Below are 55,490 nucleotides of genomic sequence, written 5' to 3' on the forward strand. Positions count from 1 at the left end.
ACGCGCGCATGAAAAATGGGCCGACCGCAGCTCGACGACATCAAAGCGTCGGAGATCGAATCGCTCGTCGAGGAGGTAGCCGGCGACGCACTGCTGGCGGACGCTGTCGGGGTCGGGTGCCGACAGTCGCAGGACCAGTGCACGGGCGAGCGGTTCGACGGCTTCGCGCGCAGCAGCAGCAAGGTTGCGCGGACCGTTGCCCCTCGCACGGCCGACCGAGCACCCTGCTGGCGCACTGTGGCTCGGCCTCGCCACGATCGACATGAACGGGGGGGTCGCAGACGCCGCGGTCCGCGAACGTGGATCCCCGCCACGAAGCCCGCCGTATCGTCGGGCTCCCCCTCGCGCTGCGCCTCCACTGGCGGTCACTCCCGCGCCAGACCGAGCGTCTTTCCGCCGTCGGGCGGCCGTGGGATTCGTACGACGTCGGCGCCCATATCCGCCAGCATCATGGCCGCGAACGGGCCGGGGGCCGAGGCCCGCGAACTCGATGACCCGTATCCCGTCCAGGGCCGAAGGATGCTCAGTCGTCGGCACCGGCCGCGCCCAGCAGCAGCGCGAGTCGCTCGTCGTGCCACGACGGGGAGCCGAGCAGGAGTTCGCTCACCTTGGCCCGCCGCAGGAAGATGTGCAGGTCGTGCTCCCAGGTGAAGCCGATCCCGCCGTGCAGCTGGAGCGCCTCGGAGGCGACCGAGCTGCCGGCCCGGCCCGTGATCGATTTGGCCACGCTGGCCGCCTCCGCGCCCCGTGTGAGGTCGTCGTCGAGCACGGCGGCCGCCTCCCAGGTGGTGGCTCTGGCCGCTTCGCACTGGACCAGCATGTCGGTCATGCGGTGCTTGAGCGCCTGGAACCTCCCGATCGGCTCACCGAACTGGTTCCGTTGCTTGGTGTACTCGACGGTCATCGCGAGCATCGTCGAAGCGAGCCCGACCGTTTCGGCGCATTGCAGGGTGACGGCCAGGTTGAAGAGCGCGTCGCCGGCACCGTGGCGCAGGACGGCGTCGGGCGCGATGACTACGTCGGCGCATGAGACCCGGCCGTGGCGGCGTCCGATGTCGAGCGACTGCATGGGCGCGATCTGCACCCCGGGGGCCGCAACGTCGACGAGCACCGCGACCGCGCGGCCCTCGAACGTCGCCGCCACGAGCAGATGGGTGGCGGACGGCGCATCCGGCACCCACGCACAGGCCCCGTCGAGGACGTATCCCTCGCCGGACTGCCGCAGCGCCGGCGACGGCGGCGCGCCCTGACCCGATCCCCACGTCACGACCGCCGTCCCCGCGGCCACCAGTGGCAGCAACCGCCCGCACAAGGAGGGCGGACCGAACTCCGCCACGATGAGCGCGGCGCCGAGGGTCGCACCGAGCGGTGAGGCTTGTGCGACGCGGCCGAACTCCTCCGCGACGATGCAGGCCTCAGCCACGCCGAGACCGAGGCCGCCGTGCTCCTCCGGCACGGTCAGTGCGTTCCAGCCGAGCTCGGCACCGACCTTCCACAGGCCGCCGTCGAACTTCGCCGGCGCCTCGGTCACCACCCTGAGCTGGGCGGACGTGCAATGATCGGCCAGCACGGACCGGCACGCGTCGCGGAGGTCGTCCTGGTCACTGGTCGGAAGTTGCATTGCCGTCCCTCTCCTCGGCTAGCGGGGCAGGCCGAGTCCCCGCTCGGCGACCAGGTTGCGCAGGACCTCGTTGGACCCTGCCGAGATCGTGTAGCCACGAGCGAAGAGAAAGGCCTTCTGCCAGTACCCGGCATCTGGTGCCCCGGCCTCGTCCTCGCCCCACACCGCGGACTCACCCATGAGTTCCTGGGCGTAGGTCGCGGCGTCGAGGTTGGTCTCCGAGAACATCAGCTTCACCACTGGGGCGTCGAAGGGACGCTCGGCGCCCGCCGCCTCCCGCAGGACGCCCTCGAAGCCGAGCAGGTCGGTGGCCTGCGCGCGGGCGTAGAGGTGCCCGAGCCGCTGCCGGACGTCGGACCGGTCGAGCAGCCGCGTGCCGGCGGCGTCGGCGTTGCGGGCCGTGTAGTCGACCATGCGGGACACCTTGGCGACAACTGGGTCCTCCCGCACACTGTGGGAGCGCTCGCGGGCCAGCGCCGAGCGGGCGATCGCCCAGCCCTGTCCCGCGGCGCCGATGAGGGCGTCACCCGGTAGGTGCACGTCATCGAAGAACACCTCGTTGAAGTCGCTGGCCCCCGTGATGTCGCGAAGGGGCCGGACGGTGATCCCGGGCGAGCGCATGTCCACGATGAATGCGCCGATGCCCTTGTGCTTCGGGGCGTCGGGATCCGTGCGAGCGAGCAGGAAACCGAGGTCCGCGACGTGCGCGTGGGTGGTCCAGACCTTCTGACCGTTGACAACCCAGCCATCGCCACTGCGCCGCGCGGTGGCGCGCAGGGACGCCAGGTCGCTTCCGGCCTCGGGCTCGCTGAACAGCTGGCACCACAGATCCGCGAAGGACCGGATCCGGGGCAGGTACGTGCTCTTCTGCCGGTCGCTGCCGTGCTCGAACAGCGCTCCGCAGACGAGGTTCCAGGCGCCGATCGCCCGAGGCACCTGGGCGGCGGCCAGCTCCTCGTCGAGCACGAAGTCACGCAGCGGGTCGAGCACTCCCGAGCCGCCCCACTCGACCGGCCAGTCCGAGCCCATCAGGCCGGCCGTGAACAGGCTGGCGCACCATTCGCGATAGGCCGGCAGGTCGGCCACCTCGGGGCTCCGGGTGCCGGGAAGGCGTGGCAGATCGGGGCGGTGCGCGGCGATGTGCGCGCGCACCGCCCGCTGGAACTCCAGCAGGTCGTCACTGAGGGCAAGCCGCATCGTGCTCCCATCATGTCACACTTGGTTAGCCACCTGATCATTGACGTGCGGTGAACGTCTCGGCGAAGGCGTCCATCGCCTTCATCTTGCCGGTGCGTGCCTGCGGCTCGCCGGTCCGGAGGATGCCGCACGGCGTGACCATGAGGCCGCTGACGCCGGTCTGCCCGGCCGCCCCGCGACCGCGTGCGCTTGCGCAGCTTGCCGACGGTCTCGCCTTGGCATAGCGCACCGCCGCGGCCACATCTCCCGGTCGACGATGTCGCGGGTGAGCTCGAACAGATCCGCCGACTCCGGGCTCGGCATGATCCGCGCTGCGGGCATGAGACCTCCTGGGTGGGGTGACGTGGTGCCAACAGTCCCCGTCATCGCTATCCTGGTGTACTAAGATATCGGAGAGAGAGCGTCAGGCGGAAGGGAACCGACAGTGATTCGCACGCGCTTCACCGACATGTTCGGTGTCCAGCACCCCATCACGTGCGGTGGGATGACCGGGCTGGGAACCGCCGAGCTGATCTCCGCCGTCGCCAACGCCGGAGCGCTCGGCTTCCTCACCGCGCTCACGCAGCCCACGCCCGAAGACCTCGCCAAGGAGATAGCGCGGACGCGCGAGCTGACCGACCGGCCCTTCGGCGTCAACCTGACAATCCTGCCGACGATCAACCCCGTGCCCTACGACGAGTACCGCGCCGCGATCATCGAGTCCGGAGTCAAGGTGGTCGAGACGGCCGGTTCGAGTCCACAGCCGCACCTGCCCGACTTCAAGGCAGCCGGCGTGAAGGTCATCCACAAGGCGACCAGCGTGCGACACGCGCTCTCCGCGCAACGCCACGGCGTGGACGTGGTCAGCATCGACGGCTTCGAGTGCGCCGGACACCCGGGCGAGGACGACGTCGCGGGACTGGTACTCATCCCGGCCGCGGTCGCCCGGCTGTCGATCCCGGTCATCGCGTCGGGCGGCGTCGCGACCGGCGCGGGGCTCGCCGCCGTGCTCGCGCTCGGCGCGGACGGGGCCAACATGGGAACCCGCTTCATGGCCACCACCGAGGCGCCGATCCACGACAATGTCAAGCGCCAGATCGTGGCCAACACGGAACGGGACACGGTCCTGGTCTTCCGCGAGTTTCACAACACCGCTCGGGTCGCGCGCAACAGCATCTCCAACCAGATCATCGAAATCTCCGCGCGATCCGACGCGACCTTCGCCGACGTCGCCGAGCTGGCCTCGGGCGCGCGGGGCCGAGCCGATGTCCTCGGCGCGGGTGACATGGAAGGCGGCCTGTGGTGGGCGAGCCAGGCGCAGGGGCTCATCGAGGACGTGGGCACGTGCGCGAACGTCGTGGCACGCATCATCGCGGAAGCGGAGCAAGTCATCACCCGCCGCCTCCCCTCGCTCGTCGGGGCCCCCGTTGGCTGACGACGACGCCGTCCTGTTCGACGTCCACGACGGCATCGCCCACGTCACGCTCAACCGCCCCGCCACCGGCAACGCGCTCGACGTCCCGCTCAGTCAGGGTCTGGCCCGTGCCGTCGCCGCGGCAGCCGAAGAGACCGAGGTCAAGGCGGTGCTGCTGTCCGGCGCGGGCAAGCTCTTCTGCGGCGGCGGGGACCTCCGATCCATGCGGGCGGCGGCCGACCGGGGCGCCTACGTGCGCCAACTGGTGGACGCGGCACACGCGGCCGTCCGTGAGCTGGCGGCGCTCGCCAAGCCTGTCGTGGTCTCGGTGCACGGGCCTGCCGCGGGCGCCGGGCTCTCCCTCCTGCTGCTGTCGGACATCGTGCTCGCGGCGCCGTCTGCCAGCTTCACGACCGCGTACACCTCGGTCGGGCTCACCCCGGACTGCGGGCAGTCCTGGATGCTGCCGCGGGTGATCGGGCTCCGCCGCGCCCTCGACCTGACCCTGATTCCGAGACGATTGTCGGCGGAGGAGGCGCTCGAGCTCGGCATCGTCAGCCGCGTGGTCGATGCCGAGTCGCTGACGGCGGAGGCGCACGCCGTTGCCGAGCGGTTGGCGCACGGACCGGCAGCCGCACTCGGGGCCGCCCGTTGGCTGCTGCGGGCCGGCTTTGCCGAGGGCTTCGCCGAGCACCTCGACCGCGAAGCCGACGCGATCGCCCGGCGTGCGGCCAGCGACGAAGCGGGCACATTGATCAGCGAATTTCTGGTACCACGAAACTAGGAGGACTGCGCAATGTCTCCTCAGGTCTGGCTCGTCACCGGCTCCTCACGCGGTTTCGGCCGAGCACTCGTCACCGCGGCCCTCGATGCGGGTGACCCGGTCGTCGCCACGGCCCGCAAACCCGAGGTCCTGCAGGATCTCGTCGACCGTCACGGCGACCGCGTCCGCACATTCGCCCTGGATGTGACCGATCCGGCGTCGGCCCAGGCTGCGGTCGACGCCGCCGTCGCGAGCTTCGGTCGCATCGACGTCGTGGTCAACAACGCCGGCTACGCCAACATCGCCCCGATCGAGACCGCGCCGTCCGACGACGTCCGCCGTCAGATCGAGACCAACTTCTGGGGCGTCTACAACGTCTCGCGCGCCGCCCTGCCCGCGATGAAGCGCCAGGGGTCCGGAACGATCGTGCAGTTCTCCTCCGTCGGCGGGCGGGTCGGTGGCACTCCCGGACTGGGTGCCTACCAGGCGGCCAAGTTCGCGGTCGACGGCCTCACCCGCGTCCTGGCGGCCGAGACCGCGCCGTTCGGGATCCGGTACCTCGTGGTGGAGCCGGGAGGCTTCGACACCGACTGGTCCGGACCATCCATGCAGATCCAGGATATTCCGGCGGAATACGACGCCACGGTCGGCGCGATGGCACGCCTCATGAACACCCCGGCGGTCCGGATCGGCGACCCGAAGCGGGCGGGAGAAATCCTGGTCCGGGTGGTCAAACGCGAGCGCGTCCCCTCCCACCTGCTCCTCGGGGCCGGCGCGGTCCGCTCCGCCAACCGGTACTCCGAGGAACAGATCACCGAGGCCGGCATCTGGCAGGAGGTCAGCGCGTCGGCGGACTCCGACCAGCCGTACCCCGTCGCGCTGCCCGCTGACGAGCCCGCCAGCTAGCCGGCGGCCCGCGACGCGACGGCCCTGGGTGTCGCTCGGGTCTTGAGGTCGAAGCCGGGCGCGGAAGCCTCGGCGTACGTCACGGGTTCGGGCGACGCGAGGAGCTTGCGCGACGCCAGGTGTGACCTGGCGTCGCGCACGGAGTCCACGCCCACGAGAGCGCCGTTGCGGAAGCACAGCACCGAAAAGTGGCCCGCCTCGGGTGCACCGGTCACGACGGTCTGGTCGTGACCGGCCGTGAGGCCGGCCAGCTGGATGCGCAGGTCGCCCTGATCGCTCCAGAACCACGGTACCGGCTCGAAGGCCTCGTCGACCCCACCGGCGATCTCCCTGGCGACGTGGCGGGCCTGATCGGTGGCGTTCTGGACCGACTCGAGCCGCACCGGCCCGGGCGCGAACCTGGTCGGGAAGCGCGCGCAGTCGCCGATCGCGAAGATGTACGGGTCAGAGGTGCGCAGGTACGCGTCGACCACGACCCCGTCGTCGACCGCGAGTCCGGCGTCGACGGCCAGGCCGCTCTCGACGCTCACGCCGACGCCGACGACGAGCGCGTCGGCCCGAAGTTCCGCGCCCTGCGCCGTCGTGACCGAACGCACCCGGCCGCCGGGCGCGACGATCGAAGCGAGCGAGTCGCCGAGCAGCACCGCGGTGCCCAGGGCACGGTGGAAGGAGAGTGCGTACTGCGAGAGCTCCGCGGAGACCGCGCGTCCCATGAGCCGCGGCGCCAGTTCCACCACGGTGACCTCGGCGCCGCGCTTGCGGGCCCGCGCCGCAACCTCCAGGCCGATGAAGCCACCGCCGACCACAACCACGTCGCGGGCCCCGGCGAGGGCGGCACGCAGCCCGCCGGCGTCGCCCAGGCTGCGCAGGACGTGGACGCCGGACGCGTGGGCGCCGTCGTGCGGGAGGCGCCGCGGCACGGCGCCGGTCGCCAGGACCAGCCACTCGTAGGACAGCTCGCTGCCGTCGTCGAGAGCGACGCTGCGCCTCGCGCGGTCGATCGACGTGACGCGGGTGGCGAGCCGGAGATCGACGCGGTGCTCGGCGTACACCGGGGCGGCACGCACCTGGAGGTCGTCGGCGTCCTCCGAGTGGTCGAGGAAGCCCTTGGACAGTGGCGGCCGCCGGTAGGGGAGCTCAGGCTCGGCGCCGACCAGGGTGACCGGCCTACCGTAGCCGGCCGCGCGAAGTCCGAGTGCCGCCTCGGCGCCGGCCTGTCCAGCGCCGACGACGACCACGCCGCCGGGCATCAGTTCTGCGCCTCGGGCGTCCGGACCACGAACTCGCTGTCGGGGCCGACGGCAAGCTGGCAGCTCAGCCGGCTGTTCGCGCGGCGAGGGCAGGCCGCGAAGTTCAGCATCTCGTCCTCCTCGTCGGACGCGGGTCCGTCGGTCTCCGGCGAGACGACGTACACGTGGCAGGTCGCACACATGAGCTCGCCACCGCACTCGCCGACGATGCCGGGCACCCCGTTGAGCACGGCCGCGGCCATGACGGACTGCCCCTCCTTCACGTCGAGCGTGCGCTCGGTGCCGTCCGCGTGGACGTAGACCACCTTGGGCATCAGCGATGCCTGAAGGTGAGCAGCAGCTTGGTCGGGCCGCCCAGCATCTCGGCCGGATGCGGGCCGCGGTCGCGCTCGACGACCACGACGTCGGTCAGGTTCGCGAGCATGACGCGGAGACCCTCCTCCATCAGCAGCCGGGCCAGCGGCTGCCCGAGGCAGCGGTGCACGCCCCAGCCGAACGGCAGCCGCGAGTCGTCGACGACCCGGCCCAGGTCGAACACGTCCGGCCCGGGGAACTTCTCCGGGTCGCGACTGGCGGCCAGCAGGTTCAGCAGCAGCCGGGTGCCCCGGGGAAACGCGACGCCGTTGAACTCGAAGTCGTCCTGGGCGATTCGCACGACGAACTGCGTCACCGGGGAGAACCGCAGCGACTCGTTGATCGCCGGCCCGATGAGGTCCGGGTGCGCGGCGAGGTGCTCCCATTCGCCCGCCGCCACGATGTCGGCAACCGCCGAGGCGAGCTGCTTCGTCGTGGTGCCCATGCCGGCGAAGATGAGGTTGACAAGGTTGCCGACCAGTTCGGCCTCGGTGAGCCGCTGCTGGTCCTGCTGGGCGGCAAGCAGTGCGCTGACGAAATCGTCCTGCGGCTTCGCGCGGCGCTTGTCCAGCAGGTCACGAACGTACGATTCCAGCTCCGCGAGCGCGTGCTCGACGCGTGGCAGGCCGGGAGCCATGGGTACCGCGGCAAGCAGGTGCAGCTCGTGGGCCGCCTCGGCGAAGCCGGGGATGTCCTCCCTCGGGATGCCGATCATCTCGGTGAGCACGTTGATCGGGTAGTACTCGGTGAACTCGGCGACGAGGTCGACCTCGCCCTTGCCGAGCCACGGTCGCGCCATGCGCTGCGCCGTCGCGTTCACGAAGCTGCGCTGGGCTTCCACGTTGCGGAAGTTGAGCGCTTGCAGCAGCAGCCGGCGGATCGGGTCGTGGCGGGCCCGCGCCATCGTCGACAGCAGCCCGTTGTCGACCCAGCGCAGCAGGTTGGGACCCGCGCCGAGCTTGGTGTAGTGCTCCGGACCTGCGGTGTCCAGGTGCTCGGAGAGGAAGGCCTGCGAGATCAGCTCGTAGGAGAGCAACTCGACGCCGCGCTTGCTGACGGCCATCGGCCCGGCGGCCAACGCCTCCGCGAGCACCCCTTTCGGGTCGGCGGCGTAGCGCTCCGATCGCAGGTCGAGCTCGGGCAGACCCGCGCCCTCCAACGGGACGGCAGCGGTTGCGATAGACACTGTGACTCCTCCAGACGTAGCTTACTTAGTTATATAAGAGAGCGAGGAGTCCGTCAACCGGAGCCATCGACGCGCAGCAGGTGCTTCTGTACCTTGCCGAGGCTGTTGCGGGGCAGCGTGGGCAGCTCGGTCAGCAACTCGGGCACCTTGAACCGGGCCACCTTGAGCTCGTCGAAGTGCCGCCGCAGGTCGTCCAGTCCGATCGGCGGGACGCCCGCCGCACGCACGACGTAGGCGTGGGCGCGCTCACCGAAGCGGGCGTCGGGCACCGCGACGACGGCGGCCTGCTCGATCGCGGGGTGCCGCATGAGGATGCTCTCCACCTCGGCGACGGCGATGTTCTCCCCGCCGCGGATGATGATGTCCTGCAGCCGGCCCGTGATGGTGAGGTAGCCGGACTCGTCGAGCCGGCCGAGATCACCGGTGCGGAACCAGCCGCCGGCCGCGAACGACGCCGTGTCCCCCGAGAGATAGCCCGTGAACTGCTCCGGCCCGCGGAGCAGGACCTCGCCCGCGGCCCCTGCCGGGCAGTCGGCCCCGGACGCGTCGACGATCCTCACCTGGCTCCCGTTGAGCGGGCGGCCGTCGCTCTCGGCCCGCACGGCCAGCGGGTCGCCGCTGTGGTGGGTACACGCGGTCGGGTGCTCGGTCGAGCCGTAGCCGCGCGACAGGCTGATGCCCAGGGCGTCGGCCCGGAGTACCAGCTCGCGTCCGACGAACCCACCCCCGGACTCCATCGTGCGAAGCGTCGGCAGGCCGCGGCCGCGTCGTTCGCACTCCTCGAACAGGGTCTGGGCGAAGTACGGCGCCGATCCGGTCGCCGTGACGCCGAACCGGTCGATCGCGTCGAAGGCGGTCGCCGCGTCCCAGCTGCTCAGCATGACCAGCTCACGGCCCAGGCACAGCGACACGAAGAGCCCGGCGAGCCCGCCGATGTGGCCCAGCGGAAACGGCTGGAGCATGACGCCGCCGTCGGTCAGATCGAGCTGGTCGGCGAAGTCCAGCACCTCCGCGAGCACCGAGGCGTGGCTGTGGAGCACCCCCTTGGGTACCCCGGTCGTCCCCGACGAGAACAGCACGAACGCCGTGTCTTGGACCGTGGCTTCGGCCCGGTCGACGCCGGCCGGGGGCGCGGTCGACGCAGCGAGCGAGTAGCGCGGGTCGGCCGCCAGCGCGCCGATGCCGCCCACGACCGGCGGCGTACCCCGGGACGCGACCACGTCGAGGAACGGCCTGAGGTCCCGCGACCTCACCGCCGCGTCGGACAGGAAGGCCCGGGCGCCCGACAGCCCCAGGATGACGTCGACGTCACCGTCTCCGAGCAGCGACACGAGCGGCACCGAGACGCAGCCGATCGTCAGAGCGGCCACGACGGCTTCGGCCACCGAACGGGCGCCGCCGGCACCGCGGATCGCCACGACGTCGCCCCGGCCCAGGCCGGCCGCCCGGAGCCGGCCCGCCTGTGCTGCCGCTGCGGCGAGGAAGTCGGCCAGCCGCACGGACTCCGCCGACCCGTCGTCGGCCACGAAGTGCAGCGGCGTGCCGGGCGAGTGCCGGGCGGAGTGACGAACGCGGGCCAGGAGTTCGGGCTCGGTCACAGATCCACCGTCCGCTCGATCACCGTCTCGCCAAACCGCATGAGCTCGGCGTGGATGCCCTGCTCGTCGCGCGCCCGCACGGCCACCGTCAGCTGGTGGACGCCCTGGTCGGCGTACCACTTCGCCTCCTCAGCGGTGCGCGCGCCGCCCGAGGTGACCTCGATCGCGTCCGGGTCGCGGCCGGCGGCCCGGGCGGAGACCCGCATCTCCTCCAGCAGCGCCGGCAGCTCCTGCCGTACCCGCTCGGTCGGCCACATCGCCGGGAAGAAGCCGTCACCGGTCCGGCCCGCCCGCCGCGCGGCGACGCGGCTGTCCCCACCGACATGGATGGGAACGGCCCGCCCCGGCGGCTTGGGATACATCCGCAGGGGCTCGAAGTGGTAGTGCCTCCCGGAGTAGGCCGCCTCGTCCTGCGACCAGATTTCGCGAAGCACGTCGATGCTCTCGTCCATGCGGGCGCCGCGCGTGCCGAAGTCCATCCCGAGCGCGTCGTACTCCTCGCGGAACCAGCCCGCACCGACGCCGAGCACGAGCCGCCCGCCCGACATGGCGGCGAGGGTGGCGGTGCGCTTCGCCAGGCTGACCGGATTGTGCTCGGGCAGGATGAGCACGCCCGTGCCGAGGCGGATGCGCGAGGTGACGGCGGAGACGTAGGTGAGCCAGACCAGCGGGTCGGGGAATGGCTCATCCGCGATCTGGATCTTGCCGTCGGACGCGAAGCCGTACGCCGAGGCGTACCGCACCGGCACCACGATGTGCTCCGGTGCCCAGAGGGTCGAGAACCCCGCCTCCTCGGCGGTGCGGGCCAGGTGGGCCGCGCGGTCGGGCTCCGGGCACTTCGTGCTGGAGAAGACGAGGCTCCACTTCATCGCATCGCTCCCGTCGACGCTCGGACCCGGCGCAGTTCGCCCACCTCGTGCTGCCAGGAGTCGGCGCTGGTGCCCTCGATCCGGCACACCCGCTCGGCGAACCGCCAGTGGTCACCGAGCCGGACGAGCCGGTCGCGGTAGACGCCCCAGTGGTCCGGACCCGAGGCGCGCAGCGCGAGGAAGTAGCTCTCCGCCCGGGCCTCCCGCGCACCGCTGAACTCGACGTACGCCGGGCTCACGTGATGCCGGTGGGTCCCGGTCACGCCGACCGCGCCCAGGTCGGTGACGACCGAGGCGAGGTACTTCCTGATCGCCGGCGCGCCGCTGTGCACCAGGCCGTCGTACGCACCGCCGACGTTGCGGTAGACCCCGTCGGGCGTGAACAGCCCGACCAGGTCATCGATCCGGGCCCGGTCCGCGAAGAAGACGTAGCCGGCGTGCAAGCGGCGGATGTCTCCGTCCGCAGTGTGCGATTCGCTCATCCGAGGTTGTACAGCTTCGCCGCGTTCTTCTCGACGATCAGCCAGACCTCGTCGTCCGGGACGTCCGCGAAGACCTGCGCCGCGCGCGCACGCGTATTGGGCCAGTTGGAGTCGGAGTGCGGGTAGTCGACCTCGAAGGTGAGGTTCTCGATCCCGATGATGTGCCGGTTCTTGACGCCGTGGACGTCGTCGATGAAGCAGCCGTAGAAGTGCCTGCGGAACAGCTCCGACGGCGGGGTCTTGCGGTCGATGTCCTGGTACCACCGGTGGCGTTCCCAGGTGTAGTCGCACCGCTCGACGATGTAGGGGATCCAGCCGATGCCGCCCTCGGCGAGGACGATCTTGAGGTTCGGGTGTCGCTGGAGGGCGCCGGAGAACAGCAGGTCCGACGTGGTCCACATCAGGTTGGTGGCGTAGAGCGAGATCGCGACCGCGAACGGCGCATCCTCGGCGTACCCCGGAACATGGCTCGAGGAACCGAAGTGCAGGCTCAGCGGAAGCCCGGTCTCCTCCAGTGCGGAGAACAGCGGGTCCCAGTGGTCGGTGTGGTAGGACGGCAGGCCGAGCGGCGCCGGGTTCTCCGGGAACGTGACGGTCCTGGCGCCCTTGGCGGCGACCCGATGGACCTCCCGCACCGAGGCCTCGACGTCCCAGACGGGGAGCATCGCCAGCGGGATGAGCCGGCCGGGCGCGGTCGCCGACCACTCGTCGATGCTGAAGTCGTTCCACGCCTGCACGCAGAGCGCGGCGAGCGTCGGGTCCTCGGCCTGGAGGAACACCCGGCCGGCGAAGCCGGGGAACGACGGGTAGCAGGCGGCGGCGTGCACACCGTCGAGGTCCATGTCCTTGATCCGGGCCTTCGGGTCGTAGCAGCCCGGGATCATGTCCTCGTAGCGCACGGGCTCGATGCCGTAGTCCTTCGGATCCTTGCCCGCGACGGCATTGAGGCCGATCTGCGGGTAGAACCGGCCCTCATAGCGCCACACGTGGTGGCCCCGACTGTCCTCGATGATCTGTGGTCCAGCCGCCCGGTGCTTCTCCGGAAGCCGATCGAGCCAGACTCGCGGGTGCTCGATGAGATGGTCGTCGACCGAGATGATCTTGTGCTGCTCCCGGAGTGGCATCGCAACGCTCCAGCATGTGACGGGGTCTATTCATATCTACCTTAGTAATCTAAGGTCCCCGTGACAAGCTCATCGGCGAGGAGAGTCAGGAGAGTGCAGTGTGGAAGACCGATCCGATCTGACCGGAAGAGTGGCTTTAGTGACCGGGGGCGGCACGGGCATCGGCGCCGCTATCACGGAGGTGCTCGCGGACCACGGCGCCCACGTGGTCATCGCCAGCCGAAAGCTGGACAACCTCACCGCGGTGGCCGACCGGGTGACGGGCCGGACCGGACGCAGGATCGTCCCGGTGCGGACCGACGTGCGTGACGAGGCCGAGGTGGCCGCGCTCGTGCAGCACACGGTCGACGAGCTGGGCACGATCGACATCCTGGTGAACAATGCCGGCGGGTCCTACATGTTCCCCATCCTGGGCACCACCCCCGCCCGCTGGGACAACAGCATCGCCCTCAACCTGCGCGCACCGTACCTCACCACGCACTACACCCTCCCCCACATGGTCGAGGCGCGCCGGGGCGCGATCGTCAACATCTCCTCGGTCGCCGCGATCCGCGGCGTGCGGGGCGGCGCGGCCTACGCCGCCGGCAAGGCCGGCCTGCAGGCGTTCACCCAGGTGGTCGCCGGGGAGCACGGCCCGCACGGCATCCGCGCAAACGCCATCGCGGTCGGCACCGTCGCGTCCGAGGGGGCGCTGCGCTCCTGGGAACGGTTCGGCATGACGGTCGCGGACATCGAGCGCGAGGTCCCGCTGCGCCGCGTGGGCCGTCCGGCGGACATCGCGTGGGGCGTGCTCTACCTCGCCAGTGACATGTCGAGCTGGATGACCGGCCACACCCTGGTGATCGACGGGGGGCCGCCGATGCCCGGGCTGGCCGTCGCCGACTGAGCCGCCCGTGCCGAGGCCCGGTCACCGCGTCACCACGCGACGACCTCCGCGGCGGCCAGGTGTCGCTCGGTGGCCTCCGTGGCCCGGCGCGCGGCCTCCACGCAGGTCAGCTCCGCGAAGGCCGGCGTAATCACCTCGGGGCCGACGGCACCCAGCGCCCCGAGGCCGCGGAGCACGCCGAGCACGCCCGCGAGGTCGAAGCTGCCCTCGCCCGGGAGCAGCCGATGGTACGTGTCCCGGCCCAGACTGCCGGACACCGCTCGGGCCGCGTCACTGACCTGCACGTAGTCGATCAGGCCGGCTCCTGAGGCGGCCAGGTCGGCCAGGTCTGCGGCGCCGCGGCAGAAGTGCCAGGTGTCGAAGATGACGCCCGCCGTGCCCGGATCCGCCCGGGTCGTAAGCCGCCTGGCCTCGGGGAGGTCGCGAATCCCCGACATGGGCGCGAACTCGATGCAGGTCCGCCAGCCGTGGGCGGCGAACCGCCGGCACAGCGCCGCGTACCGGTCGGCGATCTCGTCGATGCTGAGGCCGAGTCCGGAGCCGGCCAGCACGCAGACGGCGGAGACCCCGAGCGCCTCGCCGTACCGCTCGACCCGGTCGAGGTCGTGTCGCGCCATCGCCCACCGCGGGTCGACGGGCAGCCAGGTCACGACCGGCTCGAGCACCGCCAGACGCACGCCGTGGCCGGCGGCGCGGCGGGCCAGCTCAGCGGCCGGCATGCCCGACTCCTCGGCGGCGGCCACCGTGTCCAGCGAGATCGACATCGCGTGGTACCCCAGGTGCTCGGCCGCCACGAGCTGCTCCGCCACGGGGAAGGGAGCCAGCGTGCCGCCCCAGAGGATCCGGCCCGGCGGAAGCCGGTTCACTGCACGCCGGAGCGCTTGGCGCTGGCCGGGTACCCGAAGAACCGCTCGAAGTTCTCGTCGTTGACCGCGCGGTGGCTGATCCGCTCCTGCGCCGCCAGCAGCGCGTCCAGCCGCGGCTGCTGCGCCGGGTCGGCCTCGGCCAGCTCGGCCTGGGCGGCGATCGCCTCCTGCAGCCGCAGACCCGCCTCGGTGTAGGTGAGGAGGTCGTAGTCCTCCTCGTCCTGCAGCGCGGCGGCGCGCACCGCCTCGTTGCCGCTGTCGCTCATCTCATCGCCCCTTCCACACCGGCGGCCGGCGTTCGGCGAACGCCGTGGCTCCCTCGGTCGCATCCTCCGAGCTGAACACCGGCCCGAGGATCTGGCGCTGCCGGTCCCACCGCTGCTTGCTGTCCCAGTCACGGGCGCCGAGCGCGACCGCTCTGGTCGCCTGGACCGCCAGCGGACCGTTCGCGGCGATGACCGCAGCCAGCTCCAGTGCGGCTTCCAGGGCGGTGCCGTCCGGGACGACCCGGTTGATCAACCCGATCTGCTCGGCCCTCGCGGCCGTGACCGGATCGCCGGTGAGGAGCAGCTCCATGGCCCGGGCGGTCCCGACGAGCTCGGGCAGGCGCAACGCGGCACCGCCACCGGCGACCAGCGCCCGCTTCACCTCCGGTACACCGAACTTGGCGCTCTCGCCGGCCACGATGAGGTCGCACGCGATCGCAATCTCCAGGCCACCGGCCAGGGCCCAGCCCTCGACCGCCGCGATGACCGGCTTGCGCGGGGGTCGCTCGGTGATGCCGCCCATGCCGCGTCCCGGCACCTCGGGCGTGTCCCCGGTCAGGAACGCCTTGAGGTCCATGCCCGCGCAGAAGGTGCCGCCGGCGCCCGTGAGGACGCCGACGAACAGCTCCGGGGACTCGTCGAGCCGGTCCAGCGCGGCGGCCATCTCGCGCGCGGTCGGCCCGTCCATGGCGTTGCGGGCGCTGGCCCGGTTGATGGTCATGACCAGCACGTTGCCGCGCACCTCGGTCAGGAAGGAGTCACTCACGGTTCGCCTCTCTCGCTTCGGGGGCTCACTTGGGAGGCATCCGGATGGCGCCGTCCAGCCGGACGACCTCGCCGTTGACGTACGAGTTGGTGAGCAGGTGGTGGGCCAGGTAGGCGTACTCCGACGGGTCGCCGAGCCGCTTGGGGAACGGCACGCTCGCGCTCAGCCCCTCCAGGACGTTCGGGGGTACCGCGAGCATGGGCGGCGTCGCGAACGTGCCCGGCGCGATCGTGTTGACCCGGATCCCGGCGGCCGCGAGGTCCCGCGCGATCGGCAGGGTCATGCCGACGATACCGCCCTTGGCCGCGGCGTAGGCCGCCTGGCCGATCTGGCCCTCGAAGGCCGCGACGCTGGCCGTGTTGACGATGGCACCGCGCGCGCCGTCCCCGTCGGGCTCGTTCCGCGACATCGCCGTGGCCGCGATCCGGATCACGTTGAAGGTCCCGACAACGTTCAGGTTGACCGTCCAGACGAACGCGTCGAGGTCGTGCGCCGACACGTAGCTGCCGTCCCGGCCGATCGTCCGTCCGCTCTTCCCGCCGCCGGCGCAGTTGACGACGCCACGAACCGGGGCGAGCGCGGCCGCGGCGTCGACGAGCCGCACGACCTCCTCGGGGCTCGTGATGTCCGTGCGCACGAACGTGCCGCCGAGCTCCGCCGCGATCTCCTTGCCGCGCTCCTCGTTGAGGTCCACCAGGACGAGGCGGGCACGCTCCTCGCGTTCGGCCAGGTAGCGCGCGGTCGCTTCGCCGAGACCGGACGCGGCGCCGGTCACAATCACCGTTGAGTTCGACAAGAGCATGGGAGCACTCTACGACGAGGTGAGTTACTTAGATAGACATGACGTGGCCCGGGGGCTAACCTTTGCGGCACCGACGACCTGGAGGCGCCCCTATGGCGATCGCAGCTCCGGCCCTCGACGCGACGGCCCTCACGTCCTGGCTGGACGACAACGGCATCCCCGGCAAGGACGAGGGCCTCACGGTGGAGCCGCTGTCCGGGGGCATGACGAACCTCGTATACCGCCTGCGCCGAGGCGGGCAGGACCTCGTGCTGCGGATGGCACCGGGCGGAATGTCGGAGCGGGCGGGAAGGACGATGGTCCGCGAGTACGCCGTCCTGACCGCGCTCGAGGGCACCGCGGTGCCCCACGCCCGCGCCTGGGCGCTCGGCGCGGATCCGGCGGTACTCGGCGGGACGTTCTACGTCATGGACTACGTCGACGGCTGGTCCCCGGCCGCGTCGGACCTGTGGCCCGCGCCCTTCGACGCCGACGCCGCGTTGCGACGCGCCCTTGCCCTCGAACTCGTCGAGGGCGCGGCCAAGCTGTCCCGGGTCGACTGGGAGGCCCGCGGGCTGAGCGGTCTGGGCCGCCCGGACGGCTTCCACGAGCGCCAGGTCGACCGGTGGCTGCGGCAGTTCAACGAGATCGCATTCCGCCCGCTGCCCGGCCTGCAGGACGCGGCGGCCTGGCTCAGGGGCAACCAGCCCGCGTCGTGGTCGCCCGGGATCATGCACGGCGATTACCAGTTCCACAACGTGATGTACGCCCACGGCGCGCCGGCCCGCCTCGCCGCGATCGTCGACTGGGAGCTGTCGACGATCGGCGACCCCCTGCTCGACCTCGCCTGGGTGCTGATGTCGCGGGACTGGAACGAGTCGAAGTTCGACCTGACCGGGATGCCGCCGGACGCCGAGCTCGTCGCGCACTACGAGCAGCACAGCGGCAGGTCGACCGCCGGCATCGACTACTACCTCGTCCTGGCCCGCTTCAAGATGGCTGTGATCCTGGAGGGCGGCGTGGCCCGCAGCCGGACCGATGCACGCCACGAGCGGGCCGGCTCCTTCGCGGACATCTCGGTGAACCTCGCCGCCGAGGCCGGCGCGATGGCCCGCCGGCTGAGCTGAGCCACCGGGCAACACCGAGCTATCCGCCCGCCGGCGGCGTGCCAGCTCTCGAGCGACGAGACGGCGAGGTGCACCTCGGCCCACGACCGTCTTCGCACGCCGGCCGGTCCGGTCGCGCGACGATGAGGGAGGGTCTCGACACAACCTTCATCGCTAACTACCCTCACTATCACGAGATCATCATCGACACGGAAGGACGTTGCCGACCCAATGGCTGCCGACTACCTCGTCGACGACCCGCTCCTCCAGCGGCTGGCGCCGGAACTCGACCCGCTCACGACGCCGTACTGGACCGGCGGCGCCGACGGGCGGCTCCTCATCTCACGCTGCCCCGCCTGCGGCACCTACACGCACCCGCCGGTCGCGCACTGCCCCGCCTGCCTGAGCCACGGCGTGACGGCCGTGCCGGTCTCGGGCCGCGGCACCGTCCTCACGTATACGGTCAACTACCAGCAGTGGATCCCCGGACAGGAGCCGTTCGTCATCGCCATCGTCGGGCTCGAGGAGCAGCAGGACGTGCGCATCTCGACGGTTCTCGTCGGCGTCGCACCGCATGAGGCACGCGTCGGGCTCCCGGTCGAGGTCCGCTTCGTCCACCGCAACGACGTCTACTACCCCGTGTTCGTGCGCCGAGAGGACGGAGGAACCGCCCGATGACCCGCACACCCTACGAGCGCGACGTGGTGATCTCGGGCATCGGGCAGTCCCAGGTGGGACGCCGGCTGGGCCGCTCCGACATCGACCTCACCGTCGAGGCGAGCCTGCGGGCCATCGCAGACGCCGGGCTGGACCGCTCCGACATCGACGGCATGTCCACCTACCCGGGCGGGTTCGCGGTGCCCACCATGGGCTACGGCGGCCCGTCGCCCTACGACGTCCAGGAGGTCATGCGCTTCGACCTCAACTGGTACCAGGGCTCGGCCGAGCTGCCCGGTCAGCTCGGTGCGATCGCCGCGGCGGCGCTGGCGGTCTCGGCCGGGCTGGCCCGCCACGTGCTGTGCTACCGGACCGTCACGGAGTCCTCGGCACAGGGTGCGGGTTCGCGCAGCGACCTCGTCAACTCCCTGACGGTCGCCAGCGGCATGGGCCGGTGGTCGATGGTCGGCGGCGGCCTGTCCCCGGCCAACTGGATCGCGCTGTACGCCACCCGCCATTTCCACGAGTACGGCACGACACGCGAGCAGCTCGGCCAGATCGCGGTCACCCAGCGGCGTCACGCCGCGCTCAACCCGCTCGCCGTGCTCAGGAGTCCGATGTCGCTGGACGACTACCTGAACGCCCGGATGATCTCGAGTCCGCTCTGCCTCTTCGACTGCGATCTCCCCATCGACGCGTCGACCGCGATCGTCGTCTCCCACGTCGACTACGCCAAGGACATGCCGGGCAGGCCGGTGTACGTCGACGCGTTCGGCTCGGCATCGCGCGGCCGGCTCTCCTGGGACCAGTACGCCGACCTCACGAGCATGGCCGCGCAGGGCGCCGCGGACCACCTGTGGGAGCGCACCGCACTGAAGCCGGCGGACGTCGACGTCGCAGAGCTCTACGACGGCTTCAGCATCCTCACCGCCATCTGGCTGGAGGCGCTCGGCTTCTGCGCCAAGGGCGAGTCCGGGCCGTTCCTCGAGGGCGGGCACCGGATCTCCCTCGGCGGCGTGCTGCCGCTCAACACCTTCGGCGGCCAGCTCTCAGCCGGAAGGCTGCACGGCTTCGGCCACTTCCACGAGGCGGTGGTCCAACTGCGGGGCACCGCCGGCGCCCGGCAGGTCGACAACGCCAAGGTGGCGATGGTGGCCAACGGTGGCGGGCCGGTCGCCGGCTGCGCCCTGCTCACCTCGCAGCCGAGCTGAACCAGCACCCCGCACCAGCACACACCCCCAGGAAGGACGAACTGTGACCCGGTGGACGACCAGCGAACTCGTGTCCGTTGACGCGGTGTTCGACCGCGCCCTCGAAGCCGTGCCCGACCAGGTCTTCCTCGACTTCAGTGGCGAGCACACGACCTACGGCCAGCTGGCCGCGCTGACCGCTCGCACCGTCCATGCCCTGGCCGCGCTCGGCGTCGGCAAGGGCGACCGGGTCATCGCGGTCATGGACAACAACATCGACATCGTGTCCGCCATGTTCGCGGTCAACCGCCTGGGCGCGATCCTCGTTCCGGTCAACACCGCCTACCGCGGCGAGTTCCTGCGCCACCAGATCGCCGACGCGGGAGCGCAGATCGTCATCGCCGAGCCGGACTACGCCGAGCGCGTCTTCACCGTCGCCGATGGCCTGCCCGACCTGCGGGCGATCGTCCGCCGCGAGACAGCGGCCGCCGGCGAGGCGCACCGCCCGCTCGGCAACCACGACGGCGTCGGCCTGTACTCGCTCAGCGAGCTGCGCGAGGGCGCGGACGACAAGCTGCCCGCTCCGGTCGCCAGGCCCTCCGACCTGTGCTGCTTCATCTACACCGCCGGCACGACCGGCCCGTCCAAGGGCTGCACGATCAGCCACAACTACCTGGTCAACACCACGAGGCAGTACCTCGAGATGACCGGCCGCCGCAAGGACAACCACACCTGGACGCCGCTGCCGCTGTTCCACCTCAACGCCTGGAACTGCACGGTGCTGGCGACCATGGTCATGCAGAGCACCGCCTCCATCGCCCCGAGGTTCTCGCTGTCGGGCTTCTGGCCGGAGATCGAACGCACCGGCGCGACCATGACGACCCTGCTCGGCACGATCCTGAGCCTCATCGCGAACGCGCCCGACAACGAGGTCGCCGAGCGCTGTTTCGGGCAGCTGGAGATCGTGCAAGGCGCGCCGTTCCCGCCGGAGCTCGAGGAGCAGTGGAAGCGCCGCTTCGGCGTGGGATGGACGGGCGCCAACGTCTTCGGGCTCAGTGAGTGCACGATGCTCACCAGCCTTCCTCGGGGCGAGTTCGCCAAGCCCGGTAGCTCCGGGAAGCGCAACGACGCCTTCGACGTGCGGATCTTCGACGACGAGGACAACGAGCTGCCGCCGGGCGAGGTGGGCGAGATCGTGTGCCGGCCCCTGAAACCACACGTGATGTTCGAGGGGTACTGGAACCGCCCCGAGGCGACCCAGGGCCAGATGAGGAACATGTGGTTCCACACCGGCGACCTCGGCAAGTTCGACGAGGACGGGTACTTCTACTTCGTCGACCGCAAGAAGGACTACCTGCGCCGCCGCGGCGAGAACATCTCCTCCTTCGAGATGGAGACCGCCTTCCACCTGCACCCCGACGTGATCGACGTGGCCGTCCACTCGGTGCTCTCCGACGTCGGCGAGGACGATGTCAAGGTCACCGCGGTCCTCATCGAGGGCTCCACGCTCACCCCCGAGGAGCTGTGCGCGTGGTCGGTCGACCGGCTGCCCTACTTCGCGATCCCGCGGTACATCGAGTTCCGCACGGAACTGCCGAAGAATCCCGTCGGCCGGGTGCTGAAGTACGTCCTGCGCGACGAGGGCGCCACAGCCGGCACCTGGGACCGCGAACAGTCCGGCCTGCAGTTCGAGAAGCGCTGAGGTGACCGTGGAACGCACCATCTTCACCGCCGAGCACGACGCGTTCCGCGTGCTCGCCCGTTCCTTCTTCGACAAGGAATGCGCGCCGCACGCCGAGGAATGGGAGCACGCGGGCCAGGTCGACCGGGAGCTCTGGCGCAAGGCCGGCGCGGTCGGGCTGCTGGGATGGGAGGCGCCGACGGAGTACGGCGGGCTCGGCATCCGCGATTTCCGCTACAACGTCGTGATGACCGAGGAGTACGTCAGGTCGGGGTCGACCGGGTTCGGGTTCGCGCTGCACAACGACGTGATGCCGCCCTACCTGATCGACCTCACCACCGGCGAGCAGCAGCGGCGCTGGCTCCCCGGCTACGTCTCCGGCGACATTGTCACCGCCATCGCCATGACCGAGCCCGACGCCGGGTCCGATCTCAAGAACATCCGCACCACCGCCGTCGACGCCGGCGACCACTGGCTGCTCAGCGGCGCGAAGACATACATCACCAACGGGATCCTGTCCGACCTGGTGATCGTCGCCGCGAGGACCGACCCCGGCGCCGGCCACCGGGGCATCAGCCTCCTGGCCGTCGAGCGCGGCATGCCGGGCTTCAGCCGCGGCCGCAACCTCGACAAGATCGGCCTGAAGGCCCAGGACACCGCCGAGCTCTTCTTCGAGCAGGTCGCCGTGCCCAAGCGCAACCTGGTCGGCGAGCTCAACCGCGGCTTCTACCATCTCATGGCCGGCCTCACCCAGGAGCGCCTCGCCTGCGCCGTGACCTCCACCGTCATCATGGAGCGGGCGCTCGCCCTCACCACCGACTTCGTGCGGAACCGGCGGGTCTACGGCAATCCGTTGAGCGAGCTGCAGAACACCCAGTTCCGGCTCGCCGAGGTCAAGGCCGCGGCCGAGGTGTGCCGGGTCTACACGGACCGGGCGATCGCCGAGCACGTCGAGGGGCGCCTGACCGCCGACGACGCGGCGATCGCGAAGATGTTCGTCACCGAGCGGCAGTGGGAGGCCGTCGACGCCTGCCTCCAGCTCTTCGGCGGCGCCGGCTACATGAACGAGTACGAGATCGCCCGGCTGTGGCGCGACACGAGGGTGCAGCGGATTCTCGCCGGATCGAGCGAGGTGATGCGGCACATCATCGGCCGCAAGCAGGTGAGCGAAGCCTGATGCCGATCCCGTCGTTCGCGCGGGTCGACCACGTCGGGATCGTCGTGCCCGATCTCGGCCAGGCCATCGCCTTCTTTTAGGAGGCACTGGGCGCGCACCTGCAGTGGCGTGGTGCGCGCCCAGCGACCCGCGCTACATGGTGGAAAGCCTCGAGGCCCCGGCGGACGGCGCCTACCAGATCGCGATGGTGCGCGTGCCGCCGGAGCTCAACCTCGAGCTTTTCGAGTGGACGAGCGCGCAGCGGCGAACCACCATGCCGTCGATCGCGGACGTCGACGCACACCACCTCGGCCTACGGGTGTCCGACATCGATGCCGCCGTCGCCCACCTCTCGGCCGTCCCGGGCGTGGAGCTGCTCGGCGAGGTCAAGCAAGTCCCGGAGGGAGCGCTCGGCGCCGGGATCCGCTTCGGCGACCTGCGCTCCCCCTGGGGCCTGAACCTGGAGCTGGTCGACCGGACGCACGAGGCTAGCCGGCCTGCGCCTCGGCCTTGAGCAGCGTGTTGGTGCTGACCGGCCGGTCGACCCCGACCACGGTCGCCTCCGGGGCGGCGGGGTCGTAGCGAGGGTAGTCCGTGTAGCCCTCGGCGCTCGGGTAGTAGATCAGGTCGGGATCCGCGCGCGACAACGGCCAGTCGTTGGCGAGGCGCTCCAGGTAGTCCGGATTGGCGATGAACGGGCGACCGAAGCCGGTCATCTGCATGTCACCGTCCGCGATCATCTGAGCGTACCGCTCCGGTGTGAGGCTGCCTTCGGCGAGCGCGACGCCCTCGTACTGCGCCGCGAGCTTCGAGAACACCGGCGAGGTGTCGAGGTCGTTGAAGTAGAACTGCACGAAGGAGAGCCCCTTGCGCTTGTTCAGCTCGTCGATGAGGTAGCCGTACTTCTCGTCGACGTCGGTCTCCTCGATCTCGTGCACGTCGAACCCGGGTGTCAGCTTGATGGAGACGAATTCCGGGCCGTTGACCGCTATCACCGCGTCGAGCACCTCGAGCGCGAACCGCGCCCGCTTCTCCGGCGACCCGCCGTACCGATCGGTCCGCAGGTTCACATTGGTCGACATGAACTGGTGGATGAGGTACCCGGAGTCGGCGTGCACCTGGACGCCGTCGAAGCCCGCGAACACCGCCAGCTTGGCCGCGCGCGCGAACTCGTCGACGACGAGCGGGATCTCCTCCGTCTCGAGCGCCCGCGGGCGATCGTAGGGAGTCACGCGCGGAATATTGATCGTTATCTTGCGGCTGGTGCGCGGGATGCGGACCGCGGAGGGCGCAACGGGTTGCATCGGCAGCGGCCGGTGCAGCAGGTTGTTGGCCCGCCCGACGTGATTGATCTGCAGGACGATCCGGCCGCCCTGCGCGTGCACCGCGTTGACGACGCGCTTCCAGCCCAGCGCGTGCTCGGTCGTGTACATGCCGGGCGCCGTGAGGAAGCCGCGTCCGGCCTCGCTGACCGGGGTGGACTCCGTGATGATGAGACCGGCGCCGGCGCGTTGCGCGTAGTACTCGGCCATCAACGCGTTCGGGGTGCCGTCGACCTCCGCGCGCACGCGGGTCATGGCGAGCATCGCCACCCGGTTGGGCAGCACGAGGCCGCCCGGAAGCTCGATGGGCTCGAAGAGCGGGCGCAGCGGACCCGCACCGTACGACACCGTCACAGCAGTCTCCTTGTCAGTCCGTCGGCACCGGCGTGGACGCGATCCGCGGCGCCGGGTACGTGGCCATGGCACCGCCGTCGAGCGGCACCATCGCGGCCGTCATGTAGGCGCTCTGGTCCGAGGCGAGAAACAGGACCAGGTTCGCCAGGTCCTCGGGAGTACCCGGCTTCTTGATCATCCGGTTGCGGGCCCGCGCGGAGCCGTTGACCGGGTCGTTGTGGAGATAGGCCGTCTCGTCGCTCGCGATGGAGCCGAGCACGATGTTGTTCACCCGGATGCCGTCGGCCGCATAGTCGTGCGCGAGCTGGCGGGTGAACCCTTCGATCGCGGCCTTCGAGGTCGAGTAGCCGAGCATCGCGCCCTCGACCCGGTGCGCGCTCATCGACCCGATGTTGACGATCGAGCCGCCGTCACCGCTGGCGATGATGTGGGGAATGCCGTACTTCGCCAGCCAGAACGGCCCGTAGACGCCCACCTTCATCATGCGGTCGAAGCGCTCGGTGGTCTCCTCGGCGGCGCGGACACCGCCCTCGACCCGCAGGATCTCGGTCGCCGCCGCGTTGTTGACGATGATGTCGAGCCGGCCGAAGGTCGTTACCGTCCGGTGCACGGCGGCCGCGACGGACTCCTCCGAGCCGATGTCGGCCGGCACGAAGGCCGCGTCGCCGCCTGCCTGCCGGATCGACGCCGCGATGGCCTCCCCTTCGGCGGGGCTGCGGCCCAGGCCCGCCACGCGGGCGCCCTCGGCCGCCAGCCGCCGCGCGATCGCCGCACCCATGCTGCGGGTCGCGCCGGTGACGATGGCCACCCTTCCATCAAGCATTCCCATGTCAGCTCCTATACCGGCGCCTATACCAGCGCCGCGATCGCTGCGGCCAGCCGCTGCGGCTCGTCCAGCGGCACGTGATGATGTGCCCCCGGGATCACGATCTCGGGGAAGGTCCGGCCGAGCAACGCCCGCAGCGCGCCGGCCTTCTCCGGGGTGGTCACCGAGGTGTGCTCACCGCGGATGAGCACGACGTCGCAGCGCACCTCGGGCAGGTACGGCACCACCACCGCGTCCGCGACATGGCCGAACGTCCGCGGGTCGAACTTCCAGGTCCAGCCGTGCTCCTCCTCGCGGAGCGAGTGCAGCGCGGCCCGGTGCACCAGGCCGGGGTCGGCGACCGGCTGCGGCGGCAGGAGGCCGAACGACTCCAGTGCGGCTTGCCGGCTCGGATACCAGCGCCGGCGGCCGGAGGCTCGGTCGGCGGACCTCGGCGTCGGCGGGACCGGCGGATCGACCAGGAGCACCTTGTGGATCGAGTCGGGATACAGGGCCGCGGCGACGAGCGCGATCCGCGCCCCCGCGCTGTGGCCGACGAGCACGTGCGGAGCGCCGTGCCGGGACGCCACCTCCACGGCCTCCGCCGCCCACTGCTCGGCGCGGTAGCGGTCCCGCCAGCCGCTGTCCCCGTGGCCGCTCAGGTCGAGCGCGGCGACCCGGTGCGTCCGGGCCAGTTCGGGGACGACGCCGAGCCACCAGCCGGAGTGGGCCCCCGCTCCGTGGATCAGCGTGACCGGGGGTCCGAAGTCACCCCAGCTCCCCCAGGCGATCTCACAGCCACCCACCAGGAGCCGTTCGTCGAGCAGCGTCTCGACGGCCATCATGCCTCCGCGTTCCACGGCTCGACCACGACCCGGCCCACAGTGTTGCCGTCGGCGACGGCCTGGAGCTGCCGGGCCGCCGCACCCATCGGGCTCACGGCACCGAGCAGGGGCCGCACCACGCCGGAGGCACCCAGTGCGGCGATCCGCGCCATCGCGTCGCGCACGAGGTCCGGCTCGTTGCGGACGTGGAGGCCGACGTTGACGCCCACGATCGAGTAGCTCCCGAGCAGCGGCCGGTTGAGCCGGGCCGTCTGGATCTCGCCCCCGGCATAGCCAACGACCAGGATGCGCCCGCCGAAGGCCAGGGCCTTCGCCAGCTCGTGGTAGGTGTCGCCACCGACCGGGTCGAACACGACGTCGGCGCCCCGGCCGCCCGTCCCCTCGCGGATCCGTTCGGCGACCGACTCGGTGAGGCTGTCCACGACGACGTGCGCGCCGAGGTCTCGTGCGACCGCGGTCTTCGTCGCGCCCCGGGTCACCGCGATGACGCACGCGCCGGCGGCGCGCCCGATTTGCACGGCCGCACTGCCGACCCCGCCCGCCGCGGCCGACACGACGAGGTTCTCGCCCGGCTGCAGCGCGCCGCGGCGGTGCAGGCCGAGCCAGGCCGTGAGGTAGGCCGTGGACAGGCCGGCCACCTCGGCGTCGGTGAGGTTCGGCGGGACGGCATAGACCTGGAGGGCGTCGGCCACGGCGTACTGGGCGAGGCCTCCCAGTCCGCCCGGAAGCACCGCGGCAACCCGGTCACCCTCGGCGACGTCCGTGACGGTGCCCGCGTCGACGACCCGGCCGCACACCTCGGCGCCCGGGACGAACGGCAGGTCCGGACGGTCCTGGTAGGCGCCACGGCACAGGAGCGCGTCGGGGAAGCCGAGGGCGGCGCCCAGCACCTCGACGAGGACCTGGCCCCGACCGGGTGTGGGCACCGGGGTGTCCCGGAGGGACAGGACGTCCCGTGGCTCACCCACGGACCCGACCATCCATGCCCGCATGCGGCCGCTCAGCGCAGTGCCTTCCGCTCGCGCAGCGAGGCTCGTGTCGCCGCCGGGATCCCGGCCTCGTCGAGCACCTCGTCGGTGTGCTGCCCCTGCGTGGGCGCCGGCTTGAGCTCGCCCACCTCCTCGTCGAACTGCATCGGCGCCGGCACGACCCGCTGCCGCAGACCGCCGGGGTACTCGATCGTGGTCAGATACCCGTTGGCCACGGTCTGCGGGTCGCTCACGACCTCGGCCTCGGTCTGCGACACCGCCCACTGGCCCTCCTGCCGGGTGAGGATCTCGCGCCACTGCGCCAGCGAGCGCCGCGCGAACTCCTCCGCCAGGACCGCCACGCACTCGTCCTCGTGCATCCGCCGCGCCTCGGTGTCGGCGAATCGCGGGTCGTCCGCGAGTTCGGGACGGTCGATGGCGACGCAGAACGGCTTCCAGTGGCGCTGCGGATCGAGGAAGCACAGGGCGACCAGGCGGCGGTCCGAGGTGAGGTACTGGTGGACGAGCGGGTTGCCCGGGATCTGGCGTTTCGGACCGCGCATCGTCTCGTGGTCGACCTGGTCGGCGGCGATGATGCCGATCTGCATCGCCCACAGCCCTGTGCCGAGCAGCGAGACGTCGACGACGGTCGGCTCACCGCCTCGTTCGCGATGGAACAGCGCCGCCGCGATCCCTCCGGCCAGGGTCAGGCCGCTGAGCACGTCGCCGAACGCCGGCGCCGGGAGCGGGGGCGCGGGCAGGCCGGGGACGGACACCGCGTCGGCGATGCCGGTGCGGTACCAGAACGACAGCACGTCGAACCCGCCGGCCTCGGCCTCGGGCCCGTTCACACCTTGGCCGTGACCGCGAGCATAGATGATCTTCGGGTTGGCGGCGCGGATGTCTTCGACGTCGATGCGCAGCTTCCGCCGGGTCTGCGGGAGGTAGTTGGTGACAAAGACGTCGGCCGAGCGGGCCAGCTCCAGCAGTACCGCGCGGGCCTCGGGATCCTTGAGGTCCAGGGCGACGCTGCGCTTGCCCCGGTTGAACGCCTCCCACTGCAGCGTGAGCCCGCCCGTGCCCGGCGCTATGCCGAAACAGGGGATGTGCCGGATGGGATCGCCGTAGGCGGGATGCTCCACCTTGATGACGTCCGCCCCGAGGTCGGCAAGCGCGGCACCGCCGGAGGGGACGAAGCCGAACGTCGACACTTCGAGGACGCGAACGCCCTGCAGAACCTTCGTCATGCGCTGGGTGTCCTCTTCCCGTGGTGGATCTACTCGAGGTAGTTCGCGGCCAGCTGGTCGCCGGCGACCGACGCCGGGCCTGACCACGCCAGCTCGCCGCGACGCAGGATGACGGCCTCGTCGGCGAGCTCCAGCGCGGCACCGACGAACTGCTCGATGATGACCACCGTCGAGCCCTGCGCACGGATCTGTGCCAACGCCTCGAACACGCTCGCCACGAGCATCGGAGCGAGACCGTGGGACAGCTCGTCGGCGATGACGAGCTTCGGCGGGACGGCGAGCGCCCGCGCCAGGGACAGCATCTGCTGCTCGCCGCCGGACAGTGTGCCGGCCAGTTGCTTGGCGCGCGACCCGAGCACCGGGAACCGCTCGAACGCCCGCTCGATCGCGGCCGCTCGGCCGTTGCGGGGCACCGCCCAGCGCATGGCCGCGCGTAGGTTGTCGAGCACCGACAGGCCCGGAAGGATCATGCGTTCGGCCGGGACGTGCGTGACGCCGAGACGCGCGATGCGGTGGGTCGCCCAGCCGGTGATGTCCTGGCCGTCGAGCAGCACCTTCCCCTCGCGCAGCGGGACCAGCCCGGTGATCGCGCGGGCGAGGGTGGTCTTGCCCGCACCGTTCGCGCCCAGCACGGCCACACACGAGCCCTGGGCGACGTCGAAGCTGACGTCGCTGAGCGCGCGGGCCAAACCGTAGTTGACCGTCAGCCGCGACACCGACAGCGCGGGCCTGGCTGCTATCGCCGTGGTCATGCCCCAACCTCCACGTCGCCGATGTAGGCCGCCTGGACCCGCGGGTCGTCGCGCACCTCGGCCGGGGTGCCACGGGCGATCGTCTCACCGAAGTCGAGCACCTGGACCTCGTCGCACAGCCCGAGCACGAGGCTCAGGTTGTGCTCGACCAGGACCAGCGCCAGCTCACGGGTCTTGCGGGCGTCCAGGAGCACCTCGGCCAGCCGGTCGGTCTCGGTCTCGTCCAGGCCCGAGGACGGCTCGTCCAGCAGCAGCACCCGGGGGTCGGCGGCGAGCGAGCGGGCCACCTCGACGAGGCGGCCGACGCCGAGCGGCAGCGTCGCCGCGTACCGGTCGGCGACGTCGGTGAGGCCGAGGGACGACAGCAGCCCGTCGACGGCCTCGCGCTCCGCCGGTGCCTCGTAGGAGCCCAGCACGAACTCCCGCAGGCGGGACGGCCGGTGGGTGACCCTCCGGCTGAGCAGCACATGCTGACGCACCGTGAGCTCGGGGAACAGCTCCATGCGCTGGAAGGTCCGGCTGATCCCGCGGCGAGCCCGCGCCTGCGGGCTCAGCCGGGTGACGGGCTCGCCGCCGAGCACGATGTCGCCCGCATTCGGGGTGATGAAGCCGCTGATCGTCTCGAACAGTGTGGTCTTGCCCGCACCGTTGGGGCCCACGAGCCCGACGATGGCGTTGCCGGGCACCACGAAGTCGACGTTGTTCACCGCGACGAGGCCGCCGAAGCGAACCGTGACGCCGCGAGCTTCGAGGACTGCCGCGGTCATGATGACGCTCCGCTCTTGACGGCGAGCTCGCGCGGGCCGACGACCGGCGTACCGCCCGGCCCGCCGGCATCGGATCCCGGATCTCGCGCCGGGCCGCGCACCCGCCGGGCGAGACCCTGGATCCCGCCCGTGACATGCACCAGGAAGCCCCTGGGTTCGTTGGCGAGGCCGACCGCGCCCAGACCGAACAGGATGGCCGGAACCTGCTGCCAGCCCGGCGACAGGAAGTAGCTGAAGAGCTGCGGCATCACCGTGAACAGCGTGCCGGCCAGCAGGGCGGCGAGCACCGAACGGGTGCCGAAGGTGACGATGACGGCCATCAGGGCGACACCGAGCATCGCCGCGAACTGTGGCGGTGTCGCGCGGCCGCCGTACGAGGCGTACATGCCACCACCGATGCCGGCGATGAACGAGCTGAACCCGAAGAGGTAGAGCTTGGCCCTGAAGGTCGAGTACCCCATCGCCGCGGTCGCGCGCTCGCTGCCCCGCACCGCGCCGAGCAGCATGCCCTGCGTCGAGGACCGCAGCCGGACCACCAGGAAGGCCAGGATCGCGAACACCGCCAGCGTCAGGTACAGGAACGAGGTGTCGTCCCAGAAGTCGTACCCGAACAGCGATGGCCGGGGCAGGCTGATACCCGAACCGAAGTTGTTGTAGCGCGGGATACCGAAGATCAGGTTCTCGACCAGGAAGGCGAAGGCGAGCGTGCCCAGCGCGAGGTAAAGGCCGGCCCACCGCATCGCCGGGAGGGCGATCAGCAGGCCGAACGGCACGGCCACGACGCCGGCGGCCGGGATGGCGAGCGCCACGGGCCAGCCGTGGTAGTTGGCCAGCTCGGCAGCCGTGAGCGCGCCGACAGCGGCGAAACTGATCTGTGCGAGGGAGATCCCCGAGCCCATGCCGGTGACCACGGTGAAGGACAGGAAGATGATTCCCATCGCGACACCCACACTGACCAGGCCGAGCCAGAACGGCTGGATCAGGAACGGCAGCAGGAGCAGCACCGCCACGAACAGGACGTACGCGACGTTCCTGCCCGAGAACGTCCGCTTGGTCGACAGGTCCTGCTTCAGGTCTTCGGTGATCATCGGCGGTTCCTGGACCGGCCGCCGGTCACGCCGCCAGAAGTTGTAGAAGACCAGCACCGCCATCATGACGAAGAACGGCACGCACGTGCGCAGTCCGGTAAGGTACTCGTTCTGCGGGAGGTACTTCCCGCTGAGCTCCTGGATGATGCCGATCGCGATCGCTCCCACGAACGTGACCGTCAGGCTCCGCATCCGGCCGATGACCGCCGCCGCAAAGCAGGTGACGAAGGCGAGCTGGTAGGAAGCCGTCTCCAAGGCCAGCAACGGGAGCAGCAGGACCCCCGACAGCGCGGCCAGCGTGGTGCCCACCATCCACGACGTCGCCTGGACGAAGTCGGGGTTGGTCCCTTGCAACGCGGACACCGTCGGAGAGTCCACCGTGGCACGGACCGCGAGCCCGAAGCCCGTGCCACGGATGAGGACCGTCATCGCGATCGCGATCACCACGGCGAGACCGATCACGAGCACCTGGTTCATGTTGAGGTTGACACCGAGCACCCGGATCAGGCGGGTGGAGTTCCCGGCGAGTCCGGTGGGGCTGGTGACCACCGGCGTGCCGAACAGGACGACCATGAGCGGCGGCACGACGACCGAGAGCCCGATCGTGGCGGCCAGCTTGACCACGGTCGACGCCCGCGACAGCTTGCGGAACACCACCGCCCACAGGGTCAACCCGAGGACGGGCGGGATGACCCCGATGGCCAGCAGCGCCGCGGCCCAGATCGGCCAGTTCCAGACGTGGTTGAACTGGTAGAAGCACCACGCCGAGAGCAGTCCGAACATTCCGTGCGCGAAGTTGAACACCCGTGACGAGACGTAGGTGAGCACCAGCCCCAGCGCCGAGATGGCCGTGATGCAGCCGGTCACCAGGCCTGCGATGAAGAGGACGGTCATGATCTCTGATCCCAACTGGTCGACGTACCGAGCTTGTCGTGGTCTGCCCGAGCCGGACCTAGCGGATCGGCAGCGGCTTGGTGTCGCTGACGCAGAAGGGCTTGCCCTCGTTGTCCGGGACGAAGGCGCCACCCTTCACGGTGACGACGTACAGGCAGGTCGGAGCCGCGGCCTGCTGCTGCGGGTCGCTGAAGTCGGTCGCGGGGATCATGCCGTCGGCGTCGTAGTCCTTGAGCTCGGTGATCGCCTTGAGGACGTTCTTGCGGCTCGGGCAGCTCCCGGCCTTCTCGATACCGGCGATCAGCAGGTTGGCCGACAGCCAGCCGACCATCGTGTACTGGCCGACCGTCGCCTTCGGCGCGTACTTGGCCAACGCGTCCTTGTAGGTGGTGATGCCCTGAGCGTTGGTCTCGAACGGCGCGAAGGGCACCCAGAACGACGCGCCCTCCAGCGCGTCACCGGCCTCCTTGAGGATGGCGGGGTCGTAGCCCGACAACAGGATCGAGACCTTGATCGGGACGTCGGCCTGCTTCATGGCCTTCAGCACGGCCACCGACGCCGGCCCGCCGAGCGGGAGGGCCAGCGCGTCGACGCCCGCCTGCTTGGCCTTCTGGGCCTCACCGGTGAAGTTGGTCGTGCCGGTGGGGAGATCCGTGGTCAGCACGCCCTTCTTGAGGCCGGCGGCCTCGGAGCTGACGATCAGCGCGGTCGCGGACCGCGCGCCCTGCGGGGTGCCCGAGCCCACGGAGTACACCGTCGTGGCGCCCTTGGACTTCAGGAACTCACCCCAGACCTTGGAGATCGAGGTCGCGTTGGTCGCACCGGACACGTTGTTGCCGTACGCGATGAAGTTCGGGTATTTCGCGTGGTCCTGGAACTCCAGGGTGATGCCGTAGCCCACCACCGGCAGGCCGACGCCCTTGAGGTAGTCGCCGCTGCCGGCGGTGAACGACGAGGCCATCAGGACGCCGACGACGTCCTTGCCCTCCACCAGCGACCGCGCCGTGGCGAGGTTGTTGGCCACGTCGGACGCGTCGTCGGCGACCTCCAGGGTCAGCTTGCGGCCGTTGACGCCACCCGCCGCGTTGGCGGCCTCGATCCGCGCCTTGGCGCCGTCGGCGAACGGCCCCTGGAAGCTGTACACACCGCTGATGTCCGCGATCGCGCCAAGGGCGACGGAGGTGTCGGTCACGCCGGGCACGTCGCACGCACCGCCGGCCTCGTTGGATCCGTCCGAACCGCCACACGCGGTGAGCATGGCCAGCAGGCTGCTCATCGCGACACCCGCAGCCGCGATGCGGCGGCGCTGCTGCGTCTTGATTCCAAACGACACGATAACCCCTCAAAGTCAGGTGGGTTGAGCGCTCCGGTGCTGGTTGGGGTGTCACCGGAGGGCGGACGCCTTCCGAGATGTATAACTAAGATGGACAGGTGTGTCAACAGTCACAGGCCAACCCACAGCGATCCAGAGGCCCGCCGCGCCGACCCGCTACACCGCGTTTGGGCACGTACATCGATGGTTTTCATCGACTGATGACGATATGTCAGCCTGGATGCCCGTCATGATGCCGGCTTACCGAACTCGCCTTCGTCTGCCGGCCCGAGCCGGGCGGGCCGGACAGCGGGACCACCGCGCCGAAGCCCGCTACCCGCCGACGATCCGGCCGGCCGCGGCCACCCTGCGCCGCCAGGAGCGCCGGTTGGCCTTGCCGGCAAGGTCGCGCAGCGGCTCGTCGACAAACGTAAATCCCCGCGGAAGCTCGTGCGGGCGCAGCGCGAGGCCGCGCAGCAGCTCGGACGGCTCCGGCCGCACACCGGGGCAGTCCACGACGGCGTGCACGCCGGCCGTCGGGCTCTGGACGGCGACGGCGGAGCGCACCAGCGGATGGCGCTCCAGCTCCGCCTCGACGAACCCGGGGTACACCGGACCGGCGCCCGTCTCGATGACGTCGGCCTCGCGGTCGACGACGTAGAGGTACCCGTCCTGGTCGAGGTAGCCCAGGTCGCCGATCCACTCGGCGCCGCCGATGGTGGGCGGCGCGGGGGCGCCGATGTAGTGGAAGTTGCGGCGACCGGTGAGGTCGCGGATGTAGATGCGCCCGCGGGTCCCGGCCGGGACCCGCGCGCCGGCGGCGTCGCGGATCTCCACCTCGCAAACGCCGGGGCTCGGCCGGCCGGCGACCCCCGGACGCTCGAGCCAGACGTTCCCGTCGCCGATCACGCTGCCGCGCGCGTCGGTACCGCCGTAGGTCCACTGCAGGCGGTCGGGTCCGAGCCGGTCGATCCACGCGCGCTTCAGCCAGTCACCGACACCGCCCTGCAGATGACACACGGTGAGTCCGGCGAGCCGGTCACCGACCTCGGCCCCGAGCTTCTCGATCGCCAGGAGCACCGGCTGGGTCGCCGCCATCCAGTCGGCCCGGTGCGTCTCCACCAGCCGGACGCATTCCCGCGCGTCGAACCGCGGCATCAGCACGACGTGACAGCCGGTCGCGAGCGCGAGGGCGGACATCACGAACCCGGCGCCGTCGGTGAGGTTGAGTGGCATCACCTGGGTACCCCCGGGCGTCATGCCGGGCGCCGGCGACGCGTCGGGGTCGAGCTCGGCCGGAACGTCGATGACGATGGCCTTCGGCGTGCCGGTGCTGCCGCCCGACGTGCCGACCCGCAGCCGCGGCGGCACGACGTCCCCGACCGCGCCGCCCGCGGCGGCGGCCAGTGCGGCCAGTTCGCCAAGCGTCGTCCGCCGGCCCGGCCACACCACGGGGCCGGGGAGGTCGACGGTGAGACAGGGCTCCACGAGCCGCAGCAGCGCCGCCATGTCCCCGGCCGAGCGGTGCCACGGGATCGGCAGCGGCGTCGCACCGACCCGCCAGATCCCGAAGGAGCAGGCGAGCAGACCGGCGTGGTTGCGGCCGGTGAACGCCACGATGTCCCCGGGCCCGACCCCCAGCGCGCGAAGTCCCGCTGCCAGCCGGTCGACCCAGCTGTCGAGGTGCGCGCGCGAGTGGACGACGTCGCCGACGGTGACCGCCGGGCGCCCGGGGTCGCGTTGTGCCTGCAGGCGCAGCGCCGCGCCGTAGCTGAACCGCACCAGCACACCTCCCGCACCGGCCCGGCCGTTGCGGCGAGACCGACCCTCTTATATAACGAAGTTATCTTCGTTGTCTACCAGAGGGATGTGCGCACCATGGGCGAGACACTGCGCGTCGGGTTCATCGGGGTCGGCGACATGGGCGGACCCATCGCCGGCCGCATCATCGCCGCCGGCTTCCCGACCACGCTGTGGAGCCGTCGCCCGCAGTCCCTGGCCCGGTTCGCGGACGACACCTACACCGCCGCCGCGAGCAAGGCCGAGCTCGGCGCGGCGAGCGACGTGGTGGGCCTGTGCGTCTTCGGGGACGCCGACGTCCTCGAGGTGACGCTCGGCGCGGGCGGCGTGCTCGAGGGCATGGCCGCCGGTTCGGTGCTGCTCATCCACAGCACCAACGCGGCCGAGGTGTCCCAGCAGGTCGCGGCCGAAGCCGCGAAGCGCGGCATCCAGGTGCTCGACGCACCCGTCAGCGGCGCGAGTGGCGGTGCCGAGGCCGGCACGCTCACCATCATGACGGGCGGCGAACAGGCGGCGTTCGAGCGGGCGCTGCCGGTGATGCGCAGCTACGGGAGGCTGATCCGCCTGCTCGGGCCGGTCGGCAGCGGGCAGCGGATGAAGGTGCTCAACAACGCCCTCACCCACAGCACCGGCCAGCTGGGGATCATCGCGATCCAGACGGGAATGCAGCTCGGGCTCGACCCCGTCGCGGTCGTCGACGTGCTGCGGTCGGGCAGCGCACAGAGTTTCAGCCTCAACAACCTCATCACCCGCCTCGTCCCGGATCCCGAGTTCGTTGAGCACGCACGCACCATGATGACCAAGGACGTCGGCCTGTACCTCGCCGTGTGCGAGCAGGCCGGCCTCGAGCCGACCGAGATTCACAAGCTGGCGACGCTGCGGGCCGCCGAGCCGGCGCCCCAGTTCCTGGCCGATGCCATCGGCCACACGCTGGGGGCGCCGTACTCTTCGGTACCGACACCGATGGCCTAGAAGGACTTGCCTTCGAACTCGGTTGCCTCGTCCGGTGGGACGGTGATGCCACCGTCGACGGTGATGACCGATCCGGTGGTGAAGCTGCCCGCAGGCGAGGCGAGGTAGAGGGCCACACCCACGATCTCCGACGGTGCCCCCATCCGCTGCAGGGGCACCGTCGACGTGACACCGCCCGCGAAGTCGTTGCTCCAGGCCGCGGCAACCGCGGTCGCGAACGGCCCGGCCATGATCGCGTTGACCCGAACCCTGGGTGCCAGGGCGCGGGCGAAGCCGACCGTGATCGCGTTGAGCCCCGCCTTGGCCGCGGCGTAGGGGAGGGCATGCGGCTGGGGGCGGATCGCGGCGATGCTGCTGGTGCTGATGATGCTGCCGCCCTCGCCCGCGACCATCCGGTCCCCGACGAGCGCGGTCAGCCGGAACGCACCTTTGAGGTTGACGTCGAAGACCTTGTCCCAGAGCTCCTCGGTGACGTCGGTCAACTTGTCGTACACCGGGGACATGCCGGCGTTGTTCACGAGCACGTCGACGCGGCCGAGGTCGGCGTACACCTGCTCCACGAACGGCTCGACCTCGCCCCAGTGGCCAACGTGGAAGCCGTACGCGTGGGCGGGCCGCCCGGTCGTCCTCGTGATCTCGGCCGCGGCCGCCGCGCAGGCCTCTTTCTTGCGGCTGGCCAGGACGACCTCGGCCCCCGCGGCGGCGAAGCCCTGCGCCATCGACAGGCCGAGGCCACGCCCGCCACCGGTGACCAGCGCGACCTTGCCGGTCAGCGAGAAGTCGGGGAGCTGCTGCGTCATCGAAGCCCCACCTCGACCTGGTAGCAGGCCGGCCAGCCGAGGTCGGCGAGGCCGAGGAAGCCGGCGTGGGCTTCCGTCTCCTCGGGCGAGGGGTGCCAGACGAGCTCGAACCGGTTCCCGTCGGGGTCGAGGCAGAACGCGATCGCCGACTCGCCGGGGCCGACGTACCGGTGGTCGAGCCGCCGGTGGAGCTGACCGCCGGCCCGCTCCACCGCCGCGATCGTGCCGTCGAAGTCCTCGACGACGAAGCTGATGTGGGCGAAGCCCGGCTCGGACGCACGGCGGGGCCGTTCGCCCGGCTCCGGCTGCGTCTTGTAGGCCAGCAGTTCCAGCAGGACGTCACCGAGCCGCAGGAACACGCCGTCGAAGCCGTCGGGCTCGGCGTCCATCAGGGTCGCGACGCGGCGCCCGGCCGCGGCGTACGGCGCGCCCCGCTCGAAGCCGAGTGCGTCGACGTAGAACCGGGCCAACTTCTCAACCTCGGTGACGGCAAGCGCGATATGCGAGAACGCTCGTGCAGCCTTGGGCACCGTTGCCTCCTCATCACTATCTAAGGTAACTTCGTCGACAAGATATAGGGCGCGCGGGAGACGGGGCAACAGCGTGGCGGACCAGTACGTGCAGCCCGGTCACGGACCGGCGGAGCCTCTGCCGGCGGTACCATCGCGGCCCCCCGGATCGGTCCGCCGCACGACCTCCATCGACATGGTGCGCCCGGCCGGCTTCGCGAACGGTCTGCGGTTGATCGGGCGCGCACGCGACCTGCTGACCCGCGAGTCCGGCGACACGACGGTCCTCGACATCGCCGGTTTCCAGGCGGAGGTCGACTTCCGCCCGCCGCGGGAGCTACGCGGCCTGCGCACCGATCCGGTCCGGCCGGAACTGGCCGGCCTCATCGGTCAGCCGACACTGAGCGGTTTCCGCCGGCGGCTCGACCAGCTGTGCCCGGCCGCTGAGCGCACCCTCCTGCTCCACCTGCTCGACGACGTCCCCGGGGCGAGCCTCATCGCGGGCCACTCGCAGTTCGCCGAGCAAGCGGTCACGGGCGTGTCCGGACTTCCCCTCGGCATGTCGGCCAACGTCTGTGCGGGATGGCGGGACGGCGGCACCATGGCCGAGTCGCTCAAGGCCGGCGAGATCAGGATCGTCCGGGGACCGCTCGCCGTCGCGCCGGGCCCGCTCGGCGACCCGCTGGCCTGGCATGCGCTCCCGCCCGCAGCACCGACGATGATGCGCCGCCACCGGCTCGTCGACGTCGTCGCCGACGATCAGGGGTGGCGGGTCGACTCGTTCCTCAGGGACAGCCACTGGCCCATGAGCGGTCCCGCCGAGGGCCTCGAGACGGTGATCCACGAGTACATGCTGACCGCGCGCGTCGATGCGGGCCTCGTCGTGGCCGGCGTCGAGGTGACACCGCGCGTGCTGCCGTGGAACGAGTGCCTCGGCGCGGTCGCCTCGGCCTCGGGACTCGTTCGCAGTTCGCTCGGTGAGATTGACGCGCGGGTTCGCCAGGAGTTGCGAGGTACGCCGGCCTGCACACACCTCAACGACGTCATACGTTCCCTGGCCTGGGTGCCCACGCTGCTTGCCACGCTCGGCCGGTGACGGCGGCCGCCGACCGCCGCGGGAGGCGCGGGCTGCTACTCGCGCTCGTGGCGACGTGCATCGCGTACTCGTTCGTCCAGGCCGTGCTCAACCCCGCCCTGCCCGCCATCGCGCGGGACTTCGAGGTGCCGCCCGGGCAGGTGACCTGGTTGGTCGCGGCGAACCTCCTCGCGGGGGCTGTGGTCACGCCCTTGTTCGGCAGCCTGGGCGACCGGTTGGACGCGAGGCTCATCCTCCTCGCGTGCGTCGCCCTGGTCGTCGTGGGGTCCGTGCTCTGCGCGGTGGCGCCCAACTTCGCCACAATCGTCGTCGGCCGGGTGGTGCAGAGCGGCGGCAACGGTGTCTTCCCGGTGTGCTTCATCGTCGCGCGGCGCCAGATGCCGCTGGCGGCGCTGCCGCGCGCGGTGGGGATCCTGTCGTCCCGCGTCGCGCTCGGCGGAGGCATCGGGGTGGTGCTGGGCGGGTACATCAGCGACTGGGTGGGGTACCGCTGGATCTTCTGGATCTCGGCCGCCTACGGCGCCGTCGTCATCGTGTGGATCCTACGGGCCGTCGATCGTGTGCCACCCGGTCAGGGCCCCGTGGCCCACGTGCCCAGCGCCCTGCTGCTCTCGGCCTGGCTCAGCATGATCACGCTCGCCCTCAGCTGGGCGCCGACGAGGGGCTGGTTCAGCCCGGCCGTCGCGGCTCTCGGTGCGGCGGGGCTCGTCGTGCTCCTCCTCTGGGTGTGGGTGGAGTGGCGGGTCCGCAACCCGCTCCTGGAGCTGCGGATCCTGCTCATCCGCACGGTCTGGGTCGTCGACGTCGCCGGGATGGCCGTCGCCGCGGGGATGTATGTCTGCTTCGGCATCGTGCCGCTGCTCGCGCAGACTCCGTCCGGCGCGGGCTACGGTGTCGACGTCTCGGCCGCGGTCGCGGGCCTGCTGCTCTTGCCGTTGACCGTCGGCGTCGTGGTCGGCGGGGCGCTCGCCAACCGGCTCGTAGACCGCGTCGGCAGCCGCGTGGTCCTCGCGGTGTCGACGACGGCCTGCGGGCTCTCGCTGGGCCTGCTGGCATTCTGGCACGACAGCCTCGTCTCGCTGGCGGTCGCGCTCGGCCTGCAGGGTCTGGGCCTCGGGTCGGCGTTCGCGGCGATGATGCGCGTGCTGGTCGCGGCGGTGCCGCACGAGCGCACCGGGGCCGCGACCGGCCTGCACGCGACGCTGCGGGTCATGGGCGGCGCGGCGGCGGTGGCCTGGGCGGCCGGGGTGCTGTCCGCGGGCGAGAACAGCCTCCACGTCCCGTCGGAGTCGGGTTACGTCCTGGTGTTCCTGGTGATGGGCGGGCTGGACGTGGCGGTCGCGCTGCTGGCGCTCGGCGCGAGCCGGCTCGGCCGCCACTGCGTCCCGCCACCGCCCGAGGTCAGCCGAACAGCAGGCGGGCAGCCCGCTCCCCCAGCCTGACCACGTGCTCGCTCGGCAGCGACCGGAACTCGACCACGACCCGGACGCAGCCGGCCTCAAGGTAGGAGTCGACCAGTTCCGCGATCCCGTCGACCTGGGACTCGGTAACCCCGAGCCGGACCGAACGGGGCACCTTCCGGCCGGCCCGCTCGTCCAGTTCCTCGCCGGCCTCGGCGAGCCGGGCCGGCGTGATGTCGTGAGGGTGCCAGACGTCGGCGAAGCGGGCCGCCCGCCGCAGGGCCGGACCCGAGTCTCCGCCCACCCAGATCGGCGGATGCGGCCGCTGGGCGGGAGTCGGCTCGAAGTCGATGTGACGGAACGAGTAGAACTCGCCGTCGTACGCCACCTCGCCGCCCTGCCAGCAGGCGAGCATCGCCTCCAGCGCTTCGTTTGTCGCCGCGCCGCGACGCTCGTAGAGGCGCTCGACGCCCAGCGAGCGGAACTCGACCCGGCTCCAGCCGACACCGACTCCGATGTCCAGCCGCCCGCCCGAGAGCACGTCCATGGTGGAGATGACCTTCGCCGCCAGCACCGGGTCGCGATGCGGGACGACCAGGATCCCGGTGCCGAGCCTGATCGTGCTGGTGCGGGCCGCGGCCCAGGTCAGCGCGGTGAGGGCCTCCAGCCAGTAGGAACCGTACACGCCCGCCATCGCCCGAACGCCGACGACGTGATCGGTGACCCAGAGCGAGTCGTAGCCCCAGTCCTCGGCCGCCTTGGGTAGCCATTGGAAGACCTCCGCCGCGCCGGGCTCGTTGTTCGGCAGGGCGAGCCCGACCGGGCGGCGCCCGTCAGAGACGTTCGATGATGGTGACATTGGCCTGACCACCGCCCTCGCACATCGTCTGCAGGCCGTAGCGGCCACCGGTCTGCTCCAGCGCGTTGAGCAACGTCGCCATCAGCCGCGCCCCGGAGGCGCCGAGGGGGTGCCCGAGCGCGATCGCGCCGCCGTTGACGTTGACCTTCGCCGGATCTGCGCCGAGCTCGCGGTTCCAGGCCAGCACGACCGGGGCGAACGCCTCGTTGATCTCGACCAGGTCGATGTCGTCGATCGTCAGCCCGCTGCGCTCCAGGGCGTGCCTGGTGGCCGGGATCGGTGCCGTCAGCATGAGGACCGGATCGTCGCCGCGCACCGACATGTGGTGGATGCGGGCCCGAGGGGTGAGGCCGTGCTCCCGCACCGCCCGCTCGGAGGCGATGAGCAGCGCCCCGGCCCCGTCCGAGATCTGCGACGACACCGCCGCGGTCATGCGGCCGCCCGGCGTCAGCGGCTTGAGCGACGCCATTCTCTCCAGGCTGGTGTCGGTCCGAGGCCCCTCGTCGTCGGTGACGTCGCCGTACTGCACGATCTCGGCCTTGAAGCGCCCATCCGCGCGGGCGGCGACGGCGCGACGGTGGCTCGACAGGGCGAACTCCTCCATCGCCTCCCGGCTGATGCCCCACCGCTCGGCGATCAGCTCCGCGGCGCGGAACTGGCTGATCTCCTCGCCGCCGTACCGCCCGGCCCAGCGGACGGATCCGGTGTAGGGGTCGGCGGGCAGCCCGATGTGCTGGCCGATGGAGGTCGACGCGGTGATCGGCACCAGGCTCATGTTCTGGACCCCGCCCGCGACGACGAGGTCTTGGGTGCCGCTCAGCACGCCCTGGGCCGCGAAGTGCACCGCCTGCTGCGAGGACCCGCATTGACGGTCGATCGTCACGCCGGGCACGTGCTCCGGGAACCCGGCCGCCAGCCAGCAGTTGCGGGCGATGTCCGAGGACTGGGGCCCGATCTGGTCGAGACAGCCGAAGACGACGTCCTCGACCGCGCCCGGGTCGATGCCGGTCCGCGCGACCAACGCCTCCAGCACGTGCGCGCCGAGGTCGAGCGGGTGTACTGCGGCCAGACCGCCGCCGCGCCTGCCCACGGGTGTGCGGACCGCGTCGACGATGTACGCCGTGGTCGGGTGAATCATGCGCACATCGTAGACCCGGCTGGACGTCTCATGTCTAGCCTGGTTAACTTTCATGCATGATGTCACCCATACCTGTCGGGGTGCTGTTGGACCAGCACCTCGCCGAGGTCGAGCGTTCGCACCGGGACGGTCTGGCCGCCGGGCTCGACGCCGCGGGTCTCGACCGCCCCTACGAGCTCGTCGTGGCACAGACCGACGCCCTACCGGCCGGAACCTCCAAGTCGCTGCGCGAGGGCTTCGAGCGGCTCCGCGACGCAGGTGTCGTCGCGATCGTCGGACCCGCCGTGACCGACAACTGCCTGCTGTCCCGCGTCCTCGCCGACCGTGCGGAGCTGCCGCTGCTCAACTGGTCGGGGCACGAGCAGACCCGGAGCCGCTACAGCTTCCATTACCAGGTGGGCTCACTGGAGGAGGAACCGGCGCTGATCGTCGACCGGTTGGTGGCGCAGGGTCGCACGCACGTCGCGCTCGTCTTCGACCGGTCGGAGATCGGGGCGAGCTATCTGCGCTGGTTCGAACGCCGCGCGCAGCCGGCCGGTGTCACGGTCGCCGGGCGGGCCGGCATCTCGCCCACCACACAGGACACGACCAAGGAGGTGCAGGAGCTGCGCGCGACCGGGGTGGACACGCTCGTGTACCTCGGCCTCGGCCACAGCGCGGTCGCCGTCGCGAGCGCGCTGCGGGCCGGCGGCTGGCAGCCACAGGTCTTCACCAACACGGCGCTCATGTACGGGCACATGCACCCCGAGCGCAGGCCGATGTGGGAGGGCTGGGTGTACGTGGACATGTACGCCGACGACAACCTCGTGCTACGCGAGCTCCGCGAGCGCGACCCGCAGCCTTGGCAGGACAACCCGATCGGCATCTGCTCCTACGACATGGGCCGTCTGCTCGGCGAGGCGCTCCGGCTGGCGCCCCACCTCAACCCCGACGGCGTCCTGGAGGGCCTCCAGCAGGTCAAGCAGGTTCCGGCGGCGGCCGGCCACGGGGGCACGACGATGACGTTCGGCTCGTGGGACCGCGCGGCGCTCAAGGGCGACTACCTCGTCAGCCGGGTGTGGCGCGGCGGCCGGTCGGAGCAGGCTTGATCGTCGACATCGCCGCGGCCGACGACGCCGGCCGCCTGCCCGACATCGCCCAGGCGGCCGAGCACGACGGGTACGACGGCGTCTGGGTCGGCGAGACCAGGCATGACGTCTTCCTGCAGTGCCTGCGCGCGGTGTCCGCCACCGGCCGGATCCAGGTGGGCTCCGGCATCGCGATCGCCTTCGCCCGATCCCCCATGACCGTGGCGTACCAGGCCAACGATCTCCAACTCGCCTCGCGGGGCCGCTTCGTGCTCGGGCTCGGCACCCAGGTGCGGGCCCACGTCGAGCGGCGCTTCGCCATGCCCTGGGGCGCGCCGGCCGCCCGGGCCCGGGACTACGTCGCGGCGGTCCGCTCCGTCTGGCACAGCTGGGCCACCGGCGACAAGCTCGACTTCCGGGGCGACTTCTACCAGCTCACGCTCATGAACGAGTTCTTCTCCCCCGGCCCGAACCCGCACGGCCCGCCGCCGATCTACCTCGCGGCGGTCGGCGACGGTCTCACCCGCGTCGCGGGCGAGGTGGCGGACGGGCTCGTCGCGCACGCGTTCAGCACGAGTGGGTACCTGCGCGAGCACACGCTGCCCATCGCGTCCGAGGGCTTCACGAAGGCCGGGCGGGGCCGTGAGAACTTCGTGCTGAGCGCGACGGTGACGGTGGCTACGGGCACGAGCGACGAGGAGATCGCCCTTGCCGTGCGTGCGGCCAGAAAGCGGATCGCGTTCTACGGCTCGACTCCGGCGTATCGCGGCGTGCTCGCCCACCACGGCTGGGGCGACCTCGCGGAGGATCTCGCCGCAGAGGCGCGGCAGGTCGACGATCCCGACCGCTGGGAAACGATGACGGCCATGATCGATGATGAGGTCCTCAACGCGTTCGCCGTGTGCGGCGCGGTCGACGACGTCGCCAAGGAGATCGTCACGCGGTACCGCGGCGTCGCCGACCGGGTCACCCTCTACGCGCAGGGGGACGCCGCGCAGCCGCACCTCGTGACGATCGCACGAGCACTCCAACGGAAGGGCACGTCATGAACACCGGCACCGCCGAAACCGCACCGGTCCTCGTCGAGTGGCACGATGACGTGGCGCTCGTGACGATGCATCGCCCGGCGAAGCGCAATGCGCTGAGCCGGGCCATGGCCGAGCAGCTGACGGCGGCGATGCGCTCATGCCAGGAAGCGGGCGCCATCGTGCTGACCGGAGCCGACCCGGCGTTCTGCGCCGGCATGGACCTCGCGGAGGCCGACAAGGAGGGCTACATCACGCCGTCCTGGATCGTGCACACGTTCTACGAGTCGGTGGTTCCGCTGGTGGCGGCGGTGAACGGGCCGGCGATCACCGCGGGGCTCGAGATCGCCCTCGCCGCGGACTTCATCCTGGCCTCCGAGCGAGCCGTGTTCGCCGACACCCACGGGCTCGTCGGTGCGGTGCCGGGCGGCGGCATCACGGTGCACCTGGCCGAGCGCACGACGACGGGCTTCGCCCGGCAGATGAGCCTCACCGGTATGCAGGTGGACTCGGCGACCGCGCTGCGCACCGGCCTCGCCAACGAGGTCTACCCCCACGCCGAGCTGCTGCCCGCCGCCCTCGGCGTGGGCAGGCGGATCGCCGCGATGCCACGCGCCGCCTCCCGCGCCGTCAAGCGGATGTACGACGAGGTCGACGGTCTGCGCATGAACGCCGGGCTGGAGCGGGAACGCGAGCTCTTCGCCGCGTTCACTGCGACGTCGGCCGCCGACTTCGCCGGCTTCCACCGGCGCATCCGGTCCAAGTGACCCCGCCGTCGGAGGCTACAGACGAGCGGTCCGTCCCCCGTCGACCGCCAGCACCTGGCCGGTGACGATGCCGGCCTCGGGCGCCAGGAAGTAGTCGATGGCGCGGGCGACCTCGATCTCGCGAACCGCGCGCGCGAACGGCACGCCGGCCAACCACTGGGCGCGATCCTCGGTGTTCGTGTCCTTGCCCAGCATCGCCTTTTCCATGACGCCCGGCGCGACGCAGTTGACGGTGATCCGGTAGGGCGCCAACGCGACGGCGGCCTGCCGCGTCAGGGCGATCACGCCACCCTTGGACGCGGAGTACGCGGCGTGCGTCGCATTCCCGCGCAGCCCGACGATGGAAGCCACGTTGACGATCCGGCCGCCGCCGGACCGGCGCAGCGCGGGCGCGACCGCGGACATCCCGAGGGCCAGGCCGATCACGTTGACGTCGAGGACTCTCCGCCACTCAGCCACGTCAACGTCGAGGACCGAGTCGGGGCCGTCGGTGACCGTCGCGGCCACGTTGACGAGTGCGTCCACGCCACCGAACCGGTCGCGGGCCTGCGCCACCGCGTCGCACCACGAGCCGGGATCGGTCACGTCGAGCACCGTCGCGATCGCGTCGTGGCCGCGGCCCGCCAGACCCTGCGCCACCGCCGACGGATCGTTGATGTCGGCGCAGACGACCCGCTTCCCCGACTCGGCCAGCAACGAACAGACTTCCTGACCCATGGCACCGGCGGCGCCGGTCACGAGCACGACGCTCATCGCGCAACGTCCTTCCGTCGAACGGGTGCGGTCCCGATCGACATCATAGATACCTATGTTGACGATGACGAGAGGGGTGGGTAGTGTGTGAGCGCATGGCGGGAGGTCGAGGGTTGCAGGGGTCAACGTTCTTCGTGACCGGTGGCAACACCGGCATCGGCCTCGCGACCGCCAAGCTCTTCGCGAGCCACGGCGCGAATATCGCCATCCTCTCGCTCGGCGCCGACCTCAACGCAGCGGCGGAGCGCGAGATCAGCGAGCTCGGCGTCGAATGTCTCGCCATCACCGGAGACGTCACCAAGCGCGACGACGTGGAGGACGCGGTCGAGCGGGTGGTCGCCCGCTTCGGGCGCCTCGACTACGCGTTCAACAACGCCGGCATCCCCCAGCGTCCCTCGTACATCGGCGAACAGAGCGAAGAGGAGTTCGACACCCTGGTCGCCGTGGACATCAAGGGCGTCTGGCTCGCGATGCGCTACGAGATCCCCGCGATGCTGGCCGGCGGACGCCCGGGCGCGATCGTCAACTCCGCGTCGGCCGCCGGCATCAAGGCGCCCTACCGCCAGCTCATCTACGCCGCCTGCAAGCACGCGGTCGTCGGCCTGACCAAGGGCGCGGCGTTCGACCATGCGGCCGACGGCATCCGGGTCAACGCGATCGCGCCCGGCATCGTCAACACGGAGATGATCCGGCGGTACGCCGAAGCGAACCCGGACCACTGGGACCAGGTCCTGGAGCAGCACATCATGGGAACGACCGCCGAGCCCGAGGACGTGGCGGCGGCGGTGCTCTTCCTGTGCCGCGACGCCGCCAAGACGACCGGCACTGTCTTCACGATCGACTCGGGCCGGCTCCTCTACTGACTTCGGGAGGCAGCAGTGCAATCCGACCCACGCCTGCAGGAGGCGCTGGACTACGTCGGCATCATCCGTGTCATCTCGTTGTACTCCCTCGGCCAGGACGGGCACCAGCGCGACAACGCGATCCTCGAGCACTGGGACCGGGTGTTCGCGCCGGACGCGACCACGGACTACTCCGCCGCCGGGGCGCCTGTGTGCTCGTACCGTGAGCTGGCAGTGTGGATGCGGGGCGCGAATGGCAGGCCCGGCCGGATGTCGCGCTACGTCGGCTGGCAGCACATGCTGAGCATTCCCGTCGTCACCGTCGACGGGGACCGTGCGCACGCACGCACCGACTTCGCCGCGGTCCATCAGCTGCGGACCGACGGCCCCGGCGGCGCCCGGTCCGAGTCCCACGGCGCCTTCCACGACGACCTCGCCCGTGGCAAGGCCGGCTGGCGGATCACGCATCGCCGGCTGGAGGTCTACTTCGGCAACGAGCTGCACACCGTCAACCCGATGCTCCCCGCCCGCTGAGCCGCTCGCTCACCAACGAGACAGGACCCTGGAGATGTCGCTGCACGGCAAGTCGTTGTTCGTCACCGGTGGCAACGCGGGCATCGGCCTGGCCACCGCCCTCGAGTTCGCGGCGCGGGGGGCCGACATCGCGATCTACGCACGGCGGGCCGACAAGAACGAGGAAGCCAAACAGGAGATCGAGAAGGCCGGCGTCCGCTGCATCACGTTCACGGCCGACGCCACCGACGAGGCGAGCATCGCCGGCGCCGTCGACGAGACCGTCAAGACGTTCGGCGGGCTGCACTACGCGTTCAACAACGTCGGCGTCAGCCAGCGCGGGACACCGGTCGTCGACCTGTCCGTCGACGAGTACGAGTACCTGATGGACGGCAACGTAAAGTCCACGTTCCTGGCCATGAAGCACGAGATCCCGGCCATCCTGGCGACGGGGCGGGGCGGCGCGATCTGCAACAACGCCTCGGCCTCCGGGATTGCGCCGGTGGCCCAGCAGGCGTTGTACGGCGCGGCGAAGTTCGGCGTCATCGGCCTGACCAAGGCGGTGGCGCTGGAGTACGCCAAGGACGACCTCCGCGTCAACGTCGTCTGCCCCGGTGCCACGACCGGTGACATGTTTCTGCGCTTCCGCGAGGAGTTCCCGGAGCACGCGGAGAAGGCCGCCGCCGCGCACCCAATGGCGCGGATCGGGCTGCGCGAGGAGGTCGCCCGGGCCGTCCTGTTCCTGTGCACCGGCGCCACGTTCACCACCGGGCTGGCCTTCACCGTCGACGGCGGCCGCAGCCTCTGACTCGGGAGGAGCCATATGGAACAGCAGCGTCCCCGCGTTCTCGTCGTGGGCGGGACCGGCACCATCGGTCGAGCCGTCACCGAGTGCCTCGCGGACTCCTACGAGGTGATCGTCGCGGCCCGAGGTGGTGGCGACGTCCAGGTCGACGCCTCCGCGCTCGACTCCATCCACGCGATGTTCGCCGCCGTGGGGACGGTCGACGCGATCGTGTCGGCGTTCGGCCGGGCCGTGACGGGCGGGGTCGGGGCCCTGTCGACGTCCGACATCGAGGCGACCTTCACCGGCAAGGTGTTGCCACAGCTCAACCTCGCCCGGGTCGGGCTGGGTCATGTTCGCGACGGCGGCTCGATCACGCTGACCAGCGGGGTGCTGAGCAAGGAGCCGGTTGCCGGGTTCGCGGCCGTCGGGATGGCCAACGGCGCCATCGACGGATTCTGCCGGGCAGCCGCGGCCGACCTCGGCGATCGGGTCCGCATCAACTGCGTGAGCCCGGTGTTCGTGCTCGAGTCGGGACCCGATCGGCAGCGACTGGGGCTCGACGACTCGCTGCTGCAGACTGCGGCGGAGACCGCGCTCGCCTATCGCACGGCGATCGAGAGCGGGCTGAGCGGCGTCAACTTCGATCCGCGCCAGGCCCGGGCCGGGCATCCCGCAGCCGCGCAAGCACCCGATCGGGCGTGATGGGCAGCTCGCGGAACCGCACGCCGGTCGCGTGAAAGACGGCGTTGGCGATGGCCGCCGGGACGCCGATGGCGCTGATCTCCCCCACGCCCTTGACGCCGAACGAGTTGGCCGACAGGTCGGGCTCGTCGATGAACCGCACGGTGATGCTCGGGACGTCCGGGTTCGTGGGGACGTGGTATGTGGCGAGGTCCCGGGTCACGAATCGCCCGCTGCGCTCGTCGAGGATCGTCTCCTCGGTGAGCGCCATTCCAAGGCCGAAGACCACGCCGCCGTACACCTGGTTGGTGGCGAGCTTCGGGTTCACGACCCGGCCGACGTCGTGCACGCTGACGAAGTCGGTCACCCGCACCTCGCCCAGATCGCGGTCGACCCGGACCTTGCAGTACTGGGCTCCGAAGGAGTTCAGCTCGACCGGGCCACCGACGCCCAGGTTGTCCGCGATGGTGCCGGTCAGCAGCTCGGACCGGCCCTCGACCGCAATCTTCCGGCGCCCACTCAGTCGCACGATGTCACCCAGCGGGATCCTCTGCTCGGCCAGGTCGGCCGGCGAACCGCCGCTGGCCGTGAGCACTCGGACCACCTCCGCCCGAAGTCGAGCGACGGCGGCCTCGATCGCCGCGCCGACGCTCGCCGTGGTCTTGGAGCCCGACGCCATCGCCCCCTCGGGCAGGTCGCTGTCCCCGAGGACCACCGTGACAGCCTCGGGCCGCACGCCGAGCAGCTCGGCGACCAGCTGGGCCATGATCGTGGCGGTGCCGGTGCCGATGTCGTGGACTGCCGACGCCACGGCCACCTCGCCGTCGGCCGTCAGCGAGATCCGGGCCGAGCACGGGGCGGTGTTCGCCGGATAGGTTGCGGTCGCCATGCCGTAGCCGACCAGGAAGTTGCCGTCGGCCATCGTGCCCGGCACTGGTGAGCGCTCGTTCCAGCCGATGAGTTCGGCGCCGAGGTCGTAGCACTCGCGCAGGCGCTTGCACGAGAACGGTTTGCCGGACACGGGGTGGACGTCGGCGTGGTTGCGGTGGCGCAGCGCGACCGGGTCGACGCCGGCCCGGTGCGCCAGCTCGTCGAGCGCCGACTCGAGCGCGAAGACGCCGGGCGCCTCGCCGGGCCCCCGCATCGGCAGGGGCGCGGGGAGGTTCAGCCGCGCGATGTCATGCGAGATCGCGATGTTCGGGCACGCGTACAGATAGCGGGTCACGAGCGCGGCCGGCTCGCAGTAGCTGTCGGTCAGGCTCGTGTGCGTCGTGACGTGGTGGCGAAGGGCGACGAGCGCGCCGTCGCGGTCGGCGCCGACCGCCAGCCGCTGCACGGTGGCGGGGCGATGCCCGGTCGACGTGAACAGCTGCTTGCGCGTCAGCACGAGCTTGACGGGTCGCCCGACCCGCCGGGCGGCCAGCGCGGCCAGCGCGACGTGCGACCACGGGAACGTCTTGGCACCGAAGCCACCGCCGACGAAGGGCGAGACGATGCGGACGCATTCGCGCGCAATGCCCAGGCGGCGGGCGACGACGTTGCGGCTGCCGATGACGTGCTGCGTCGTGTCGAAGAGCGTGAGGTCGTCCCCGTCCCATGCGGCGACCACGCCGTGCGGCTCCATGGGGTTGTGGTGCTCGATCGGGGTCCGGTACTCGAGATCCAGACGGATCGGCGCCGCCGCCAGCGCGGTGGCGGGATCACCGTCGACGGCGTTGAGCCTGCTGCCGAAGTAGAAGCTGTCGGGCGCTGGGAAGGGCGGCACCGCGCCGAGTTCGCTCGACGGCTCGTCCGGGATGTGGGAGACCGCCACCAGTTCGGCCCCGTGGACGGCCCGCTCCAGGGTGTCGGCGACGACGACGGCGACGTGCTGGCCGTCGTGCCGGATGCGGCCGGACTGCAGCGGAGCGACCTCATCGCCGGGCACCTCGCCGGTGAACAGATCCTTGGGGATGTCGAACATCCGGTCCGCATTGGCGTGGGTCAGGACCGCGAGCACCCCGGGCGACGACTCGGCCGCTGCGGTGTCGATGTGCGTGACGGCGCCGCCGGCGGCGGTGCTCTGCACGACGACGGCGTAGGCGAGGTCCGGCAAGGTGTTGTCGGCGGCATAGCGGGCCTGGCCGGTTACCTTGGCGCGACCGTCGTAGCGGTCGACGGAGCGGCCGATGGCCGAGCGCGGTTCGGTCACGGTCGGCTCGCCGCCGTCTCGAGCGCGCGGACGAGCGCGCCCTTCGCCAACCCGATCTTGTAGCCGTTGCGGCGACCCGCGACCGCACCGGCCAGGGCCGCCTCCGCCGCGTCCTCGTACGCCGACCGGGTGGCCTGCGCGCCGGCCAGGACCGCCTCGGCCGCCGTGGCCCGCCACGGCCGGGTGGCGATGTTCCCCAAGGCGATGCGGGCCGAGCGGATGGTCCGGCCGTCATCGTCGAGGTCGAGGCCGGCGGCCGCCGAGGCGAGGCCGAACGCGTATGTCGCCCGATCGCGCACCTTGACGTAGGACGCCCGCCGCGCCTCGGGAACGTCCCGCAGCACGATCCCGGTGATGACGTCGCCCTGTTCCAGGATCGTCTCCCGGGCCGCCACGGCCGGGGCCAGGTGCAGCTCGGTGAGCGGCACGCGGCGGCTGCGGCCGTTGCGGTGCACCACGACCACGGCGTCGAGGGCGGTCAGCGCGGTGGCCGCGTCCGAGGGGTACACCGCGATGCACCGGTCGGTGGTCCCCAGCACCGCGTGGAAGCGGTCGATCCCCCCGATGGCCTGGCACCCGGAGCCGGGGACGCGTTTGTTGCACGGCACCGACAGGTCCCGCAGGTACGGGCACCGCGTGCGCTGCAGCAGGTTGCCGCCGACGGTTGCCATGTTCCGCAACTGCCCGCTCGCGCCGGCGAGCAGCGCCTCGGCCAGCATCGGGAAGCGGCTCCTGATTGCGGGGTGGCGGGCGAGCGCGCTCATGGTCACGAGCGTGCCGACCACGATCGACCCGCCCGAGACCACCGTGTCACGCAGCGGCAGGCGATTGAGGTCGATCAGGAGGTTCGGGGCGAGCACGCCCTCCTTCATGAGATCGACGACCGTGGTGCCGCCCGCGACGAACATCGCGTCGGGCCGGGACGCGGCGAGCCTCGAAGCCTGCTCGAGCGACGTGGGGGCGGCGTAGGCGAAGTCCTTCATCGCGAGTCCCGCCCCGCAGCGCGTCTGATGGCCGTGACGATGTTGGGATACGCGCCGCATCGGCACAGGTTGCCGCCCATCGCCTCCTTGAGCGCGCCGTCGTCGTCCGGCACGCCTTCGGCGAGCAGGCCGACCGCCGACATGATCTGCCCGGACGTGCAGAACCCGCACTGCAACCCGTCGCACTCCACGAACGCCCGCTGCATCGGGTGCAGGTCTCCGTCGGCGGCCGCCAGCCCCTCGATCGTGGTGATCTGCGATCCGTCCCGCATGACGAGCAGCGTCAGGCAGCTCAGCACGCGGGCGCCGTCGACGAGCACCGTGCACGCGCCGCACTGGCCGTGGTCGCAGCCCTTCTTGGTCCCGGTCAGCCCGAGCCGCTCCCGCAAGGCGTCGAGCAGCGTCGTGCGGGCCTCCACCTCCAGCGTGTGGCCGGCCCCGTTCACCGTGACGGACACCGCCACTCCGGTCGCGCCATCAAGCACGGGAGTCCCGGCCGTTGTGGGCGAGGACGGCGGCCGCGAGCCGGTCGTCGCCGCCCAGCTCCAGCCGGAGCCCGGACAGCCGCACGGCATGGGCCTGCAACTCGAATCCGATGGTGAAGCTGCGCGCGCCACACATCTGGACGAGCTCGGGGACCAGCTTGGCGGCGCCGTCCGCGGCATACGACGCGGCCAGGTCGAGATCGCGGCTCTCGCCGGTGAACGCGGCCTCCCGCACCGTCCAGCGGGTCGCCTCCGCGGTCACCGCCGCGTCGGCGAGCCGGTGCCGAAGCGCTTGGAAGAACGCCAACGGCTTGCCGAACTGCTTGCGGGTGCGCAGGTGCTCGGCGGTCCGGGCGACCGCGGTCGCGGCGTTCCCGGCGATCTCCGCCGCGTTGGCGAGCCGCCACAGCGAACGCAGGCGACCGCCGTCACCGATGCGCTCCGTCCGGGCGGTGCCGTCGAGGTCGACGCGACCGTACGGGTAGCCGTAGCTCGACCGCACCGGCGCGATCCGCTCGGGCTCGACCCGGGTGAGGAATGCGTCGTCACCGTCGAGCAGCACGAGCGAGGAGGCGACGGTGGCGAATCGGACCGGGCCTGGCCGCCCCCAGTCAGCGACCGCGACCGGACCGGGCGGGAGGGCTACCTCGGCCCCGAGCACGGCACGCAACCCGAAGGTGGTGGCCGTGCCGACCTCGGCCAGGTACTCGGCCACGATGGCCCGCTCCAGCAGCTCGGCGGCGGACAGGTCGACCCGCTCCTGGAGCGCCTCGTCGAGCTGCGCGTCGTACTTGCCGTCGCGCGAGAGGTCCTGCGCCCGCAGCAGGCCACCGGTGCCGGCCACGGTCGCCTTGACGGATTCCAGCAGCGCGGCCTGCGCCGGTGTGAGGTCGAAGTCCATGGTCAGCGCCCCGCCCCGAGCAGCCCGCGCGCGACCACGTTCAGCTGTACTTCCACGCTTCCTCCACCGAGCCCCGCGATCATCGATGTCTTGAACTGGCCGTTGCCGATCGAGCCGAGCTCGAGGCACTCCTCTTCGAACAGGAACTGGGACAGCTCGGCCACCAACCGCTCCGAGCGCACGATCGCGACGCGGGCAACGCTGACGACCTGGTCCTCCGGCTGTCCCTTGACCCGCGCGTCGATCGCCCGATAGACAAGGATGCGGGCCGCCGCGCAGGCCGCCTCGGCGGCGACGATCCTGGTGCGCAGGCCGTCGCGGTCCCACCACCCGTGCTCGTCGGCCATGCGCCGGAACCGGGCGACGACCCGGGCCGCCCGCGCGTACCGCGGGCCGCCGATCCGCTCGTGCGCGAGCGCCTCGAGGACGATCCGCCAGCCGTCGTTCTCGGGACCGAGCCGGCAGTTCGCCGGCACGCGCATGTCGGCGAAGGTGAGCCGGTTGAACTCGTGGATGTCAAGCACGCTGGGGATGCGCTGGATCCGGAACCCGGGGGTGTCGGTGGGCACCAGGAAGATGGAGATGCCTCGGCCGTCCGTCGACTCGGGCTTGGTGCGCGCGAGCAGGAAGCAGAACTCCGCGACCTGCGCGTAGGAGGTCCAGACCTTCTCGCCGTTGATGACGTAGTCGTCGCCGTCGCGCACCGCACTGGTCCGCATACTGGCCAGGTCGGTGCCGGACTCCATCTCCGAGAAGCCCTGGCACCAGGTGACGTCGCCGTTGGCGATCCGGCGGAGGTGGTACCGCTTCTGCTCCTCCGTGCCGGCCATGAAGATCGCGGGGCCGATCCAGTTGACGTTCATGTACTGCGAGCCCCGGGGCTCGCCGGCGCTCCATAGCTCCTCGCCGAGAATGATGAACTGCCAGCCGGAGGCGTCGCGCCCGCCGTACTCGCTGGGCCAGTGCGGTGCCATCAGGCCGTGGGTGGCCAGTTTCTGGCAGAACTCGAAGGTGAACTCGGAGGCCGCCTCCTCGCCGGGGATCAGGCCGGACCACCGCTCGGGCAGGTTCGCGTCGATCACCTCGCGTACCTCGTCGCGGAACGCAGCATCGCCCGCAGCCCACGCAAACTCCACTGAATTCCTCCCACGTGCCGACCCCCGGAGGGCCGCTCTTGTCTATCCTAGTCAGCGACCCTAGCATAGGGAAGCGGTGCAAGCGACAGCCGGAATCGGCGTGAGGAGCTGGATCAGTGCAGCTGGGCCTTGAGGGTCGCGGGGTGGTTGTGCTCGGCGCCGGCAGCGGTCTGGGCCGCGCCACCGCGCTCGCGTACGCCGCCGAAGGCGCGGTGGTCACGGTGTTCGCGCGCGACGCCAGCCGACTCGAGGCGGTAGCGGAGGAGATCGACCTGCTCGGCGGCGAGCGGCCGACCGTGGTATCGGGATCGATCACCTCGGCCGACGACCTCGACCGGCTCATGGCGACGGCGGCCGCGCGCGACGGAGCCATCTGGTCGGTCTTCCTCAACGGCGGCGGCCCCGCCGCGGGACGGTTCGAGGACTTCGACGACGCCGCGTGGCAGCAGGCCTACGAGGCGACCCTGCTGGGGTACATCCGCGCCACCCGCTCGGCGCTGCCCTACCTTCGGGCGTCCGGCAGCGGCCGGATCGTCAACAACGCCAGTTCGGGCGTCAAGGCCGCGTTGGACGGGCTGCTCCTGTCCAACGTCTTTCGCCTCGGGATCATCGGCCTCACCCGAACGCTCTCGGTCGAGCTGGCCGGCGACGGGATCCTCGTCAACGCGGTCGCCGCCGGTAAGATCGCCACTGACCGGGTCGCCTCGCTCGACCGGATGCGCGCCGATCGGGTCGGGACAACCGCGGGCGAGGTCCGAGCGCAGGCGGAGCGCACGATCCCCGTCGGTCGCTACGGCACGCCGGAGGAGTTCGCGCGCACCGTCGTCTTCCACGGCTCACCGGCAAACACCTACGTCACCGGCCAGACGCTGCTCGTCGACGGTGGCATGTACCGCGGCTACTGACCGCCGAGTGCGGCAACGACACGAGGAGTCACATTGCGCTTCGCCTACCGAGGCGTCGTCCCGATCCTGCCGACACCGTTCCTGGCGAACGAGGACCTCGACCTCGAGTCCCTACGGCGGCTGCTGGCGTTCGTGCGGACAATCGGGGTGGACGGCGTCACCGTGCTCGGGGTGCTCGGCGAGGCGGCCGCGCTGACCGATGCGGAGGCGCGTGACGTGCTCGCGACCGCCGTCGAGGCGGCCGGCCCGCTGCCCGTGGTGGCCGGCGCCAGTCGCTACGGCGTGCGGGCCACCCGGGCGTTCGTGGAGATGGCGGCCGAGTCGGGGGCGGCGGCCGTGATGGTCGCGCCACCGAGTGTCGACGGCATCGGCGAAACGGCGGTGTACCGGTACTTCGCGGGCGTCTGCGCGGACTCGCCGCTGCCCGTCGTCGTGCAGGACCACCCCGCCTCGACGCGGGTGCAGATGTCCGCCGATCTGCTGGTTCGCCTCGCCGACGACCTGGAGTCCATGGCCGGCATCAAGGCCGAAGCGATACCGACCGCACCCAAGGTCCGCATCCTGAAACAGCGGGCGCCCCGGGTCCCGGTCCTCACCGGCCTGGGCGCGCTCTACGCGCGGTTCGACCTCGCGGCCGGGTCGGACGGGTTCAACACGGGCTTCGCGTTCCCGGAGTTCCTCGTCGAGCTTCTGCGGCTGGCGAACGCGGGTGCGTCGGAGGCGACGAACGCGCTCTACGCCCGGTTCCTGCCCCTCGTCGTCCTCGAGCAGCAGCCCGGGCCGGCGATCCGCAAGGAGATCTGGCGCCGGCGCGGGATCCTCGCGTCGGCGCGGGTGCGGGCCCCGGGCGCTCAGTACGACCCCGCCACCGACGAGGTGCTCACCCAACTCCTCGCCGAGGCGACGGCGAATGCGGACCTCACCGCCGCGCTCCGCCTGTCCGACCTGATCCACTCGTGAGGGAGGGGCACATGGCCGACGCGGGACCCGAAGTCAGCGACCTCGCCCGCTCCAGGATCGGGACGGTCACCCAGACCTACGTGAGCGAGCCGGTGTCGCTCAGGCACATCCGTGAGTACCTCGCTGGGACCGGTGGCGACCCCGACAGCTTCACCGAGTTCGACGACAACGGCGATCCCCGGCCGGCGCCGCCGTTGTTCTTCCACTCCGCGTGCCGGCCCGTCGTGGCGGAGCGGCACCTGCTGGCGGACGGCCAGTACCCGTTCCTCGGCGTCGAGGGTGTGACCGGTGAGACCCTCGCCGGAGGCAACACGTTCGAGATCCTCGCGCCGGTGTACGTCGGGGACGTGCTGTCGACGATGGAGACCCTGGTCGCCATCGACGAGCGGGTCGGCCGCTCGGGCCCGATGGCGATCACAACCACGCTGACGACCTACGTCAACCAGCACGGCGTCGAGGTGGCGAGGT

At 71.1% G+C, this 55,490-nt stretch carries 58 protein-coding genes and 1 pseudogene (1 of these 59 running past the window's edge); 23 read left to right on the top strand and 36 right to left on the bottom strand.

Translation table 11 applies throughout. The annotated features are described in order from the left end of the window. The 5 genes and pseudogenes from IEZ31_RS57160 to IEZ31_RS38340 all read right to left on the bottom strand — a co-directional run. On the bottom strand, positions 1-264 hold a 264-nt coding region (locus tag IEZ31_RS57160; RefSeq protein WP_229836282.1), incomplete at its 3' end, for a hypothetical protein. 134 nt (positions 265-398) lie between these two features. Continuing rightward, positions 399-537 (bottom strand): annotated as a pseudogene (locus IEZ31_RS38325) (CoA transferase); the annotation flags it as partial. Next, positions 524-1,621 (bottom strand): acyl-CoA dehydrogenase family protein, encoded by a 1,098-nt coding sequence (locus IEZ31_RS38330; RefSeq protein ID WP_190255007.1) that lies wholly within the window; start codon positions 1,619-1,621, stop codon positions 524-526. The gene IEZ31_RS38330 and the pseudogene IEZ31_RS38325, both read right to left, overlap by 14 nt. A gap of 18 nt (positions 1,622-1,639) precedes the next feature. Next, positions 1,640-2,818, bottom strand: coding sequence for an acyl-CoA dehydrogenase family protein (locus IEZ31_RS38335; protein ID WP_190255008.1), 1,179 nt, complete (start codon positions 2,816-2,818; stop codon positions 1,640-1,642). Positions 2,819-2,855: 37 nt separating this feature from the next. Then, complete coding sequence (locus tag IEZ31_RS38340) at positions 2,856-3,059, bottom strand: hypothetical protein (RefSeq protein ID WP_190255009.1); 204 nt, start codon at positions 3,057-3,059, stop codon at positions 2,856-2,858. Between the two features lie 183 nt (positions 3,060-3,242). On the opposite strand from IEZ31_RS38340, the gene IEZ31_RS38345 reads away from it, so the two are divergent. The 3 genes from IEZ31_RS38345 to IEZ31_RS38355 are packed head-to-tail and all read left to right on the top strand — an operon-like array spanning position 3,243 to position 5,880. Beyond that, positions 3,243-4,232 (top strand): NAD(P)H-dependent flavin oxidoreductase, encoded by a 990-nt coding sequence (locus IEZ31_RS38345; protein WP_268241728.1) that lies wholly within the window; start codon positions 3,243-3,245, stop codon positions 4,230-4,232. Further along, the gene (locus IEZ31_RS38350; RefSeq protein ID WP_190255010.1) at positions 4,225-4,995 is read left to right on the top strand and encodes an enoyl-CoA hydratase/isomerase family protein; all 771 of its coding nucleotides are present in this window, start codon (positions 4,225-4,227) and stop codon (positions 4,993-4,995) included. The genes IEZ31_RS38345 and IEZ31_RS38350 overlap by 8 nt, the downstream gene beginning before the upstream one ends. 12 nt (positions 4,996-5,007) lie before the next feature. After that, positions 5,008-5,880 carry an SDR family NAD(P)-dependent oxidoreductase gene (locus tag IEZ31_RS38355; protein WP_190255011.1) on the top strand — a complete coding sequence of 291 codons (873 nt, stop codon included), beginning with the start codon at positions 5,008-5,010 and terminating at the stop codon, positions 5,878-5,880. Here the strand turns inward: IEZ31_RS38355 and IEZ31_RS38360 are convergent. Genes IEZ31_RS38360 through IEZ31_RS38390 form a run of 7 tightly spaced genes read right to left on the bottom strand, consistent with a single transcriptional unit; the run spans position 5,877 to position 12,743 of the window. Beyond that, positions 5,877-7,130 carry an NAD(P)/FAD-dependent oxidoreductase gene (locus IEZ31_RS38360; RefSeq protein ID WP_190255012.1) on the bottom strand — a complete coding sequence of 418 codons (1,254 nt, stop codon included), beginning with the start codon at positions 7,128-7,130 and terminating at the stop codon, positions 5,877-5,879. The two genes, IEZ31_RS38355 and IEZ31_RS38360, sit on opposite strands and share 4 nt — an antisense overlap. Beyond that, positions 7,130-7,444 (bottom strand): 2Fe-2S iron-sulfur cluster-binding protein, encoded by a 315-nt coding sequence (locus tag IEZ31_RS38365; protein WP_190255013.1) that lies wholly within the window; start codon positions 7,442-7,444, stop codon positions 7,130-7,132. The genes IEZ31_RS38360 and IEZ31_RS38365 overlap by 1 nt, the downstream gene beginning before the upstream one ends. Next, positions 7,444-8,670: a cytochrome P450 gene (locus IEZ31_RS38370; RefSeq protein ID WP_190255014.1), complete on the bottom strand. Its 1,227-nt coding sequence runs from the start codon at positions 8,668-8,670 to the stop codon at positions 7,444-7,446. The genes IEZ31_RS38365 and IEZ31_RS38370 overlap by 1 nt, the downstream gene beginning before the upstream one ends. 53 nt (positions 8,671-8,723) lie before the next feature. Further along, entirely contained in the window at positions 8,724-10,268 is a 1,545-nt protein-coding gene (locus tag IEZ31_RS38375; RefSeq protein WP_190255015.1) for a class I adenylate-forming enzyme family protein, read from the bottom strand. Next, positions 10,265-11,137: an LLM class F420-dependent oxidoreductase gene (locus IEZ31_RS38380; RefSeq protein ID WP_190255016.1), complete on the bottom strand. Its 873-nt coding sequence runs from the start codon at positions 11,135-11,137 to the stop codon at positions 10,265-10,267. The genes IEZ31_RS38375 and IEZ31_RS38380 overlap by 4 nt, the downstream gene beginning before the upstream one ends. Then, entirely contained in the window at positions 11,134-11,619 is a 486-nt protein-coding gene (locus IEZ31_RS38385) for a nuclear transport factor 2 family protein (protein ID WP_190255017.1), read from the bottom strand. Before IEZ31_RS38385 ends, IEZ31_RS38380 begins: the two co-directional genes overlap by 4 nt. Continuing rightward, positions 11,616-12,743: an amidohydrolase family protein gene (locus IEZ31_RS38390; RefSeq protein ID WP_190255018.1), complete on the bottom strand. Its 1,128-nt coding sequence runs from the start codon at positions 12,741-12,743 to the stop codon at positions 11,616-11,618. The genes IEZ31_RS38385 and IEZ31_RS38390 overlap by 4 nt, the downstream gene beginning before the upstream one ends. Positions 12,744-12,873: 130 nt before the next feature. Between IEZ31_RS38390 and IEZ31_RS38395 the strand changes: the two genes are divergently transcribed. Beyond that, on the top strand, positions 12,874-13,629 hold the full coding sequence (locus tag IEZ31_RS38395; protein ID WP_268241729.1) for an SDR family NAD(P)-dependent oxidoreductase: 756 nt from the start codon (positions 12,874-12,876) through the stop codon (positions 13,627-13,629). A gap of 29 nt (positions 13,630-13,658) precedes the next feature. Here IEZ31_RS38395 and IEZ31_RS38400 read toward each other — a convergent pair whose 3' ends face one another. The 4 genes from IEZ31_RS38400 to IEZ31_RS38415 are packed head-to-tail and all read right to left on the bottom strand — an operon-like array spanning position 13,659 to position 16,329. Then, positions 13,659-14,495 carry a sugar phosphate isomerase/epimerase family protein gene (locus IEZ31_RS38400; RefSeq protein WP_229836284.1) on the bottom strand — a complete coding sequence of 279 codons (837 nt, stop codon included), beginning with the start codon at positions 14,493-14,495 and terminating at the stop codon, positions 13,659-13,661. Beyond that, positions 14,492-14,761, bottom strand: a complete 270-nt coding sequence (locus IEZ31_RS38405; RefSeq protein ID WP_190255021.1) for an acyl-CoA synthase — start codon at positions 14,759-14,761, stop codon at positions 14,492-14,494. Before IEZ31_RS38405 ends, IEZ31_RS38400 begins: the two co-directional genes overlap by 4 nt. Before the next feature lies 1 nt (position 14,762). Further along, positions 14,763-15,527: a crotonase/enoyl-CoA hydratase family protein gene (locus tag IEZ31_RS38410; protein WP_190255022.1), complete on the bottom strand. Its 765-nt coding sequence runs from the start codon at positions 15,525-15,527 to the stop codon at positions 14,763-14,765. Between the two features lie 25 nt (positions 15,528-15,552). After that, the gene (locus tag IEZ31_RS38415; RefSeq protein ID WP_190255023.1) at positions 15,553-16,329 is read right to left on the bottom strand and encodes an SDR family NAD(P)-dependent oxidoreductase; all 777 of its coding nucleotides are present in this window, start codon (positions 16,327-16,329) and stop codon (positions 15,553-15,555) included. Between the two features lie 92 nt (positions 16,330-16,421). On the opposite strand from IEZ31_RS38415, the gene IEZ31_RS38420 reads away from it, so the two are divergent. From IEZ31_RS38420 to IEZ31_RS38440, 6 genes are all read left to right on the top strand, one after another. Further along, positions 16,422-17,435, top strand: coding sequence for a phosphotransferase family protein (locus tag IEZ31_RS38420; RefSeq protein WP_190255024.1), 1,014 nt, complete (start codon positions 16,422-16,424; stop codon positions 17,433-17,435). A gap of 210 nt (positions 17,436-17,645) precedes the next feature. Further along, a complete protein-coding gene (locus IEZ31_RS57165) occupies positions 17,646-18,092 on the top strand; it encodes a Zn-ribbon domain-containing OB-fold protein (protein WP_229836285.1) in 447 nt (148 codons plus the stop codon). Then, complete coding sequence (locus IEZ31_RS38425; protein WP_229836286.1) at positions 18,089-19,282, top strand: thiolase family protein; 1,194 nt, start codon at positions 18,089-18,091, stop codon at positions 19,280-19,282. The genes IEZ31_RS57165 and IEZ31_RS38425 overlap by 4 nt, the downstream gene beginning before the upstream one ends. A gap of 43 nt (positions 19,283-19,325) precedes the next feature. Continuing rightward, the gene (locus IEZ31_RS38430) at positions 19,326-20,963 is read left to right on the top strand and encodes an AMP-binding protein (RefSeq protein ID WP_190255025.1); all 1,638 of its coding nucleotides are present in this window, start codon (positions 19,326-19,328) and stop codon (positions 20,961-20,963) included. Between the two features lies 1 nt (position 20,964). After that, positions 20,965-22,119, top strand: a complete 1,155-nt coding sequence (locus IEZ31_RS38435) for an acyl-CoA dehydrogenase family protein (RefSeq protein WP_229836287.1) — start codon at positions 20,965-20,967, stop codon at positions 22,117-22,119. Positions 22,120-22,255: 136 nt separating this feature from the next. After that, entirely contained in the window at positions 22,256-22,612 is a 357-nt protein-coding gene (locus IEZ31_RS38440; RefSeq protein ID WP_190255026.1) for a VOC family protein, read from the top strand. Here the strand turns inward: IEZ31_RS38440 and IEZ31_RS38445 are convergent. The 10 genes from IEZ31_RS38445 to IEZ31_RS38490 all read right to left on the bottom strand — a co-directional run bounded on the left by IEZ31_RS38445 (position 22,587) and on the right by IEZ31_RS38490 (position 34,234). Further along, positions 22,587-23,774: an alkene reductase gene (locus IEZ31_RS38445; RefSeq protein WP_190255027.1), complete on the bottom strand. Its 1,188-nt coding sequence runs from the start codon at positions 23,772-23,774 to the stop codon at positions 22,587-22,589. The two genes, IEZ31_RS38440 and IEZ31_RS38445, sit on opposite strands and share 26 nt — an antisense overlap. Positions 23,775-23,787: 13 nt before the next feature. Further along, positions 23,788-24,603 (bottom strand): SDR family NAD(P)-dependent oxidoreductase, encoded by an 816-nt coding sequence (locus IEZ31_RS38450; protein WP_190255028.1) that lies wholly within the window; start codon positions 24,601-24,603, stop codon positions 23,788-23,790. A 20-nt stretch (positions 24,604-24,623) separates the two neighbouring features. Beyond that, entirely contained in the window at positions 24,624-25,439 is an 816-nt protein-coding gene (locus IEZ31_RS38455; RefSeq protein ID WP_190255029.1) for an alpha/beta fold hydrolase, read from the bottom strand. After that, a complete protein-coding gene (locus IEZ31_RS38460; protein WP_229836288.1) occupies positions 25,421-26,392 on the bottom strand; it encodes an NADPH:quinone oxidoreductase family protein in 972 nt (323 codons plus the stop codon). The genes IEZ31_RS38455 and IEZ31_RS38460 overlap by 19 nt, the downstream gene beginning before the upstream one ends. A gap of 32 nt (positions 26,393-26,424) precedes the next feature. Further along, positions 26,425-27,639: a CaiB/BaiF CoA transferase family protein gene (locus tag IEZ31_RS38465; RefSeq protein ID WP_190255031.1), complete on the bottom strand. Its 1,215-nt coding sequence runs from the start codon at positions 27,637-27,639 to the stop codon at positions 26,425-26,427. 29 nt (positions 27,640-27,668) lie between these two features. Beyond that, the gene (locus IEZ31_RS38470) at positions 27,669-28,391 is read right to left on the bottom strand and encodes an ABC transporter ATP-binding protein (protein ID WP_190255032.1); all 723 of its coding nucleotides are present in this window, start codon (positions 28,389-28,391) and stop codon (positions 27,669-27,671) included. Continuing rightward, a complete protein-coding gene (locus IEZ31_RS38475; RefSeq protein WP_190255033.1) occupies positions 28,388-29,158 on the bottom strand; it encodes an ABC transporter ATP-binding protein in 771 nt (256 codons plus the stop codon). Before IEZ31_RS38475 ends, IEZ31_RS38470 begins: the two co-directional genes overlap by 4 nt. Continuing rightward, the gene (locus tag IEZ31_RS38480) at positions 29,155-31,140 is read right to left on the bottom strand and encodes an ABC transporter permease (protein ID WP_190255034.1); all 1,986 of its coding nucleotides are present in this window, start codon (positions 31,138-31,140) and stop codon (positions 29,155-29,157) included. Before IEZ31_RS38480 ends, IEZ31_RS38475 begins: the two co-directional genes overlap by 4 nt. A 58-nt stretch (positions 31,141-31,198) precedes the next feature. Continuing rightward, positions 31,199-32,473, bottom strand: a complete 1,275-nt coding sequence (locus IEZ31_RS38485; protein ID WP_190255035.1) for an ABC transporter substrate-binding protein — start codon at positions 32,471-32,473, stop codon at positions 31,199-31,201. A gap of 312 nt (positions 32,474-32,785) precedes the next feature. Continuing rightward, entirely contained in the window at positions 32,786-34,234 is a 1,449-nt protein-coding gene (locus tag IEZ31_RS38490) for a class I adenylate-forming enzyme family protein (RefSeq protein ID WP_190255036.1), read from the bottom strand. On the opposite strand from IEZ31_RS38490, the gene IEZ31_RS38495 reads away from it, so the two are divergent. After that, positions 34,148-35,224, top strand: coding sequence for an NAD(P)-dependent oxidoreductase (locus IEZ31_RS38495; RefSeq protein ID WP_190255037.1), 1,077 nt, complete (start codon positions 34,148-34,150; stop codon positions 35,222-35,224). The genes IEZ31_RS38490 and IEZ31_RS38495 overlap by 87 nt on opposite strands. Here the strand turns inward: IEZ31_RS38495 and IEZ31_RS38500 are convergent. After that, positions 35,221-36,024 carry an SDR family NAD(P)-dependent oxidoreductase gene (locus IEZ31_RS38500; protein ID WP_190255038.1) on the bottom strand — a complete coding sequence of 268 codons (804 nt, stop codon included), beginning with the start codon at positions 36,022-36,024 and terminating at the stop codon, positions 35,221-35,223. The two genes, IEZ31_RS38495 and IEZ31_RS38500, sit on opposite strands and share 4 nt — an antisense overlap. Continuing rightward, a complete protein-coding gene (locus tag IEZ31_RS38505; protein ID WP_190255039.1) occupies positions 36,021-36,554 on the bottom strand; it encodes a VOC family protein in 534 nt (177 codons plus the stop codon). The genes IEZ31_RS38500 and IEZ31_RS38505 overlap by 4 nt, the downstream gene beginning before the upstream one ends. Positions 36,555-36,765: 211 nt before the next feature. Here IEZ31_RS38505 and IEZ31_RS38510 point away from each other — a divergent pair, with 211 nt between their 5' ends. Together IEZ31_RS38510 and IEZ31_RS38515 are read left to right on the top strand one after the other, a co-directional pair. Next, complete coding sequence (locus tag IEZ31_RS38510) at positions 36,766-37,629, top strand: DUF2889 domain-containing protein (RefSeq protein WP_190255040.1); 864 nt, start codon at positions 36,766-36,768, stop codon at positions 37,627-37,629. Further along, complete coding sequence (locus IEZ31_RS38515) at positions 37,626-39,071, top strand: MFS transporter (RefSeq protein ID WP_190255041.1); 1,446 nt, start codon at positions 37,626-37,628, stop codon at positions 39,069-39,071. Before IEZ31_RS38510 ends, IEZ31_RS38515 begins: the two co-directional genes overlap by 4 nt. Here IEZ31_RS38515 and IEZ31_RS38520 read toward each other — a convergent pair. Together IEZ31_RS38520 and IEZ31_RS38525 are read right to left on the bottom strand one after the other, a co-directional pair. After that, positions 39,031-39,888, bottom strand: coding sequence for a TIGR03619 family F420-dependent LLM class oxidoreductase (locus tag IEZ31_RS38520; protein ID WP_190255042.1), 858 nt, complete (start codon positions 39,886-39,888; stop codon positions 39,031-39,033). The two genes, IEZ31_RS38515 and IEZ31_RS38520, sit on opposite strands and share 41 nt — an antisense overlap. Continuing rightward, positions 39,863-41,026: an acetyl-CoA C-acetyltransferase gene (locus IEZ31_RS38525; RefSeq protein WP_190255043.1), complete on the bottom strand. Its 1,164-nt coding sequence runs from the start codon at positions 41,024-41,026 to the stop codon at positions 39,863-39,865. The genes IEZ31_RS38520 and IEZ31_RS38525 overlap by 26 nt, the downstream gene beginning before the upstream one ends. A gap of 56 nt (positions 41,027-41,082) precedes the next feature. On the opposite strand from IEZ31_RS38525, the gene IEZ31_RS38530 reads away from it, so the two are divergent. From IEZ31_RS38530 to IEZ31_RS38540, 3 genes are read left to right on the top strand one after another with little or no spacing between them, the layout of a single operon-like run. Next, positions 41,083-42,114 (top strand): ABC transporter substrate-binding protein, encoded by a 1,032-nt coding sequence (locus IEZ31_RS38530; protein WP_190255044.1) that lies wholly within the window; start codon positions 41,083-41,085, stop codon positions 42,112-42,114. Continuing rightward, positions 42,111-43,142 carry a TIGR03617 family F420-dependent LLM class oxidoreductase gene (locus IEZ31_RS38535; protein ID WP_190255045.1) on the top strand — a complete coding sequence of 344 codons (1,032 nt, stop codon included), beginning with the start codon at positions 42,111-42,113 and terminating at the stop codon, positions 43,140-43,142. The genes IEZ31_RS38530 and IEZ31_RS38535 overlap by 4 nt, the downstream gene beginning before the upstream one ends. Then, the gene (locus tag IEZ31_RS38540; RefSeq protein ID WP_190255046.1) at positions 43,139-43,885 is read left to right on the top strand and encodes an enoyl-CoA hydratase-related protein; all 747 of its coding nucleotides are present in this window, start codon (positions 43,139-43,141) and stop codon (positions 43,883-43,885) included. The genes IEZ31_RS38535 and IEZ31_RS38540 overlap by 4 nt, the downstream gene beginning before the upstream one ends. A gap of 15 nt (positions 43,886-43,900) precedes the next feature. On the opposite strand, the gene IEZ31_RS38545 is transcribed toward IEZ31_RS38540, so the two are convergent. After that, on the bottom strand, positions 43,901-44,638 hold the full coding sequence (locus IEZ31_RS38545; RefSeq protein WP_229836289.1) for an SDR family NAD(P)-dependent oxidoreductase: 738 nt from the start codon (positions 44,636-44,638) through the stop codon (positions 43,901-43,903). Between the two features lie 95 nt (positions 44,639-44,733). Here IEZ31_RS38545 and IEZ31_RS38550 point away from each other — a divergent pair, with 95 nt between their 5' ends. From IEZ31_RS38550 to IEZ31_RS38565, 4 genes are read left to right on the top strand one after another with little or no spacing between them, the layout of a single operon-like run. Next, complete coding sequence (locus tag IEZ31_RS38550; RefSeq protein WP_229836290.1) at positions 44,734-45,501, top strand: SDR family NAD(P)-dependent oxidoreductase; 768 nt, start codon at positions 44,734-44,736, stop codon at positions 45,499-45,501. 15 nt (positions 45,502-45,516) lie between these two features. Continuing rightward, a complete protein-coding gene (locus IEZ31_RS38555; RefSeq protein WP_190255049.1) occupies positions 45,517-46,014 on the top strand; it encodes a nuclear transport factor 2 family protein in 498 nt (165 codons plus the stop codon). Between the two features lie 34 nt (positions 46,015-46,048). Next, on the top strand, positions 46,049-46,801 hold the full coding sequence (locus IEZ31_RS38560) for an SDR family NAD(P)-dependent oxidoreductase (protein WP_190255050.1): 753 nt from the start codon (positions 46,049-46,051) through the stop codon (positions 46,799-46,801). A 15-nt stretch (positions 46,802-46,816) separates the two neighbouring features. Next, positions 46,817-47,482 carry a short chain dehydrogenase gene (locus tag IEZ31_RS38565; RefSeq protein WP_190255051.1) on the top strand — a complete coding sequence of 222 codons (666 nt, stop codon included), beginning with the start codon at positions 46,817-46,819 and terminating at the stop codon, positions 47,480-47,482. Here IEZ31_RS38565 and IEZ31_RS38570 read toward each other — a convergent pair. The 5 genes from IEZ31_RS38570 to IEZ31_RS38590 are packed head-to-tail and all read right to left on the bottom strand — an operon-like array spanning position 47,415 to position 53,157. After that, on the bottom strand, positions 47,415-49,652 hold the full coding sequence (locus IEZ31_RS38570) for a xanthine dehydrogenase family protein molybdopterin-binding subunit (RefSeq protein ID WP_190255052.1): 2,238 nt from the start codon (positions 49,650-49,652) through the stop codon (positions 47,415-47,417). The genes IEZ31_RS38565 and IEZ31_RS38570 overlap by 68 nt on opposite strands. Beyond that, positions 49,649-50,635 carry an FAD binding domain-containing protein gene (locus tag IEZ31_RS38575; protein ID WP_190255053.1) on the bottom strand — a complete coding sequence of 329 codons (987 nt, stop codon included), beginning with the start codon at positions 50,633-50,635 and terminating at the stop codon, positions 49,649-49,651. Before IEZ31_RS38575 ends, IEZ31_RS38570 begins: the two co-directional genes overlap by 4 nt. Next, positions 50,632-51,120, bottom strand: coding sequence for a (2Fe-2S)-binding protein (locus IEZ31_RS38580; RefSeq protein ID WP_373294752.1), 489 nt, complete (start codon positions 51,118-51,120; stop codon positions 50,632-50,634). The genes IEZ31_RS38575 and IEZ31_RS38580 overlap by 4 nt, the downstream gene beginning before the upstream one ends. Beyond that, a complete protein-coding gene (locus tag IEZ31_RS38585; RefSeq protein ID WP_190255055.1) occupies positions 51,113-52,021 on the bottom strand; it encodes an acyl-CoA dehydrogenase family protein in 909 nt (302 codons plus the stop codon). The genes IEZ31_RS38580 and IEZ31_RS38585 overlap by 8 nt, the downstream gene beginning before the upstream one ends. Before the next feature lie 2 nt (positions 52,022-52,023). Beyond that, the gene (locus IEZ31_RS38590) at positions 52,024-53,157 is read right to left on the bottom strand and encodes an acyl-CoA dehydrogenase family protein (protein ID WP_190255056.1); all 1,134 of its coding nucleotides are present in this window, start codon (positions 53,155-53,157) and stop codon (positions 52,024-52,026) included. A 116-nt stretch (positions 53,158-53,273) separates the two neighbouring features. On the opposite strand from IEZ31_RS38590, the gene IEZ31_RS38595 reads away from it, so the two are divergent. The 3 genes in view from IEZ31_RS38595 to IEZ31_RS38605 are tightly spaced (at most 33 nt apart) and all read left to right on the top strand, a layout consistent with a single transcriptional unit that may run on beyond the window. Beyond that, positions 53,274-54,062, top strand: coding sequence for an SDR family oxidoreductase (locus tag IEZ31_RS38595; RefSeq protein ID WP_190255057.1), 789 nt, complete (start codon positions 53,274-53,276; stop codon positions 54,060-54,062). A gap of 33 nt (positions 54,063-54,095) precedes the next feature. Further along, on the top strand, positions 54,096-55,022 hold the full coding sequence (locus tag IEZ31_RS38600) for a dihydrodipicolinate synthase family protein (RefSeq protein WP_190255058.1): 927 nt from the start codon (positions 54,096-54,098) through the stop codon (positions 55,020-55,022). 11 nt (positions 55,023-55,033) lie between these two features. Beyond that, on the top strand, positions 55,034-55,490 hold the 5' portion of the coding sequence (locus tag IEZ31_RS38605) for an FAS1-like dehydratase domain-containing protein (protein WP_190255059.1). The gene runs 26 nt beyond the window's last position; the window shows 457 of its 483 coding nt (coding positions 1-457); its start codon is at positions 55,034-55,036; the stop codon falls past the right edge of the window.

The organism is Dactylosporangium sucinum, assembly GCF_014647515.1.
Classification (GTDB): domain Bacteria; phylum Actinomycetota; class Actinomycetes; order Mycobacteriales; family Micromonosporaceae; genus Dactylosporangium; species Dactylosporangium sucinum.

Coding starts and splice junctions, on each gene's coding strand:
- IEZ31_RS38330 (WP_190255007.1), bottom strand. CDS start 1,621: ATGCAACTTCCGACCAGTGACCAGGACGACCTCCGCGACGCGTGCCGG.
- IEZ31_RS38335 (WP_190255008.1), bottom strand. CDS start 2,818: ATGCGGCTTGCCCTCAGTGACGACCTGCTGGAGTTCCAGCGGGCGGTG.
- IEZ31_RS38355 (WP_190255011.1), top strand. CDS start 5,008: ATGTCTCCTCAGGTCTGGCTCGTCACCGGCTCCTCACGCGGTTTCGGC.
- IEZ31_RS38360 (WP_190255012.1), bottom strand. CDS start 7,130: ATGCCCGGCGGCGTGGTCGTCGTCGGCGCTGGACAGGCCGGCGCCGAG.
- IEZ31_RS38365 (WP_190255013.1), bottom strand. CDS start 7,444: ATGCCCAAGGTGGTCTACGTCCACGCGGACGGCACCGAGCGCACGCTC.
- IEZ31_RS38380 (WP_190255016.1), bottom strand. CDS start 11,137: ATGAAGTGGAGCCTCGTCTTCTCCAGCACGAAGTGCCCGGAGCCCGAC.
- IEZ31_RS38385 (WP_190255017.1), bottom strand. CDS start 11,619: ATGAGCGAATCGCACACTGCGGACGGAGACATCCGCCGCTTGCACGCC.
- IEZ31_RS38390 (WP_190255018.1), bottom strand. CDS start 12,743: ATGCCACTCCGGGAGCAGCACAAGATCATCTCGGTCGACGACCATCTC.
- IEZ31_RS38405 (WP_190255021.1), bottom strand. CDS start 14,761: ATGAGCGACAGCGGCAACGAGGCGGTGCGCGCCGCCGCGCTGCAGGAC.
- IEZ31_RS38415 (WP_190255023.1), bottom strand. CDS start 16,329: ATGCTCTTGTCGAACTCAACGGTGATTGTGACCGGCGCCGCGTCCGGT.
- IEZ31_RS38420 (WP_190255024.1), top strand. CDS start 16,422: ATGGCGATCGCAGCTCCGGCCCTCGACGCGACGGCCCTCACGTCCTGG.
- IEZ31_RS57165 (WP_229836285.1), top strand. CDS start 17,646: ATGGCTGCCGACTACCTCGTCGACGACCCGCTCCTCCAGCGGCTGGCG.
- IEZ31_RS38425 (WP_229836286.1), top strand. CDS start 18,089: ATGACCCGCACACCCTACGAGCGCGACGTGGTGATCTCGGGCATCGGG.
- IEZ31_RS38440 (WP_190255026.1), top strand. CDS start 22,256: ATGGTGGAAAGCCTCGAGGCCCCGGCGGACGGCGCCTACCAGATCGCG.
- IEZ31_RS38450 (WP_190255028.1), bottom strand. CDS start 24,603: ATGGGAATGCTTGATGGAAGGGTGGCCATCGTCACCGGCGCGACCCGC.
- IEZ31_RS38465 (WP_190255031.1), bottom strand. CDS start 27,639: ATGACGAAGGTTCTGCAGGGCGTTCGCGTCCTCGAAGTGTCGACGTTC.
- IEZ31_RS38470 (WP_190255032.1), bottom strand. CDS start 28,391: ATGACCACGGCGATAGCAGCCAGGCCCGCGCTGTCGGTGTCGCGGCTG.
- IEZ31_RS38475 (WP_190255033.1), bottom strand. CDS start 29,158: ATGACCGCGGCAGTCCTCGAAGCTCGCGGCGTCACGGTTCGCTTCGGC.
- IEZ31_RS38480 (WP_190255034.1), bottom strand. CDS start 31,140: ATGACCGTCCTCTTCATCGCAGGCCTGGTGACCGGCTGCATCACGGCC.
- IEZ31_RS38500 (WP_190255038.1), bottom strand. CDS start 36,024: ATGACGCAGCAGCTCCCCGACTTCTCGCTGACCGGCAAGGTCGCGCTG.
- IEZ31_RS38520 (WP_190255042.1), bottom strand. CDS start 39,888: ATGTCACCATCATCGAACGTCTCTGACGGGCGCCGCCCGGTCGGGCTC.
- IEZ31_RS38525 (WP_190255043.1), bottom strand. CDS start 41,026: ATGATTCACCCGACCACGGCGTACATCGTCGACGCGGTCCGCACACCC.
- IEZ31_RS38530 (WP_190255044.1), top strand. CDS start 41,083: ATGATGTCACCCATACCTGTCGGGGTGCTGTTGGACCAGCACCTCGCC.
- IEZ31_RS38540 (WP_190255046.1), top strand. CDS start 43,139: ATGAACACCGGCACCGCCGAAACCGCACCGGTCCTCGTCGAGTGGCAC.
- IEZ31_RS38545 (WP_229836289.1), bottom strand. CDS start 44,638: ATGAGCGTCGTGCTCGTGACCGGCGCCGCCGGTGCCATGGGTCAGGAA.
- IEZ31_RS38550 (WP_229836290.1), top strand. CDS start 44,734: ATGGCGGGAGGTCGAGGGTTGCAGGGGTCAACGTTCTTCGTGACCGGT.
- IEZ31_RS38560 (WP_190255050.1), top strand. CDS start 46,049: ATGTCGCTGCACGGCAAGTCGTTGTTCGTCACCGGTGGCAACGCGGGC.
- IEZ31_RS38565 (WP_190255051.1), top strand. CDS start 46,817: ATGGAACAGCAGCGTCCCCGCGTTCTCGTCGTGGGCGGGACCGGCACC.
- IEZ31_RS38575 (WP_190255053.1), bottom strand. CDS start 50,635: ATGAAGGACTTCGCCTACGCCGCCCCCACGTCGCTCGAGCAGGCTTCG.
- IEZ31_RS38585 (WP_190255055.1), bottom strand. CDS start 52,021: ATGGACTTCGACCTCACACCGGCGCAGGCCGCGCTGCTGGAATCCGTC.